The organism is Streptomyces apricus, from assembly GCF_008369065.1.
Lineage (GTDB): Bacteria > Actinomycetota > Actinomycetes > Streptomycetales > Streptomycetaceae > Streptomyces > Streptomyces apricus.
On sequence record NZ_VDFC01000043.1, the window covers coordinates 112,806 to 160,755 of the forward strand.

At 69.5% G+C, this 47,950-nt stretch carries 42 protein-coding genes; 20 read left to right on the top strand and 22 right to left on the bottom strand.

All coding sequences use genetic code 11. The features are described 5' to 3' along the window. The 3 genes from FGF04_RS18630 to dnaA form a co-directional block, all read right to left on the bottom strand. The coding region (locus tag FGF04_RS18630) for an NADP-dependent phosphogluconate dehydrogenase (protein ID WP_149512658.1) at positions 1-650 on the bottom strand (650 nt) is incomplete at its 3' end. A 129-nt stretch (positions 651-779) separates the two neighbouring features. Continuing rightward, complete coding sequence (dnaN, locus tag FGF04_RS18635) at positions 780-1,910, bottom strand: DNA polymerase III subunit beta (RefSeq protein ID WP_149512458.1); 1,131 nt, start codon at positions 1,908-1,910, stop codon at positions 780-782. A gap of 1,039 nt (positions 1,911-2,949) precedes the next feature. Continuing rightward, complete coding sequence (gene dnaA, locus FGF04_RS18645) at positions 2,950-4,920, bottom strand: chromosomal replication initiator protein DnaA (RefSeq protein ID WP_149512459.1); 1,971 nt, start codon at positions 4,918-4,920, stop codon at positions 2,950-2,952. A 417-nt stretch (positions 4,921-5,337) separates the two neighbouring features. Here dnaA and rpmH point away from each other — a divergent pair, with 417 nt between their 5' ends. The 9 genes from rpmH (at position 5,338) to FGF04_RS18690 (ending at position 12,370) form a co-directional block, all read left to right on the top strand. Further along, positions 5,338-5,475: a 50S ribosomal protein L34 gene (rpmH, locus tag FGF04_RS18650; RefSeq protein ID WP_006381191.1), complete on the top strand. Its 138-nt coding sequence runs from the start codon at positions 5,338-5,340 to the stop codon at positions 5,473-5,475. Positions 5,476-5,495: 20 nt separating this feature from the next. Beyond that, the gene (gene rnpA / locus FGF04_RS18655; RefSeq protein WP_149512460.1) at positions 5,496-5,867 is read left to right on the top strand and encodes a ribonuclease P protein component; all 372 of its coding nucleotides are present in this window, start codon (positions 5,496-5,498) and stop codon (positions 5,865-5,867) included. Further along, a complete protein-coding gene (yidD, locus tag FGF04_RS18660) occupies positions 5,864-6,229 on the top strand; it encodes a membrane protein insertion efficiency factor YidD (protein WP_149512461.1) in 366 nt (121 codons plus the stop codon). The genes rnpA and yidD overlap by 4 nt, the downstream gene beginning before the upstream one ends. A 3-nt stretch (positions 6,230-6,232) precedes the next feature. After that, positions 6,233-7,516, top strand: a complete 1,284-nt coding sequence (yidC, locus tag FGF04_RS18665; protein ID WP_149512462.1) for a membrane protein insertase YidC — start codon at positions 6,233-6,235, stop codon at positions 7,514-7,516. Between the two features lie 15 nt (positions 7,517-7,531). Beyond that, positions 7,532-8,044, top strand: a complete 513-nt coding sequence (locus FGF04_RS18670; protein WP_149512463.1) for a Jag family protein — start codon at positions 7,532-7,534, stop codon at positions 8,042-8,044. Positions 8,045-8,172: 128 nt separating this feature from the next. Next, positions 8,173-8,889, top strand: coding sequence for a 16S rRNA (guanine(527)-N(7))-methyltransferase RsmG (gene rsmG, locus FGF04_RS18675; RefSeq protein WP_149512464.1), 717 nt, complete (start codon positions 8,173-8,175; stop codon positions 8,887-8,889). Positions 8,890-9,257: 368 nt separating this feature from the next. Then, entirely contained in the window at positions 9,258-10,331 is a 1,074-nt protein-coding gene (locus FGF04_RS18680; RefSeq protein WP_149512659.1) for a ParA family protein, read from the top strand. Then, entirely contained in the window at positions 10,328-11,428 is a 1,101-nt protein-coding gene (locus FGF04_RS18685; protein ID WP_149512465.1) for a ParB/RepB/Spo0J family partition protein, read from the top strand. The genes FGF04_RS18680 and FGF04_RS18685 overlap by 4 nt, the downstream gene beginning before the upstream one ends. Before the next feature lie 324 nt (positions 11,429-11,752). Then, positions 11,753-12,370, top strand: a complete 618-nt coding sequence (locus FGF04_RS18690; protein WP_149512466.1) for a GNAT family N-acetyltransferase — start codon at positions 11,753-11,755, stop codon at positions 12,368-12,370. A 106-nt stretch (positions 12,371-12,476) separates the two neighbouring features. On the opposite strand, the gene trxA is transcribed toward FGF04_RS18690, so the two are convergent. The 7 genes from trxA to FGF04_RS18725 all read right to left on the bottom strand — a co-directional run bounded on the left by trxA (position 12,477) and on the right by FGF04_RS18725 (position 22,274). Further along, the gene (gene trxA / locus FGF04_RS18695) at positions 12,477-12,809 is read right to left on the bottom strand and encodes a thioredoxin (protein ID WP_149512467.1); all 333 of its coding nucleotides are present in this window, start codon (positions 12,807-12,809) and stop codon (positions 12,477-12,479) included. Positions 12,810-12,852: 43 nt separating this feature from the next. Next, positions 12,853-13,821 carry a thioredoxin-disulfide reductase gene (gene trxB, locus FGF04_RS18700; protein ID WP_149512468.1) on the bottom strand — a complete coding sequence of 323 codons (969 nt, stop codon included), beginning with the start codon at positions 13,819-13,821 and terminating at the stop codon, positions 12,853-12,855. 158 nt (positions 13,822-13,979) lie between these two features. Continuing rightward, complete coding sequence (locus tag FGF04_RS18705) at positions 13,980-14,906, bottom strand: anti-sigma factor family protein (RefSeq protein ID WP_149512469.1); 927 nt, start codon at positions 14,904-14,906, stop codon at positions 13,980-13,982. Continuing rightward, complete coding sequence (gene sigM / locus FGF04_RS18710; RefSeq protein WP_149512470.1) at positions 14,903-15,613, bottom strand: RNA polymerase sigma factor SigM; 711 nt, start codon at positions 15,611-15,613, stop codon at positions 14,903-14,905. Before sigM ends, FGF04_RS18705 begins: the two co-directional genes overlap by 4 nt. Positions 15,614-15,639: 26 nt before the next feature. Next, on the bottom strand, positions 15,640-17,364 hold the full coding sequence (locus tag FGF04_RS18715; RefSeq protein ID WP_149512471.1) for a protein kinase family protein: 1,725 nt from the start codon (positions 17,362-17,364) through the stop codon (positions 15,640-15,642). 118 nt (positions 17,365-17,482) lie between these two features. After that, positions 17,483-19,705, bottom strand: coding sequence for a murein biosynthesis integral membrane protein MurJ (murJ, locus tag FGF04_RS18720; protein ID WP_149512472.1), 2,223 nt, complete (start codon positions 19,703-19,705; stop codon positions 17,483-17,485). A gap of 46 nt (positions 19,706-19,751) precedes the next feature. After that, on the bottom strand, positions 19,752-22,274 hold the full coding sequence (locus FGF04_RS18725; RefSeq protein WP_149512473.1) for a DUF6049 family protein: 2,523 nt from the start codon (positions 22,272-22,274) through the stop codon (positions 19,752-19,754). Between the two features lie 235 nt (positions 22,275-22,509). On the opposite strand from FGF04_RS18725, the gene FGF04_RS18730 reads away from it, so the two are divergent. Beyond that, positions 22,510-23,976 (top strand): CCA tRNA nucleotidyltransferase, encoded by a 1,467-nt coding sequence (locus FGF04_RS18730; protein WP_149512474.1) that lies wholly within the window; start codon positions 22,510-22,512, stop codon positions 23,974-23,976. Between the two features lie 150 nt (positions 23,977-24,126). On the opposite strand, the gene FGF04_RS18735 is transcribed toward FGF04_RS18730, so the two are convergent. From FGF04_RS18735 to FGF04_RS18750, 4 genes are all read right to left on the bottom strand, one after another. After that, on the bottom strand, positions 24,127-24,612 hold the full coding sequence (locus FGF04_RS18735) for an LppU/SCO3897 family protein (RefSeq protein ID WP_149512475.1): 486 nt from the start codon (positions 24,610-24,612) through the stop codon (positions 24,127-24,129). 130 nt (positions 24,613-24,742) lie between these two features. Further along, the gene (locus FGF04_RS18740) at positions 24,743-26,008 is read right to left on the bottom strand and encodes an MFS transporter (RefSeq protein WP_149512476.1); all 1,266 of its coding nucleotides are present in this window, start codon (positions 26,006-26,008) and stop codon (positions 24,743-24,745) included. A gap of 78 nt (positions 26,009-26,086) precedes the next feature. Further along, the gene (locus tag FGF04_RS18745) at positions 26,087-27,169 is read right to left on the bottom strand and encodes an inositol-3-phosphate synthase (protein WP_149512477.1); all 1,083 of its coding nucleotides are present in this window, start codon (positions 27,167-27,169) and stop codon (positions 26,087-26,089) included. Between the two features lie 44 nt (positions 27,170-27,213). Next, positions 27,214-27,897, bottom strand: coding sequence for a PadR family transcriptional regulator (locus FGF04_RS18750; RefSeq protein ID WP_149512478.1), 684 nt, complete (start codon positions 27,895-27,897; stop codon positions 27,214-27,216). A gap of 373 nt (positions 27,898-28,270) precedes the next feature. Here FGF04_RS18750 and FGF04_RS18755 point away from each other — a divergent pair, with 373 nt between their 5' ends. Both FGF04_RS18755 and FGF04_RS18760 read left to right on the top strand, forming a co-directional pair. Beyond that, positions 28,271-30,991, top strand: a complete 2,721-nt coding sequence (locus FGF04_RS18755) for a transglycosylase domain-containing protein (protein ID WP_149512479.1) — start codon at positions 28,271-28,273, stop codon at positions 30,989-30,991. A 202-nt stretch (positions 30,992-31,193) separates the two neighbouring features. Then, on the top strand, positions 31,194-32,711 hold the full coding sequence (locus tag FGF04_RS18760; RefSeq protein ID WP_149512480.1) for a glycosyltransferase family 87 protein: 1,518 nt from the start codon (positions 31,194-31,196) through the stop codon (positions 32,709-32,711). A 106-nt stretch (positions 32,712-32,817) separates the two neighbouring features. Here the strand turns inward: FGF04_RS18760 and FGF04_RS18765 are convergent, their stop codons facing one another. From FGF04_RS18765 to FGF04_RS18775, 3 genes are all read right to left on the bottom strand, one after another. Then, complete coding sequence (locus FGF04_RS18765) at positions 32,818-33,849, bottom strand: alanine racemase (RefSeq protein WP_149512481.1); 1,032 nt, start codon at positions 33,847-33,849, stop codon at positions 32,818-32,820. Between the two features lie 83 nt (positions 33,850-33,932). After that, on the bottom strand, positions 33,933-35,054 hold the full coding sequence (gene femX, locus FGF04_RS18770; RefSeq protein ID WP_149512482.1) for a peptidoglycan bridge formation glycyltransferase FemX: 1,122 nt from the start codon (positions 35,052-35,054) through the stop codon (positions 33,933-33,935). 248 nt (positions 35,055-35,302) lie between these two features. Further along, entirely contained in the window at positions 35,303-35,617 is a 315-nt protein-coding gene (locus tag FGF04_RS18775) for a hypothetical protein (protein ID WP_149512483.1), read from the bottom strand. Between the two features lie 275 nt (positions 35,618-35,892). On the opposite strand from FGF04_RS18775, the gene rpsF reads away from it, so the two are divergent. The 4 genes from rpsF to rplI all read left to right on the top strand — a co-directional run bounded on the left by rpsF (position 35,893) and on the right by rplI (position 37,698). Further along, a complete protein-coding gene (rpsF, locus tag FGF04_RS18780; RefSeq protein WP_028804085.1) occupies positions 35,893-36,183 on the top strand; it encodes a 30S ribosomal protein S6 in 291 nt (96 codons plus the stop codon). 78 nt (positions 36,184-36,261) lie between these two features. Continuing rightward, the gene (locus tag FGF04_RS18790) at positions 36,262-36,936 is read left to right on the top strand and encodes a single-stranded DNA-binding protein (RefSeq protein WP_149512484.1); all 675 of its coding nucleotides are present in this window, start codon (positions 36,262-36,264) and stop codon (positions 36,934-36,936) included. Between the two features lie 60 nt (positions 36,937-36,996). After that, positions 36,997-37,233, top strand: coding sequence for a 30S ribosomal protein S18 (gene rpsR / locus FGF04_RS18795; protein WP_003949403.1), 237 nt, complete (start codon positions 36,997-36,999; stop codon positions 37,231-37,233). A gap of 18 nt (positions 37,234-37,251) precedes the next feature. Then, on the top strand, positions 37,252-37,698 hold the full coding sequence (rplI, locus tag FGF04_RS18800) for a 50S ribosomal protein L9 (protein ID WP_149512485.1): 447 nt from the start codon (positions 37,252-37,254) through the stop codon (positions 37,696-37,698). 186 nt (positions 37,699-37,884) lie between these two features. Here rplI and FGF04_RS18805 read toward each other — a convergent pair whose 3' ends face one another. Continuing rightward, entirely contained in the window at positions 37,885-39,222 is a 1,338-nt protein-coding gene (locus FGF04_RS18805) for an MATE family efflux transporter (RefSeq protein ID WP_149512486.1), read from the bottom strand. Positions 39,223-39,680: 458 nt separating this feature from the next. On the opposite strand from FGF04_RS18805, the gene dnaB reads away from it, so the two are divergent. Continuing rightward, positions 39,681-41,159: a replicative DNA helicase gene (gene dnaB / locus FGF04_RS18810; RefSeq protein WP_149512487.1), complete on the top strand. Its 1,479-nt coding sequence runs from the start codon at positions 39,681-39,683 to the stop codon at positions 41,157-41,159. Positions 41,160-41,232: 73 nt separating this feature from the next. After that, positions 41,233-42,621, top strand: coding sequence for a serine hydrolase domain-containing protein (locus tag FGF04_RS18815; protein ID WP_149512488.1), 1,389 nt, complete (start codon positions 41,233-41,235; stop codon positions 42,619-42,621). Positions 42,622-42,649: 28 nt separating this feature from the next. Here FGF04_RS18815 and FGF04_RS18820 read toward each other — a convergent pair whose 3' ends face one another. Both FGF04_RS18820 and FGF04_RS18825 read right to left on the bottom strand, forming a co-directional pair. Continuing rightward, the gene (locus tag FGF04_RS18820; RefSeq protein WP_149512489.1) at positions 42,650-43,102 is read right to left on the bottom strand and encodes a GNAT family N-acetyltransferase; all 453 of its coding nucleotides are present in this window, start codon (positions 43,100-43,102) and stop codon (positions 42,650-42,652) included. Between the two features lie 23 nt (positions 43,103-43,125). Beyond that, positions 43,126-43,590: a MarR family winged helix-turn-helix transcriptional regulator gene (locus FGF04_RS18825; protein WP_149512490.1), complete on the bottom strand. Its 465-nt coding sequence runs from the start codon at positions 43,588-43,590 to the stop codon at positions 43,126-43,128. A gap of 138 nt (positions 43,591-43,728) precedes the next feature. Between FGF04_RS18825 and FGF04_RS18830 the strand changes: the two genes are divergently transcribed. Next, the gene (locus FGF04_RS18830) at positions 43,729-44,958 is read left to right on the top strand and encodes an MFS transporter (RefSeq protein ID WP_149512491.1); all 1,230 of its coding nucleotides are present in this window, start codon (positions 43,729-43,731) and stop codon (positions 44,956-44,958) included. Positions 44,959-45,147: 189 nt separating this feature from the next. Then, on the top strand, positions 45,148-45,585 hold the full coding sequence (locus FGF04_RS18835; protein WP_149512492.1) for a GlcG/HbpS family heme-binding protein: 438 nt from the start codon (positions 45,148-45,150) through the stop codon (positions 45,583-45,585). Between the two features lie 84 nt (positions 45,586-45,669). Here FGF04_RS18835 and FGF04_RS18840 read toward each other — a convergent pair whose 3' ends face one another. Both FGF04_RS18840 and FGF04_RS18845 read right to left on the bottom strand, forming a co-directional pair. Continuing rightward, positions 45,670-46,536, bottom strand: coding sequence for a GNAT family N-acetyltransferase (locus tag FGF04_RS18840; protein WP_149512493.1), 867 nt, complete (start codon positions 46,534-46,536; stop codon positions 45,670-45,672). 5 nt (positions 46,537-46,541) lie between these two features. Continuing rightward, entirely contained in the window at positions 46,542-47,078 is a 537-nt protein-coding gene (locus FGF04_RS18845) for a DUF2269 family protein (RefSeq protein WP_149512494.1), read from the bottom strand. Positions 47,079-47,950: the final 872 nt, after the last annotated feature.

The window sequence follows — 47,950 nt, forward strand, 5'->3', positions numbered from 1 at the left end:
TTGACCGCCAGGTCCAGCAGCCAGGAACGGATCACCGTGCCCTGCTGCCAGGACCGGAAGACCTCCCGCACGTCCGTGACCGAGTCCACCGCCTCCAGCAGCTCCCAGCCCTCGGCATAGGCCTGCATCATCGCGTACTCGATGCCGTTGTGGACCATCTTGGAGAAGTGCCCCGCACCCACCTTGCCCGCGTGCACGAACCCCGCGTCCCCCTCCGGCTTGAGGGCGTCGAAGATCGGCTGGACCCGCCCGATGTGCTCCGCCTCGCCGCCGACCATCAGCGCGTAGCCGTTCTGCAGACCCCACACCCCGCCCGAGACCCCGGCATCGACGAAACCGATGCCCTTGGCCTTCAGCTCCTCGGCGTGCTTCTCGTCGTCCGTCCAGCGCGAATTGCCGCCGTCCACGACCACGTCACCGGGCTCCAGGAGCTCGGCGAGCTCGTCGATGGTGGACTGGGTCGCGGCGCCGGCCGGCACCATCACCCACACCACCCGCGGACCTGTGAGCCCGTCCACAAGTTCCTTGAGGCTGTGGACATCGGCGAGATCCGCGTTGCGGTCGTATCCGATGACGGTGTGGCCTGCGCGGCGGATGCGCTCGCGCATGTTGCCGCCCATCTTGCCGAGGCCGACGAGACCGAGCTCCATCAGGTTGTTCCTTCACTAGCGATGTGGCAGGAGGGCACTTTCGTACCTGCGACCGAGCCTAGACCCGGACTCTCCTGCACACCTGTGGGCACAGCCGCTCAGACGTACGCCCCCACCTGCGGCTCTTCGTCAGCCGCTGAGCCGCACCGGCATGATCAGGTACTTGTAGGCCTCGTCCGCCTCGGCGTCCAGGGCCGGGCGGCCGCTGAGGAGCGCCGGCTTGGTGGACGTCGTGAAGGAGAGCTGCGCGACCGGGGAGTCGATGGCGCTCAGCCCGTCCAGCAGGAACGTCGGGTTGAAGGCGATCGAGACGTCGTCGCCCTCCAGCTGGGCGTCGACCCTCTCCACAGCCTGTGCGTCGTCGCTGGAGCCTGCCTCCAGGATCAGCACGCCCTGCTCGAAGCTCAGCCGCACCGGGGTGTTGCGCTCGGCGACCAGGGCCACGCGCTTGACCGCCTCGACGAAGGGGGCGGTCTCGATGACGGCGATCGAGTTGAACTCCGTCGGGAACAGCGAGCGGTACTTCGGGAGGTCGCCCTCCAGCAGCCGCGTCGTCGTACGCCGGCCCGCTCCCTCGAAACCGATCAGGCCCTCACCGGCTCCGGAGCCAGACAGCGCCAGGATGACGCTGTCGCCGCTCGTGAGCGCCTTGGCGGTGTCCAGGAGCGTCTTGGCGGGCACCAGGGCGACCGCGGACGCCTCGGGGTTCTCCGGCTTCCACAGGAACTCCCGGACCGCGAAGCGGTAGCGGTCGGTGGACGCCAGCGTCACCGTGTCGCCCTCGATCTCGATGCGCACACCGGTGAGGACGGGCAGCGTGTCGTCGCGCCCGGCGGCGATGGCGACCTGGGCCGCGGCGGAGGCGAAGACCTCACCGGGGACGGTGCCGGTCGCGGACGGCATCTGCGGCAGCGCCGGGTACTCCTCCACAGGCAGTGTGTGGAGGGTGAAGCGGGAGGAGCCGCAGACCACGGTCGCCCGTACACCGTCTGTGGAAATCTCCACCGGCCGGTTGGGGAGGGCGCGGCAGATGTCGGCGAGCAGGCGGCCGGAGACGAGCACCGTGCCCTCCTCGTCGATCTCGGCGTCCACCGAGACGCGCGCCGACACCTCGTAGTCGAAGCTGGAGAGGCTCAGTGCCCCCTCCTCGGCCCGCAGCAGGAGGCCGGCGAGCACAGGCGCCGGTGGACGGGCCGGGAGGCTGCGTGCCGCCCAGGCCACTGCCTCCGCGAGTACGTCGCGTTCCACCCGGATCTTCACCGTTGCCGCCTCCGTCTGTTGCCGGCGCTCTCGCCCTGCTCGGTCTTCGTGGTCTGACGCGGTGTCGCTCAGCCCGAGGACGGGCAGGACGCCGGGGACCAGTCTGACGCACCGCACTGACAGTCGGTGCCCCTCGGGGTCAAGTCGTGCCGAGCGGCGGTCGAGGTGCCGAGAGCGAGTTGTGCACAGCCCCGTCTTCGAAACGATTCCCAGGCTCTCTCTAGTTGTCAGTAGTAGTAGGGGCTGTGGATACCGTGGATAACCGCGTATGCACAGGTCAGCAGCGGTTTTTTGTCCACCGGCCCTGTGGGCGGAGGCAGTGGATAACCGGGCTCTTCTGTGGACGACCGAAAGTTCTGCACACCCGGTACACAGGCAGGGGGCAGTTCTCCCCAGATCCGTCCCCAGCTTTACCCGCGTTCCCCACAGGCCAACCCGGCTCCTTCGTGTGACGCCTTTCACTCTGGACGGTGAGAAGGTGCGTCACGTTGCCGAACAGTGGACGGCGGTGTGGAGAAGCTGACGATCACTGGGGACAACTGCCCCTAGCCTGTGGGTCGCCGGTGGACAACTTTCTGCACAGCCTGGGGATCCACTCTTTGTCCACAACCTGTGGAGAACTTCTGTCCACGTATCCACAGGCGTCTGAACTGGGCCTCTGCACTTTTGGCGGCGCACCCTGTGGACACAGTCTGGACAACTTCGCGGTCCCCAGGGTGTGGACGCGAGAAAGTCCCCGAATCTGTGGAGGAAGGCCGTAACCCGGCGCGTAATCGAACAGCCGGTGGCTGTCGGGTAACGGCGGATCGGGTCCGGGAGCGGGCCGGAGCGCGCTGGAAGCGGGTCGGGAGGGCTCCGGAGGGGTCCTGAACGGGTCCGGGAGGAGCCGGGAGAGGTCCCGGAGGAGCCCTTTGAGGCTTCCGATCGGCCGGCGGCCGGCTTCGGGAGGGTCCCTGAAGGGGTCCGGGAGCCGGAGAACGGCGGAGGCGCCCTGGGGACGGGTCCCCAGGGCGCCTCCCGCGGCGTACCGCCGCGCGTGTCAGCCGTTCTTGATGCGGTTCGTGAGCTCGGTGACCTGGTTGTAGATCGAGCGGCGCTCGGCCATCAGCGCGCGGATCTTGCGGTCGGCGTGCATGACGGTCGTGTGGTCGCGGCCGCCGAACTGTGCGCCGATCTTCGGCAGGGAGAGGTCCGTGAGCTCGCGGCAGAGGTACATCGCGATCTGGCGGGCCGTCACCAGGACCCGGCTGCGCGAGGAGCCGCACAGGTCGTCCACCGTCAGCCCGAAGTAGTCGGCCGTCGCCGCCATGATGGCCGGCGCGGTGATCTCCGGGGACGAGTCCTCACCGCCCGGGATCAGGTCCTTGAGGACGATCTCCGTCAGACCGAGGTCCACCGGCTGCCGGTTGAGCGACGCGAACGCCGTCACCCGGATCAGCGCGCCCTCCAGCTCGCGGATGTTGCGCGAGATACGGGACGCGATGAATTCCAGCACCTCCGGCGGGGCGTTGAGCTGCTCCTGCACCGCCTTCTTGCGGAGGATGGCGATCCGGGTCTCCAGCTCGGGCGGCTGGACGTCCGTGGTCAGACCCCACTCGAACCGGTTGCGCAGCCGGTCCTCCAGCGTGACCAGCTGCCGGGGCGGCCGGTCGGAGGAGAGCACGATCTGCTTGTTCGCGTTGTGGAGCGTGTTGAAGGTGTGGAAGAACTCCTCCTGCGTCGACTCCTTGTCCGCCAGGAACTGGATGTCGTCGACGAGCAGGATGTCCATCTCGCGGTACCGCTTGCGGAAGCTGTCGCCCTTGCCGTCGCGGATGGAGTTGATGAACTCGTTGGTGAACTCCTCGGAGCTCACGTACCGCACCCGGGTGCCGGGGTAGAGGCTGCGCGCGTAGTGCCCGATCGCGTGCAGCAGGTGCGTCTTGCCGAGGCCGGACTCCCCGTAGATGAAGAGGGGGTTGTACGCCTTCGCCGGCGCCTCGGCGACGGCGACCGCGGCGGCGTGCGCGAAACGGTTCGAGGCACCGATGACGAAGGTGTCGAAGAGGTACTTCGGGTTCAGGCGCGCGGTGGGCTCGCCGGGGCCGGTCGCGGGCGCGGGCTGCGCGGCCAGCGGGCCGGGCGCGCCGCTGGACACGGGCATCGACGACCCGACGGGACCGCCGCGGTGGACGTGGCCCATGGCGGAGGGCGACGGCGGCTCGGGCCGCTCCCGCCGGTCCGGGCGCTGGTCGTAGTCCGGACGCTGCTGGTCGTAGTCGGGCCGCTGCTGCTCGTAGTCGGAGCGCTGCTCGTACGGCGAGCGGCCCGGCTGCTGCCGGTAGTCCCGCGGCGGGGAGGCGTAGGGGTCGCGCTCCGGGAAGCCGAGCCGCTGCTGCTGCCACCCGTAGTCCTCCTGCGAGGACCGCGGCCAGGCGCCGGGCTCGGGGCGCTGGTAGTCGGGGTACGCGGGACGGGCCGTCGGCAGCTGGTCCTCGTGGGAGGACTGCTGCTGGTCCTGGCGGCCCTGGGGGTGGTCGTCCATACGATCACCCAGGCGGTCGTCCCTGCGGTCGTCCATATGGTCGACGAGACGGTCGTCCCTGCGATCGTCCCTGCGGTCGTCGGCGCGGTGGCGGCCGTATCCCCGGTAGCCGTCGCGGCCCTGCGCGGACGGGAGCTCCGGCTCCTCGTACCGCGACGGGGACGGCTGCTGCTGCTGCACGGGCGGCGCCGATGGCGCGGGGACTTCCCCCATGGAGTCGTCGACGGTGATCGCGATCCGGATCGGACGGCCGCACTCCCGGCTCAGCGTGTCGCTGACGACCGGCGCCAGACGCCCCTCCAGCACGCTCTTGGCGAACTCGTTCGGGACGGCGAGCAGTGCGGTGTCCGCCACCAGCGCCAGCGGCTGACAGCGCTTGATCCAGCGCTCGTCCTTCGTCTCCACACCCTGCCCGCGGTCGTCCCCGAGGAGTTGCTCCACCACACGTGGCCACACTGCGGCAAGATCGGCAGGTACGTCAGCCACAGGGCACGCTCTCTCACGTGTCCCACGAACGTGTGATTCCTGGGACGGATCGGGTTGGAACTCGGTCAGCGGGGTGGACGAAGAAGCTGCAGCGGCCGGAACGAATGAGATGGAGCGGTGAGAAGGGAACGAACCGGAGTCCGGCCACGGTAGTCAGGGCGACCCATGCGGTTCAAGTTGTTGTCCCCAGCCTGTGGACAGTGTCTCTCGAGCAGCACTGGTTTGACCGGATGGCGGAGCCGCGCGTACCGTAACCAGGTCGAGTTGTCGATGGCTGCTGCCGCCTGCCTCCGATGGGCACAGATCGCGAACAGTGATCGGGAAGCGGTGCACTCGGGCGTAAGCGAGCTACTCGTGGGCGCACGGTGACAGCCAAGACGGCACCCCGCAACTACCGAATCTTTCTGGAGCCCCCGAGTGAGCAAGCGCACCTTCCAGCCGAACAACCGTCGTCGCGCCAAGACCCACGGCTTCCGCCTGCGGATGCGTACCCGTGCCGGCCGCGCGATTCTCGCGAACCGTCGTGGCAAGGGTCGCGCCAGCCTGTCCGCCTGATCACTTAAACAGGTCATGACGTGCTGCCTACCGAGCATCGGCTGAGGCGGCGCGAGGACTTCGCGACCGCGGTACGCCGAGGACGCCGGGCCGGCCGCCCGCTTCTCGTCGTCCATCTGCGCAGCGGTGCAACGGACCCGCACGCGCCTGGGGAGAACGCTCCCCCGGCACGTGCGGGTTTCGTCGTCAGCAAAGCCGTGGGCGGCTCCGTCGTACGCAACAAGGTGAAGCGCCGGCTTCGCCATCTGATGCGCGAACGAGTGGCGCTGCTGAGCCCCGGTAGCCTGGTAGTAGTACGAGCGCTGCCCGGTGCGGGTGACGCCGACCATGCCCAGCTGGCCCGAGACCTGGATGCCGCCCTGGAGCGGCTACTGGGAGGGGGCGCGCGATGAAGTACCCGCTGCTGGCTCTCATCAAGCTGTACCAGTGGACCATCAGCCCGTTGCTCGGGCCGGTGTGCAAGTACTACCCGTCGTGCTCCCACTACGGGTACCAGGCCATCGACCGGCACGGCGCGATCAAGGGAACGGCACTCACCGCCTGGCGCATCCTGCGGTGCAATCCGTGGTCACTGGGCGGCGTGGACCATGTTCCGCCGCGCAAGCGTCCGCGGTGGCACGAGATGCTGCGCAACACCTGGCGCGCACGCAAGGGCGGGACCTCCGCCGCCGAACCGGCCACCGAGGGGCACGGTATGTCCAACCGTCCCTCAAGCCCGGCCGCCGAGACCCCGTCCCATGCTCAAGGAGCCTGATTAGTGGACACGATTGCCAGTATTTTCAGCTTCATCACGACACCCGTTTCCTGGGTCATCGTCCAGTTCCATTCGGTGTACGGCGCCATCTTCGGCCCGGACACGGGCTGGGCCTGGGGCTTGTCCATCGTGTCCCTGGTGATCCTGATCCGTATCTGCCTGATCCCGCTCTTCGTGAAGCAGATCAAGGCCACGCGGGCGATGCAGACGCTGCAGCCCGAGATGAAGAAGATCCAGGAGCGCTACAAGAACGACAAGCAGCGCCAGTCCGAAGAGATGATGAAGCTGTACAAGGAGACGGGTACCAACCCGCTCTCCTCGTGCCTTCCCATCCTGGCGCAGTCCCCGTTCTTCTTCGCGCTGTACCACGTGCTCAACAGCATCGCGTCGAACGACACCATCGGCGTGATCAACAACCGGCTGCTGGAGAGCGCGCAGAAGGCGCACATCTTCGGTGCTCCGCTGGCCGCGAAGTTCACCGACAGTGAGTCCAAGGTCCAGGCGCTGGGCTCCTCGATCACCGACGTGCGCGTCGTCACGGCGATCATGATCGTCCTGATGTCGTTCTCGCAGTTCTACACCCAGCGTCAGCTGATGACGAAGAACGTCGACACCACGGTGAAGACGCCCTTCATGCAGCAGCAGAAGATGCTGATGTACGTCTTCCCGGTCATGTTCGCCGTCTTCGGCATCAACTTCCCCGTCGGTGTCCTCGTCTACTGGCTGACCACCAACGTGTGGACCATGGGCCAGCAGATGTACGTGATCCGCAACAACCCGACTCCCGGTTCCAAGGCCCAGGCCTCGTACCTGGAGCGGCTGCACAAGCGGGTCACCCAGCACGGCCGGACGCGCGGCCGTGGGGAGAAGGCCATCGTCAAGGCCATCGTCGCCAAGGGCCGTGACCGCAACGAGTACGAGCGCAAGTTCATCAACGGTCTGACCAAGGCGGGTCTGGCGGCCCAGGCCGACGGCAACGTGGTCAAGAGCGAGGCCTCGACCCTGGTCGAGACCGAGGACGGCACCCCGGTGACCGCCGCTCCCAAGCGGCAGCAGCCCAAGCGGCAGAGCAAGTCCCAGCGCCAGTCGGGACCGGCCCAGGCCGGTGCCAAGGCGGCCGGCGAGACCGCGGCCAAGACCTCCCTCAGCAAGTCCGACGGACCGCAGGACGCCAAGCCCGCTCCCAAGCCGGCCGCTGGCAAGCCCGCGTCCGGTGGTACCCGCAGCAAGGCCCAGTCCGGACAGCGCAAGGGTCCGCAGCGGCCCAAGTCCCCGTCCAAGAAGTAAGAAGGAGTCCATCCCGTGACGGAAGGCACCACCTCCGCTGCCCCTGAGGGTGGCGACACCCTGACCCGCCTGGAGCAGGAGGGCGAGATCGCGGCCGACTACCTTGAGGGTCTGCTGGACATCGCCGACCTCGACGGCGACATCGACATGGATGTCGAGGCCGACCGCGCGGCTGTCTCGATCATCAGTGACTCCAACAGCCGCGACCTGCAGAAGCTGGTCGGCCGCGACGGCGAGGTGCTGGAAGCCCTCCAGGAACTCACCCGCCTGGCCGTGCACCGGGAGACCGGCGACCGCAGCCGGCTGATGCTGGACATCGCCGGCTACCGCGCCAAGAAGCGTGAGGAGCTCTCGGAGCTGGGCGCGAAGGTGGCGGCTGAGGTGAAGAGCTCCGGCGAGCCGGTGAAGATGAAGGCGATGACCCCCTTCGAGCGCAAGGTGGTGCACGACGCCGTCAAGGCCGCCGGTCTGCGCAGCGAGTCCGAGGGCGAGGAGCCGCAGCGCTTCGTCGTCGTACTCCCCGCCTGATCAAGCACGTCGTACCCCGGCCCCGTCTGTGTCCGCAGGCGGGGCCTCGTTTTGTCAGCCTGATGGTTCCTGCTAGTTCCTGTAGTCAGCGCGCAGTGCGCTCAAGCGGTACGGAAGGACGGTTCCCCGTGACGGAGGCAGCGGAGCTCCCCCCTGCGCCCGAGCAGGCCCGGGCGGTATTCGGTGATCGCTTCGCGGACGCGGTCCGTTATGCGGAGTTGCTCGCCGACGCGGGAGTCCAACGTGGTCTGATCGGACCACGTGAAGTACCCCGTCTGTGGGAACGGCACCTGCTGAACTGTGCCGTCCTCTCGGAAGTGGTCCCTGAGAACGTGACGGTGTGCGACGTCGGGTCCGGCGCCGGGCTGCCCGGTATCCCGCTGGCCCTCGTCCGGCCGGACCTCAAGATCACACTGTTGGAGCCACTGCTGCGGCGCACGAACTTCCTGACCGAGGTCGTCGAACTGCTCGGCCTCGACCACGTCACCGTCGTCCGCGGGCGTGCGGAGGAAGTCCTCGGCACGCTGCCGCCGGTCCACGTCGTGACGGCCCGCGCGGTGGCTCCCCTCGACCGTCTCGCGGGATGGGGCGTCCCCCTGCTGCGGCCGTACGGGGAGATGCTCCTCCTCAAGGGCGACACCGCGGAGGAAGAGGTCAAGAGCGCTGGGGCCGCTCTGAGCAAACTCGGGGCCGTGGACACGTCCGTGCTGCAGGCCGGTGAGGGCGTGGTGGAGCCGCTGGCCACCGTGGTGCGGGTAGAAGTCGGAGAGAGCCCTGGCGGTGTGCGCTTCGCCGCCAAGCGGGCGAAGGCGGCCCGGACAGGCAGGACGAGGAAGCGTCGCTGACGGAACGGACGGGACAGCGGACGACATCGCTCATGACGAGTGGGAAGTCGTGGACTGATCCGTTCTGACGACGAGACGTACTCCACACAAGCTGCCACAGCTGCGTGGGCCGGAGTGTCGCGCGGTGCCGGTCCCGCACGCTGTGCATCGTGTTTCACGTGAAACATCGCTCTCTGCTCCACGGCATCCTCGGTCGCGGCCGCGCCGCGGCCGAACCCCGCGACCGTACTCCTCTGGGGTCCCTGGGATCCTTGGGGAAGAGACCCTCTCCTCACGCTGCTGCGTCACCCGGAGAGGGTACGGAGTTGTCCACAGAGGTGGATTTCTCCACAGAAGCACGGGCCTCGCTGGTTCACCACCCCGATGGCATGGGAGGCTCTGTTCATTGCGAGCCTGAAGTCGAGGAGAGTGAATCCTTGCGGTCCGACGCCAACATCGCGGGACCGATGACCGATCCGGTCCCCGGCCCCCGAACCGAGTCGATGGGGGACGATGTTTCACGTGAAACACCGCCCCCGATGGACGACACTCCCATCGGTCGTGCTGCCCAACTTGCCGTGGAGGCTCTAGGACGAGCCGGTGAGGGCCTGCCCCGGCCCGAGCAGACACGCGTGATGGTGGTCGCCAATCAGAAGGGCGGGGTCGGGAAGACCACGACCACGGTCAACCTTGCCGCTTCGCTCGCCCTGCACGGCGGTCGTGTCCTGGTGGTAGATCTGGACCCCCAGGGCAATGCCTCCACCGCGCTGGGCATCGACCATCACGCCGAGGTCCCTTCGATCTATGACGTGCTGATCGACAGCAGGCCGCTCTCCGAGGTCGTCCAGCCGGTCCCCGATGTCGAGGGCCTCTTCTGTGCACCTGCCACGATCGATCTCGCCGGTGCGGAGATCGAGCTGGTGTCCCTGGTGGCGCGTGAGAGTCGCCTGGAGCGGGCGATCCAGGCGTACGAGCAGCCGCTGGACTACATCCTCATCGACTGCCCGCCTTCCCTGGGCCTCCTGACGGTCAACGCTCTCGTTGCCGGCGCCGAGGTCCTCATCCCGATCCAGTGCGAGTACTACGCCCTGGAAGGCCTGGGCCAGCTGCTGCGCAACGTCGACCTCGTGCGGGGGCACCTCAACCCCAACCTGCATGTGTCCACGATCCTGCTCACCATGTACGACGGCAGGACACGCCTTGCCTCGCAGGTCGCCGACGAGGTGCGCAGCCACTTCGGCGAAGAGGTACTACGCACGAGCATTCCGCGCTCGGTCCGTATCTCCGAGGCCCCTAGCTACGGGCAGACGGTGCTGACCTACGACCCCGGGTCGAGCGGCGCCCTCTCGTATCTTGAGGCGGCACGGGAGATCGCACTGCGCGGAGCCGGCGTGGCCTACGACGCGCAGCATGCCCACCTGGGCGCACACAACGAACAGAGCATGGTGGAGGGGATCCAGTGAGCGAGCGACGGAGGGGGTTGGGCCGTGGTCTCGGCGCACTGATCCCCGCGGCCCCGACAGGGGAGAAGGTCATCCCGCCGGCGATGGGCGGAGCAACTGCATCGCCGGGAGCCGTGCCGGTCCTCACCGCCGAGCGTGGGGTGGCGGCGGCCAAGGTGGCCTCGCTGTCGTCCCAGGTTTCACGTGAAACAGAGGAGCCGTCGACGAGCGTGTTCGACGAGGCCCCGGCGGCGCCCGTCGGCGCGCACTTCGCCGAGCTGCCCCTCGACTCCATCACGCCGAACCCGCGCCAGCCGCGTGAGGTGTTCGACGACGACGCTCTCGCAGAGCTCGTCACCTCCATCAAGGAGGTCGGGCTCCTCCAGCCGGTGGTCGTACGGCAGGTCGGTCCGACGCGCTACGAGCTCATCATGGGCGAGCGGCGCTGGAGGGCCTGCCGGGAGGCGGGGCTCGAAGCCATCCCCGCCATCGTGCGGGCCACGGACGACGAGAAGCTCCTCCTGGACGCCCTCCTGGAGAACCTGCACCGGGCTCAGCTGAACCCGCTGGAGGAAGCTGCCGCCTACGACCAGCTGCTCCAGGACTTCAACTGCACGCACGATCAGCTGGCGGACCGGATCGGCCGGTCGCGTCCGCAGGTCTCCAACACCCTGCGTCTGCTGAAGCTCTCACCGTCGGTCCAGCGCCGGGTCGCTGCCGGGGTCCTCTCCGCCGGCCATGCGCGAGCGCTGCTCTCCGTCGCGGACTCGGAGGAGCAGGACCGCCTGGCTCATCGCATCGTCGCCGAAGGGCTTTCGGTGCGGGCCGTCGAGGAGATCGTCACGCTCATGGGTTCGCGGCCGCAGTCGGCTCCGCGGTCCAAGGGGCCGCGTGCCGGCTCCCGGCTCTCTCCGGCGCTGAACGAGCTGGCGACCCGTCTCTCGGATCGGTTCGAGACCCGGGTGAAGGTCGACCTCGGTCAGAAGAAGGGCAAGATCACCGTCGAGTTCGCCTCGGTGGAGGACCTTGAGCGGATCCTCGGCTCGCTCGCCCCGGGTGAGGGGCCGGTCCTGCAGAGCAGTCTCCTGGACGAGGACTCCGAGGACACGGAGTCCTGAGTCCCGGACAGCCGGCGTTCTCGACCGGCTGTCCACAGGAGCGGGTCGTGTCCGGTGTGTACCGGAACACGGCCCGCTCTTTGCTTTCTGGCGGTATCGATGGAATCGCTTCGTCGATACGATGCGATCGGATAAGGCCCATTCACCTGGCAGCACCTTCTGTGGGGAGGCGGAGGCCATGCGGACGGTGAGCCGTGCCGGACTGGTGGGCGCAGGCCTGGGTATCGGAGCAGTCGGCGGGTTCGTCGGCAGCCTGCTCAGGGAACGGAGCGCTCTGACAGCCGCCCGCGACGCCGCGGGCGAGGAAAGCGAGGAACTGCCTTCATGGGGCGCCGGCTCGTACCGCTCACGCTGGACAACCTTCAGGACCTTCCCGAACGCTGTCGCGCGTGTGTCTTCTGGGAGCTGGACCCAGTCAGCGGCCAGGCCGCGGTAAAGGCAGGTACCCCGGATCTGGAGAAGGAGGCGTGGATCTCCGCCGTCCTGCTGGAGTGGGGATCATGCGGCCGGGTCGTCTATGTCGACGACATGCCGGTGGGCTTCGTGCTGTACGCACCACCCGACTACGTGCCGCGCTCGACGGCGTTCCCCACGAGCCCGGTCTCGCCCGACGCCGTTCAGCTGATGACGGCATTCATCCTGCCCGACTACCAAGGACAGGGACTCGGGCGGGTGATGGTCCAGACGGTCGCCAAGGATCTGCTGCGTCGGGGCTTCAAAGCGATCGAGGCTTTCGGCGACGCCCGCTGGAAGGAGCCGGCCTGCGTCCTGCCCGCCGATCATCTGCTGGCTGTGGGCTTCAAGACGGTCCGGCCGCATCCGGCGTACCCGCGCATGCGGCTGGAGCTGCGTACGACGCTCTCCTGGAAGGAAGACGTGGAGCTGGCGCTCGACCGGTTGCTCGGGGCCGTGCAGAAGGAACCGGCGCTGCGCCCGTTGTAGAAGAAGGCCGACCCGTGGCTCCACAAGCTAATGGGCCAACCCGTTCGGGTTGGCCCATTCGTGTTTCACGTGAAACATCGTCGCCCGCGGACGACGGCTTACCGCACTACTCGGCGATGAAGTCCTCAAGGTCACGCACGATCGCGGCCTTCGGCTTGGCACCCACGATGGTCTTGGCGACCTCGCCACCCTGGTAGACGTTCAGGGTCGGGATGGACATGACGCCGTACTTGGCGGCCGTACCCGGGTTCTCGTCGATGTTGAGCTTGACGATCTCGATCTTGTCGCCGTACTCGGCGGCGATGGCTTCGAGGGACGGCGCGATCTGGCGGCACGGACCGCACCAGGCGGCCCAGAAGTCCACCAGTACAGGCTTGTCGCTCTTGAGAACGTCCTCTTCGAAAGAGTCGTCGGTCACGTGCTTCAGGGTGCCGGCCACGGCGGGGCTCCTTAACTGGTTGGTGCGGTGAGGCGGATGAAGGTCAGACTGCGGTCTTCTCGGGCTCTGCCACTTCACCGTCGGCGAGAGCGGCGAGGAAGCGCTCGGCGTCGAGAGCGGCGGAGCAGCCGGTACCGGCCGCGGTGATCGCCTGGCGGTAGGTGTGGTCGACGACGTCGCCGGCGCCGAAGACACCCGTCAGGTTGGTCCGGGTCGAGGGGGCCTCGACCTTGAGGTAGCCCTCCTCGTCCAGGTCCAGCTGGCCCTTGAAGAGCTCCGTGCGCGGGTCGTGGCCGATCGCGATGAACAGGCCGGTGACGGGCAGCTCGGACGTCTCGCCGGTCTTGAGGTTGCGCAGCGTCAGGCCGGCCAGCTTCTGGTCGCCCTGGATCTCGGCGACCTCGCTGTCCCAGACGAACTTGATCTTCGGGTCGGCGAAGGCGCGCTCCTGCATCGCCTTGGAGGCGCGAAGCGTGTCACGGCGGTGCACGATGGTCACGGACTTGGCGAAGCGGGAGAGGAAGGTGGCTTCCTCCATGGCGGTGTCGCCGCCGCCGATCACAGCGATGTCCTGGTCCTTGAAGAAGAAGCCGTCACAGGTCGCACACCAGGAGACGCCGCGTCCGGAGAGGACGTCCTCCTTGGGCAGCCCCAGCTTGCGGTGCTGCGAGCCGGTGGTGACGATGACGGCCTTCGCCCGGTGCACGGCGCCCGCGGTGTCCGTGACGGTCTTGATCTCTCCGCTGAGGTCGACGGAGACGATGTCGTCCGGGATCAGCTCGGCACCGAAGCGCTCGGCCTGGGCGCGCATGTTGTCCATGAGCTCGGGGCCCATGATGCCGTCCTGGAAGCCGGGGAAGTTCTCCACCTCGGTCGTGTTCATGAGGGCACCACCTGCGGTGACGGCGCCCTCGAACACCAGCGGCTTAAGCGACGCGCGCGCGGTGTAGAGCGCCGCCGTGTAGCCGGCGGGCCCGGAGCCGATGATGATCACGTTACGGACGTCGGTCACGGCTTGATTCCTCGTCTCTGGGGACTGCTACGTACGACCGGGGGAGTCTTTTTGAACTCTCACCCCACCCAACGGATCCTAAGGGGCGTGCATTCCCGCTGTGTCCGGGCACACGGAGACCGGGCACGGCACCGCAACCGTGGCGCAGCCGAACGTGCTCAGCTTCGTGGGTAGGAGTGCTTCAGCAGGACCTTGCCCGGGGTGAGCGACGAGTTCTCCACGCAGGTGGAATCGACGACGTACGCCGTGACCTGTGTCGTGTCGGTGGCGGCGGGAAGCACCACGAGGTAGGCGTCCGTGCCCTTGTAGGAGCCTTCCTTGGAGGCGAGCGGTTCGGCGTCGCGGCCGATCCCCTGCTTGATGCAGACGGGCACGGAGTCCGTGGGCACATTGAGGACGCTCGGGCTCTCGCCGGAGTCGGTGCCGTTGGGCTGTGCGGACCGAGGGCCGCGCTCCTTCTTCTTCGCCGCCTGGGTGAGGAGGTCCTCCACCTGGCTGTCCAGCTCCTCGCCGGCGAAGGTCTCCGTGGAGCCGGTCGATTTCGGGGATGCCGACGCGGAATCGTTGTCCGCGCTGTCGCTCCCCATCGTCTGGACGAGGAGTCCGCCGAGCCCCAGCGCGGCCGCGGTGAACATGGCGCCCAGGACGACGGTCCTGCGGCGCCCATGGCGTGAGCGGCTCGTACGGCCGGGCCCGGTGGTACCGCGGGAGTGGCCTGCGGGGCGGTCCGCGGCAGTCGATGTTTCACGTGAAACATGACCGCTGTCTTCGGTGCCCTCAGAGGAGTCAGCGGATGAGAAGCCGCTCGTGCCTGCGGCGGCGGGTGCCGTGGCGCTGAGCAGAGCCTCGGCAGCGAGAGCGGCGTCGATGCGCCCCGCCACGTCGTCGGGCATGCGGAGCGGACCCGGCAGCGTACCGAGCAGGCCGCGGATCTCTTCCAGCGAGTCGTACACGTCGGCGCAGAGCGGGCAGTCGTCCAGGTGCCGTCGCACATCCGCCGAGCGGGACGGGGGGAGCAGCCCTTCGGTGAGGTCGGAGATCTCCATGACGTCCGGGTGCCCGGTCTTGTCTGTCGTGGATGTCACGCTCGCCCACCTCCGCCCTTCACAGCAGCTGAATCGCTCGGTCCCTTATGTGGTCCCGCTGCGGGTGGGACGGATGTCCCCTGCGTACGGTTCCTTCCCTCGCCCGACTTCTTGTCGGCTCTGTCGCTCCCGCTGTCCGGGCGCAGATGCTTGAGCAGGGGGAGGAGTCTGGCTCTGCCCCGGGCGCATCGGCTCTTGACCGTCCCGGTGGGCACGTCGAGCAGACCGGCGGCCTCCGCGACGGGGTAGCCCTGCATGTCCACCAGGACGAGCGCGGCCCGCTGGTCGGCCGGCAGGGTGCCCAGGGCCGCCAGCAGCTCGCGGTGCAGGTCGTTGCGCTCGGCCGGGGCGGCGGCGGACTCGTGGGGTTCGAGGAGCTGCTCCAGGCGCTCCGTGTCGTCCACGGGGGAGGTTTTCCTGGAGGCGGCCTTGCGGGCGCGGTCCAGGCAGGCGTTCACCGTGATGCGGTGCAGCCAGGTCGTGACGGCCGACTGGCCGCGGAAGGTGTGGGCGGCCCGGTAGGCGGAGACGAGGGCGTCCTGGACGGCGTCAGCGGCTTCCTCACGGTCGCCGAGCGTCCGCAGGGCCACCGCCCAGAGCCGGTCGCGGTGCCGGCGCACGAGTTCACCGAAGGCATCGGGGTCGCCCTCGACGTGCCGGGAGAGGAGGTCCTGGTCGCTCACTTCGCCGTAGGCGCCGTCCGCCATCGAACCCCCTCCCCCTCGCTGACCGCTCAGCCGGTGAACTTCACGTCGGTGATCGCCTGCTTGAAGCCGGCGCTGCTGAACTGATCGCCCGGCGCGTTCGGCACCGCGGTGATCCAGACCAGAACGTACCGGGTCTTCACCGCTTTCTTGGTGGAGATGCTCAGTTCCTTGCCGCTGGTCCTACCGGAAGCGATCTTCGTCATGGAACCGAGAGGGGTGGACGACGACAACGAGTCCGTCGCGTACAGCGTCGCCGTCGTGTGGTCGCCCGTGTAGTACAGCCCTATCGACGCCTCCGCCACGTCCTGCTCGGAGCCGAGGTCGTAGACGATTCCGACGCCCTGCTTGAAGGGCGCCAGCACGGGGCCGCCCTTGTAGGAGTACGTCCGCCAGTACGTGGAGCTGTCCTTGTCGTACGTCAGGCCCGCGTCACCGGCGTGCTGGGGCTTGCCGTCCGGGTAGTACTCCGCGGCGCCCTTGATCACGATCGGCTTGGCCGGCTTCGCCTCGACGCCGTTCTTGTCGTTCTCGTCCGTCGTCCGGGTGTTGCCCGTCTCGTCGGACTTCCCGTGGTCCATGAGCGCGTCCGCCAGCTGCCAGCTGCCGAGACCCAGCGCGGCGATCAGGAGCGCGGACACCGTCCACTTGAGCGCCTTACCGGTACGGGTCTGCAGCGGGGGCAGCGGCGCCGACATCGCCTGGGTGGCACCCGGGTGAGGCGCGGGATGGCCGTAGCTGCCCTGCTGGTACGTCGTGCGCTGGTACTCCGGCGGGGCCGTGAAGGTGGGCTCCGGCGGCCGGATGCGGGGCATCTCGCCGACCGCCTTCACCAGTTCCTCCGGCGTGGTGCACGGGGGTTCCTGGCGGGACGCCGTCGCGCCGTCGTTGACGAGTGCGCGCATCGCGAGCTCGGACAGGCCGCGGTGCACCCCTGCCCGCACCTGGTCGGGTGCGATGAGACCGACGCCCTTGGGCAGCCCGGAGAGGCCGTACGCGTCGTCCTCGTACGGCCAGCGCTGGGTGAGCGCGGCGTACAGCAGCGCGCCGATCGCCTCCGTGTCCGTGCGCTGCGGGGTCTCCGAAGTGACGCCGCGCAGGGCGGCGTTCACGGCGAGGCCCCGGATGCGCCACTGCCCGGACGAGGTACGCAGCACGGCGCCGGGGGTCAGCTTGAGGTGAGCCAGCCCTTCACGGTGCGCGGCGGCCATCGCCTGGGAGACCTGACTGACCATCTGGTACGCCTCGTGCACCTCCAGCGGACCGGTGGCCAGAAGCGTCGTCAGCTCCGTGGCGTCCGGCAGCCATTCGTGCACGACGTAGACGAGGTCGTTCTCCTCGACCGCGTCCAGGACCTGGACGAAACGGGGGTCGCCCAGCAGCGCCGACGAACGGGCCGCCGCCAGGACGGAGCGCGCTCGTGGGTGGTCGGCGGGCAACAGGTGCACACCCACCGCACGGCGGAGCTTCTCGTCCACCGCACGCCAGCTGCTGAAACCGTCCAGACGGGTGACACACTCCTCCAGGCGATAGCGTCTGGCGAGCTTGTGCCCACTGTGCAACTCGGGCGGTGACGTCCTGCCGGGGCTCTCTTTCCCCCCGCTCCCCTGTGCCTCTTCGCTCTTCGAGCTGTCCGTGTCCCGCTCCCGGTTTAGGGCCACCCCGTCGGCCGTGGACTGGTCCGCCTTCGCGGTCAGCGGCTCATCGCCGCTGCTGTCCGCCACGTCGACGGCAGCCGTGCTCCGTTCCGCCACCGTCGCTCCTGCCTCCCCATTCGTTGCAAGCTGTCCGACGCCAAAGCCAATTGTGCCCACAGTCCGTCCCTCTGCACGACACGCGGTCGCGGACGATGGTTGTGCGCGTACCCCGCTCTCAGCGCCCGAGGCGCCCGCGGACCATGCCCACCATTGCGTTCATTTCCTCGATGCGCATCCGTCGTGCCGCGACGAAGAAGACACCGATCAGTACGACTCCACCGCCGATCAGGGCGATGAGCGAGCCGCCGGCACTCTGTCCCAGCGTCTTGCTGATTCCGTAGCAGGCCGCGCCGCTGAGCAGCGCTGCCGGCACCGCCGCGATCGCCAGCCGCGCGTACGTACGCAGGACACGACCGCCGTCCAGGTCGCCGTCCAGCCGCTTGCTGAGCCGCCGCCAGGCGACTCCGACACCGATCGCGTAGGCCAGGCCGTACGACGCGGCCATGCCCGCGACCGCCCAGCGAGGGGGCAGCAGGAGGAAACAGAGTGCGGAGGCGCCGGCGTTGACGGCGGCCACGATGACCGTGTTGTAGAAGGGCGTGCGGGTGTCCTCGTACGCGTAGAAGGCTCGCAGCACGACGTACTGCACGGAGTACGGGATCAGGCCGAGGCCGAAGGCCATCAGCATGTACCCCATGTTCGTCGCCTCTTCGGTCCCGGAGGCACCGAACATCAGCGTGCACATCGGGATGCCGAGGGCGACGAAGCCGAAGGCGATCGGCACGATCGCGACGGCCGTGGTGCGCAGGCCCTGGGAGATGTCGTCGCGGACCGCTCCGCTGTCGCCCTCGTGGGCCGAGCGCGCGAGACGGGGCAGCAGGGCGGCCATCAGGGAGACCGTGATGATGGCCTGCGGGAGGCCCCAGATGAGCTGGGCGTTGGCGTAGGCGGCGAAGCCGGTGCCGTCGACCGGGGAGTCCTTGCCCGCCGCGGTGGACAGCTGGGTCACGACGATCGCGCCCGCCTGGTTGGCGAGGACGAAGAGCACGGTCCACTTGGCGAGCATCGCCGCCTTGCCGAGCCCGTGGCCCTTCCAGTCGAAGCGCAGCCGCAGCCGGAAGCCGGTCTCCCGCAGGTACGGGATCATCGCCAGCGCCTGGACGACGAGTCCGAGCAGGACGCCGACACCGAGCAGCCGTTCGCCCTCCGGCGGGATGCTCGAAGCCTCCATGCCGGAGCTGCCAGCGGTGCCGTACACCCAGATGAACAGGCCGAGCGTCACGATGATGACGACGTTGTTGAGGACCGGGGTCCACATCATCGCGCCGAACTTGCCCCGCGCGTTGAGGATCTGGCCCATCACCACGTGGATGCCCATGAAGAAGATCGTGGGCAGGAAGTACCGGGCGAAGGTGACGGCGACGTCGTTGGCCGCCGCGTCCCGTGCGACGGGCGCCGACAGTGCGCGGACCAGCAGCGGCGCGGCGAGCACCGCGAGTGCGGTGAGCAGGCCGAGGACCACGACGACCAGCGTCAGCAGCCGGTTGGCGTACGCCTCACCGCCGTCCTCGTCGTCCTTCATGGCACGCACCAGCTGCGGTACGAAGACGGAGTTGAGGCCGCCGCCGACGGTAAGGATGTAGATCATCGTCGGCAGCTGGTACGCGACCTGGAAGGTGTCGCCGAGGAGGCCGACACCCAGCGCCGCGACGATCAGGGCCGAGCGGATGAAGCCGGTGAGGCGGGAGACCATGGTGCCGGCCGCCATCACCGCGCTCGACTTCAGCAGCCCCGAGGCGCGGCCCCCGGACTTCTTCGCGGGGGCGGCGGTCGCCGGCGGGGCAGGAGGCGGCGGAGCCGCGGCGGGAGTCCGTTCCGCGGCCGGTGCGGGCACGCCGGGCGGCCCGGCGGCAGCGTGGGCGCCGCCCTGCTGCTGGTCGCGGAAGAGGTGGGCGAACGCGTCCGGCTCGTGCCGCTCCTCGCCGGCCCCGGTCACCAGGTCGTCCACACCCACGAACTGCGTCGTGCGGGGGTCGTCCCCGTACGGCAGGTACTGGGTGGGGCCCTCCGGCTCGGGCGCCGGGGTCTGCGCCCACACGCGCGGGTCGGGCGCGTACGGCGACTGGGGCGGCTGACCGTAGAGCGGTGGCTGTGGCTGGTACGTGCCGGGCGGTGGCGGGGGATGCGCGGCACGGTCGTAGAGGGCCTCGGTTACGGGGTCCTGGGCGGACAGGTCCTGTGCCCGGTAGGGGTCCTGGGCGTAGGCGTCCTGGAAATACCCCTCGGCCGCGTGCTGCGGGGGCACCTCGCCGGGATCCGGCGGGCCCTGCGGCGGGCCGTCGGGGTGGCCGGAGCCCCCCGCGCCCTGACCGCGGTCACCGTCGTACGGCGCGTTCATGGTTACCCCACCTCATCGTCCCCGGGCCCACCGGCCACGACATCGCTCAACGGTCCACTCTCTCACCCGTGCCGGAGGGGTCGGTGATTTCCGGTGCGGTGTCCGGTGCGTCACCCGGGTGCTCCGGAGCGCGTGCCCCCGGCTCGGAGGGGGCCGCTTGCACGCGGCCGCCCTCCGCGGGGGCACCGCTCACCGTGCCGTCACCGCTCTTCGCGGCGGCACTGTTCTGCGCGGCGGCGGTGTCGCTCTCCGAGCCGTCACCGTCCTCCGAGCCATCACCGTTCTCCGGGCTGTCACCGCTTCCCGTCGCGGCGGCGTTCTCCGCCTCGCCGTCCGCGGGAACGCCGTCCGCCGGGCCGCCCACACCTTCCGCGGCCCGGCGGACGGCCTCCCGCTTGCGCTGCGTGTACATCCGGAAGCCGGCGAGCACGAGGAGCAGGACACCGCCGGCGATGACCAGCATCACCGTGGCCGTGATCTCCGTGACCTTCACGTCGAAGGTCATCGCGGGCCCGTACGCCCGGCCGTCCTGCGTGTACAGCTGCGCGACCACCGCGGCCCGGCCGTTGGCGTGGGCGTTGGTGGTGAACTTCACCGACTGGCTGTGTCCGCCCGAGACCGAGACCTGCTGCTCCTCGAAGACACCGTCACCGATGCTGAGGCGGCTCGGCTGCTTCGAGGTCAGACGCAGCACCAGGTGGTCCACGCCCTGGACGAGGTTGTTCTGCACGGTGATCGGGATCGTGGCACTGCGCCCCGAGAGCTTCGCCTCGGACTTCTCGATCAGTCCGACGCTCTCGGTGAGCCCGACGAGGTACCGCTCCACGCCGGTGCGGTACGCCGACGCCTCGACGGCCCGGCCGCGCCACGAGGTGGACATCGACCGGTCCATGGCCCGTCCGAAGGGCGTGACCACCCGGGACTGGTTCGAGAGGACCACCTGGAAGCTGTCGAGTTCCTTCTGCGTGCGCTGGATCTGCTCGAACGCCGCGCGCGGCAGTTCCTGCTTGCGCAGCGAGGAGGGGTACGCGGACGCGGCGGGGACCCGGGTGGTGGCGCCCGCGTCCGGTTCGGCCTTGGTGGCCGCGGACAGCTCGGCGGACTGGGACCAGTTCCCGTCCTGGAGTGCCGTGAGCGCCGCGGCCATCGTCTGGGCCTGGCCGGCGGTCGGCATGCGCTGCGGGGCGACCACGATGCTGCGCTGCCTGTCCGGGGCCTGCTGGGTGAGCATCAGGCTCTGGGCGAGGAACCGCTGCACGGCGAGCGTGGAGTTGCCGGCCACGGTCATGTCGCCCTGGAAGGCGGTCGACAGCCGGGCGTCCGCGACCACCGCGGTGGTGCCGCCGCCGATCGGCCGGGCCGCGGAAGGCGTGTAGGGAAGGGCGCCGCTCTCCTGCAGGCTGTCGCTGCGGGTGAGGACGGTGTCGGCGCCCGCCGAGGTCGCGACCTTGACGATCGACGGGTCGATCGCGCCGTTCACGGGCCAGGCGTAGTCCGTGCTGGGGATCACATGGAGGATCGACTCCACGGTCGTCGCGGCCACGGTGGTGGCGTCCTTGAGGTGGCTGAGCGAGCCGGTCACGGCGGTGCCGTTGTGGGCGAGCGACGCCAGGTCCGGGTCGGCGAAGGGGAGGGCGACGACCTCCTCGTCCTCGACGGCCTTCTCCAGCTCGCTGAGCCACTTGCCGGCCACCGCCTGGTGCGTGCCGGCCGTGGTGGTCCTGCTGGAGCCGTTCACCTGGACCCGGTAGCTGCGGGTCATCGCGTCGACGGAGGCCAGCAGGTCCGGGTCGATGACCCAGGTGATGTCGAGGTCCTTGCCGAGGCTGAGGAGGCGCTCCAGGCGGCCGCCGGGGGAGATCTCCGCGGCCAGGGCGTCGTCGTCCGCGAAGATGGGGGTCTGCTGCTCGTTCGACCCCGTCTCGGCCGTCATGTGGGAGGTCGAGATCAGCGGCCACAGGTACGTCGTGCGGCTCTTCGTGTCGGCCGCCTCCGGCTGCCAGGGCAGGAAGGTTCGCTGGATGCCGAGGATCTGGTCGTACGGTGCGGCGCTGGTCCGGCCGGTGAGCGTGACGCCGAGCTGGTAGACGCCGTCGGAGCCGAGGTCCAGCTTGTCGACGGGCACGGAGATGCTGAAGGGCTGCGAGATGCCGGGCGCCAGCTTCGCGAACTCGGCCACGTACTTGCCGCCGATCTCGGTACCCGCGTACGGGTTGCTCTTCGCGGCGTCGTCGATCGCCGAGCGGCCGTTCAGCGTCGGGCCCACCCGCAGACCGACGTGCGCGGCGGTGATCGCCTGCTTGCCGTTGTTGACGATCCGGCCCGAGACGGTGAGCGTGTCGCCGTCGGAGGGAACGCTCGGGCTGAGCGAGGTCAGGGAGATGCCGACCGTGCGCGAGCCGGTGGCCTCGGCGGCGATGCTCGATTCGGAGGCATACGACGGCATGGATGTGGGCAGCGTGAGGATGCCGGCCAGCAGAGGCGCCCCGGCGAGCAGTGCTCCCGTGCGCCGCAGCCAGCGGCGGGCAGGTGAGGGACTGGTCCCCTGGAAGTCTGCCGCCTCGGCCACGCGCTCGCCCGTCCCTCGTCGTCGTCAGTGGTCGTCGGATGGTGCGTCCACGCATGGTAACGATGCGCGCGGAGGGTAAGTGCCGCGGTCCGCTCCACAAGATCGGAGGAAGAGGCCGTCCTGTCCCCGTATGGGAGCGTATCTGCGGCCGTGTTCCCGCCCGGAGCCGGTGGGACTCCTGTGCACGTTTAATGAAGGCGCCTGTGGGCGCCGGGGCCACGTACCCTTTTCTGTTGTGTCGAACGCCAACGAAGACAGTCCCAGTGCCCTGAACCAGGTGCAGAGCCGCGCGGTGAGCGAGCTGCTGCGGGTGTCCCCCGTCGCCGACGAACTCGCGCTCCGTTTTCAGGAGGCCGGGTTCTCCCTCGCTCTCGTCGGCGGCTCGGTCCGGGACGCTCTCCTGGGCCGGCTCGGCAACGACCTGGACTTCACGACCGACGCCCGTCCCGAGGACGTGGTGAAGATCATGCGGCCCTGGGCGGATGCCCTGTGGGACGTCGGCATCGCCTTCGGCACGGTCGGCGCGCAGAAGGACGCGCGCGTCGGGGACGTGGACCAGAGCTTCCAGATCGAGGTGACGACGTACCGCTCGGAGGCGTACGACCGGACCTCGCGCAAGCCCGAGGTGTCCTACGGCGACTCCATCGAGGACGACCTGGTGCGCCGCGACTTCACGGTGAACGCGATGGCCGTGGCGCTTCCCGAGAAGAAGTTCATCGATCCGCACGGCGGGCTCGCGGACCTCGCCGCCCGGGTGCTGCGGACGCCGGGTACCCCCGAGTCGTCCTTCTCCGACGATCCGCTGCGGATGATGCGGGCCGCGCGCTTCGGGGCGCAGCTCGACTTCGAGGTGGCACCGGACGTCGTCGCCGCGATGAAGGCCATGGCCGACCGCATCGAGATCGTGTCCGCCGAGCGCGTGCGCGACGAACTCAACAAGCTGATCCTCTCGGCGCACCCGCGCAAGGGGCTGACGCTGCTGGTCGACACGGGGCTCGCCGACCGGGTGCTGCCCGAGCTGCCCGCGCTGCGTCTGGAGCGGGACGAGCACCACCGGCACAAGGACGTCTACGACCACACGCTGATCGTGCTGGAGCAGGCGATGGCGCTGGAGGAGGACGGCCCTGACCTCACGCTGCGGCTGGCCGCTCTGCTGCACGACATCGGCAAGCCGCGCACCCGCCGCTTCGAGGAGGACGGGCGGGTCTCCTTCCACCACCACGAGGTGGTGGGCGCCAAGATGACCAAGAAGCGGATGACGGCGCTCAAGTACTCCAACGAGCTGGTGAAGGACGTCTCACGCCTGGTCGAACTCCACCTGCGCTTCCACGGCTACGGCACCGGTGAGTGGACGGACTCGGCGGTCCGCCGCTACGTCCGCGACGCCGGCCCGCTCCTCGACCGCCTCCACAAGCTGACCCGCTCCGACTGCACGACGCGGAACAAGCGCAAGGCCACCGCGCTCTCCCGCGCGTACGACGGTCTGGAGGAGCGCGTGGCGCAGCTCCAGGAGCAGGAGGAGCTGGACGCGATCCGGCCTGACCTCGACGGCAACCAGATCATGAAGATCCTGGACATCGGTCCGGGGCCGGCCATCGGCCAGGCGTACAAGTTCCTGTTGGAGCTGCGGCTGGAGAACGGGCCGATGGAGCACGACGCGGCGGTGTCGGCGCTCAAGGAGTGGTGGGCGCAGCAGAGCTGAGGGACACGCGAGGGCTGATGTTTCACGTGAAACATCAGCCCTCTGTGGAAGAACCGGAGCGCAAGGACCAGATACGCCGAGGGCCGTTGTTTCACGTGAAACAACGGCCCTTTCGCGTCAGCGCCCACCTACGTGCGCGTCAGCGCGTTCCTACTTGGTGGAGTACTCCGACAGGCAGAGGGTGAAGTCGCTGCTGCCACCGGTCTCGGTGTACTCGGCGTACTTGGTGCGGTCGCAGCCGGAGTTGTCATCCTTCTTCTGCTCGACCTTGTACGCGGCCTTGGAGTTACCGCAGTCCACGACCTCAAGGTCCGGGTCGGTGGTGCTGTCCGGGTTGCCGATGCTCATGCAGTCACCGACCTTGGCGGTCTGGGCGTCGTCGCGGTTCGACAGCCAGCCACCGATGCCGACTATGAGGACGACGACGGGGATGGCGAACCGCAGGTACTTCTTGAAGTTGCGCTTCGGCGGCTCGGGCGGGACCGGGGCGTACGGGGCGTTCGGCTGCTGCGGGTAGCCCTGCGGAGGCTGCTGTCCGTAAGGGTTCCCCTGCGGCGGCTGCTGCCCGTACGGGTTGCCCTGGGCCGGCTGGTTCTGGGCGAACGGATTCTGGCCCTGGGGCGGCGGAGTGGTCACTTGGGGGTCCCCCTCGAACGTAGAAGCGCGTGGCGCAAAAACGCATGGCGCGAAATAAGACGCACGTAAACTATCGGGCCCCACTGACATCTCCGTACTCCGGAGGAACTTCGTGGCATTGATGTGACACTTACTGGCGTTCAAAACGGGCCATAGCCACAGCAACCGCTCCGTAGACAACGGCCACCATGACCACAAGTGCCACGGATCGTCCGTCGGGGGGCAGCATCAGGGCGGCCACCGCCGCGGCGCCCACGAAGGCGACGTTGAACAGGACGTCGTACACGGCGAAGATCCGGCCACGGAAGCTGTCGTCGACGGACGACTGGACCACGGTGTCCGTGGCGATCTTCGCGCCTTGCGTGGTCAGTCCGAGGACGAAGGCCGCAACCAGGACGGGGACCACGGCGAACGAGAGACCCAGCGCCGGTTCCAGCACGGCCGCGGAAGCGGCGCAGGCGATGATCCACCCGCCGGGGCCGAACCGGTTCGCGGCCGCCGGGGTCAGCACGGCCGCGGCGAAGAAGCCGGCCCCGGAGATCCCCACGGCGAGACCCAGGAGGGCGAGCCCGTCGTCGTCGGAGCCCGACGACCAGGCGTACCGGCAGAGCATCAGCACCATGACCGTCAGGGCGCCGTAGCAGAAGCGCATCAGCGTCATCGCGGTGAGCGCCCAGGCGGCTTCCCGGCGCGCGGGCCGGGCCAGATGGCGCACGCCCTCCGTCAGCCCGCGCGCGGTGCCCGTCAGCGCGGTTCTCAGCCGCGGCCGCACCTGCTGCCGGTCGGGGCCCAGCAGGTCCGGGGCCAGCCGCAGCGAGGTGAGCGCGGAGCACACGTACAGCACCGCCGCCAGCAGGACGACCGCCGCGTCGGAGTCGGAGCCCACGAGTCGTACGACGAAGGCGAGACCGCCGCCGAGGGTCGCCGCGAGCGTGCCGGCCGTGGGCGACAGGGAGTTGGCCATCACCAGGCGCTCGGGGTCGACGACCCGGGGCAGCGCTGCGGACAGGCCCGCCAGCACGAACCTGTTGACGGCGGTGACACACAGGGCGGAGGCGTAGAAGAGCCAGTCGGGCACGCCGCTCAGCATCAGGACGGCCGTCAGGGACGCCAGGAGCGCTCGCAGCAGATTTCCGTACAGGAAGACCTGGCGGCGCCTCCAGCGGTCCAGCAGGACGCCCGCGAAGGGGCCCACGAGGGAGTACGGAAGGAGCAGGACCGCCATCGCGGAGGCGATCGCGGTGGCCGACGTCTGCTTCTCCGGCGAGAAGACGACGTAGGTGGCGAGGGCGATCTGGTAGACCCCGTCGGCGCCCTGCGACAGCAGCCGTACGGCGAGCAGACGGCGGAAGTTCTGGAAGCGCAGGAGTACGCGCAGGTCACCCACGACAGCCATGGGGCACAGCCTCGCACAGGGCGAGGGCCCCCGGAGCGGTGCCCCGGGAGCCCTCGACAGCCGTGCGCGGGACGGGTCCTAGCGCTCGACCTCGCCCTTGATGAACTTCTCGACGTTCGCGTAGGCCTCGTCGTCGAAGTACTGGACCGGCGGCGACTTCATGAAGTAGCTCGACGCGGAGAGGATCGGGCCGCCGATGCCGCGGTCCTTGGCGATCTTCGCGGCGCGCAGGGCGTCGATGATGACACCCGCGGAGTTCGGGGAGTCCCAGACCTCCAGCTTGTACTCCAGGTTCAGCGGGACGTCGCCGAAGGCACGGCCTTCGAGGCGGACGTACGCCCACTTGCGGTCGTCGAGCCACGCCACGTAGTCCGAGGGACCGATGTGGACGTTCTTCGCGCCCATGTCGCGGTCGGGGATCTGCGAGGTGACGGCCTGCGTCTTCGAGATCTTCTTCGATTCGAGGCGGTCGCGCTCCAGCATGTTCTTGAAGTCCATGTTGCCGCCGACGTTGAGCTGCATGGTGCGCTCAAGCCGGACACCGCGGTCCTCGAACAGCTTCGCCATCACGCGGTGCGTGATGGTGGCGCCGACCTGCGACTTGATGTCGTCACCGACGATCGGGACGCCCGCCTCGGTGAACTTGTCCGCCCACTCCTTGGTGCCGGCGATGAAGACCGGCAGGGCGTTGACGAAGGCGACCTTGGCGTCGATGGCGCACTGGGCGTAGAACTTCGCCGCGTCCTCGGAACCGACGGGCAGGTAGCAGACGAGGACGTCGACCCGCTGGTCCTTGAGGACCTGGACGACGTCGACCGGGGCCTCGTCCGACTCCTCGATGGTCTCGCGGTAGTACTTGCCGAGCCCGTCATGGGTGTGGCCGCGCTGGACCGTGACGCCCTTGTTCGGGACGTCGCAGATCTTGATGGTGTTGTTCTCGCTGGCGCCGATGGCGTCCGAGAGGTCGAGGCCGACCTTCTTCGCGTCGACGTCGAAGGCGGCGACGAACTCGACGTCCCCCACGTGATAGTCGCCGAACTGGACGTGCATCAGACCCGGCACCTTGGACGCCGGGTCGGCGTCCTTGTAGTACTCGACGCCCTGAACCAGCGAGGCGGCGCAGTTGCCCACGCCGACGATGGCTACGCGAACCGAACCCATTCCGGTTGCTCCCTGTGTGTACTCGGTGAAGCCCTGAGCGGACTTCACGTGGCAGTGTCGTCGGACGGATCCGGCCCGGGGGTGCCCCCGGGCCGGGGCAGGCCGCCCGACTCCCCAGATGTGTTGTCGTGCCGAGCCGCGCCGTCGGGACCGGGACGTCGCTGGTCCCGGCCCGCCCGCTCGCTCTCGATGAGCTCGTTCAGCCAGCGCACTTCGCGCTCCACGGACTCCATTCCGTGGCGCTGGAGCTCAAGCGTGTAGTCGTCGAGGCGCTCCCGGGTGCGCGCCAGTGAGGCGCTCATCTTCTCCAGTCGCTCCTCAAGCCTGCTGCGGCGGCCTTCGAGGACCCGCATCCGCACATCCCGTGACGTCTGGCCGAAGAACGCGAAACGAGCCGCGAAGTGCTCGTCCTCGTACGCGTCGGGGCCCGTCTGCGAGAGCAGGTCCTCGAAATGCTCCTTGCCCTCCGCCGTCAACCTGTAGACGATCTTGGCGCGGCGCCCTGAGAGGGTCGTCGCCAGTGCGTCCTCAGGGGTGCTCCCCGGTTCCTCGATCAACCAGCCGTTGGCGACCAGCGTCTTGAGGCAGGGGTAGAGCGTCCCGTAGCTGAACGCACGGAACACACCCAATGACGTATTGAGGCGTTTGCGCAGCTCATAGCCGTGCATCGGGGACTCGCGGAGAAGGCCGAGGACGGCGAATTCGAGGATGCCGGAACGTCGGCTCATCGTCGCCTCCTCTCTGCCGCGGTCCTGCCGTGACGGTCTTTATGCCGTGCTGATGTATCGACTCGATACATCAGCACGATAGATCGGTCCGCTCACTCCTACAAGGGGAGGCACGGTGAACGGGGTCACATCATTGATTCGTGAGAGCAAGTTGCCTGGTTTGGGGTGAACTTCGGCCCTAGGTGGGGTTTGACGGTGCGTAGTCTGTGCGCCATGCAAACCACCGGGAACCGAGTGACGCCCGGGGACGTCCCTGTCCTCGGTGCGGTACGGATGAATGCAAAAACGACCGCATCCGTACTTCGGGGGGACCGGAAACCAGCCGCCGTTTCCAGGCGCGCTCAGGTGCGCCTGCCCGAGGAGTAATCGTTCGATGAGCGAGCACCGTCGCAAACCGCCGCAGCCGCAGGGTGGCGGACGTGCCGCGGCCCGACGCGGCCAGACCGGCTCGTCCTCCGGCCGCCGTGCGGCACCGCGGGGCGAAACCGCGTCTCCTTCCGATTCCTATGACTCGGGGGGTGAGGAACGCCCGTTCGGCAGCCGCGCCGAAGCCCGACGGGCGTCGCAGAGGAGCACCGGCGGCGGCCGTCGCAGAACGGCCGGCGGCGCGGGACCCGGAGGCCGCGGGGGTGGCCGGGGTGGTCCCGGCGGGCCCACCGGCCCCGGCCGGGGCCGCGGGCGCGGCGGCGTACCGCCGAAGAAGCGGATCGTCGACTACCCACGCGCGGGCCGGTACGGGGCGGCGCGCTGGGTGCCGTCCTGGAAGCTCGTGACGGGACTGTTCATCGGCTTCTTCGGCAGCATGATGGCGGTCGCGGGCGTCGCGTACGCGCTGGTGGGCCTCCCGGACGTCGCCAAGACGGCGAAGGCGCAGAACAACGTCTACTACTGGGCCGACGGCAGCCGGATGGTCGCCACCGGTGGTGAGACGAACCGGCAGATCATCGACTACTCCCGGATCCCCGAGGCGATGCGCTACGCCGTCATCTCGGCCGAGAACAAGACCTTCGAGACCGACCGGGGCGTCGACCCCATGGGTATCGGCCGGGCCCTGTTCAACATGGCCAAGGGCGGTCAGACCCAGGGCGGCTCCACGATCACCCAGCAGTACGTGAAGAACGCCATGCTGGAGGACCAGTCGCAGACGATCTCCCGTAAGTTCAAGGAGCTCTTCGTCTCGATCAAGGTCGGCGCCAAGGTCGACAAGGACGACATCATGGCCGGCTACCTGAACTCGGCCTACTACGGCCGCGGGGCCTACGGGATCCAGGCCGCCGCGCAGACGTACTTCGACACCGACGCCAACGACCTGGACGCGAGCCAGTGTGCGTTCCTGGCGTCGGTGCTCAAGGGCGCCACGTACTACGACCCGGCGGGCGCGGAGTCCATCGACCCGGCCGCCACCCCCGCCGCCAACAGTGCACGCGCGGAGCAGCGGTGGAGCTGGATCCTCGACGAGATGGTCAAGGACGGGCACCTGGAGCAGGCGGAGCGCGCCAAGTACACGGAGTTCCCCAAGCTCCAGAGCCCCCGGTCGAACGCCCAGCTGAGCGGCCAGATCGGTTACCTGGTCGACCTCGCCAAGGCGTACATCGTCAACAACAGCGACAAGACCGGGATCACCGAGAAGCAGCTCCGTGAGGGCGGCTACGAGATCCACACGACCTTCGACAAGAAGAAGGTCGACCAGCTCGAAAAAGCGGTCAAGAAGGTCTACAAGGAGAACATCAAGCCGAAGGACCGCCCGAAGACGGACAAGCACGTCCAGTTCGGCGGGGCCTCCGTGGACCCGGACACCGGCGCGATCAAGGCCATCTACGGCGGTGAGGACGCGACCAAGCACTTCACCAACAACGCCGACCAGACCGGTGCCCAGGTCGGTTCGACCTTCAAGCCGTTCGTGCTCGCCGCCGCCATGAAGTGGGGCGTCCGCGATCCCGACCTGGAGCCGACCCAGGCCCAGGACGAGCGCAAGAAGGCCTCGCCCAAGAGCATCTACAGCGGCAAGAACAAGCTGAAGATCGAGAACTACGACGGGACGATCTGGAAGGACAAGGACGAGGGCGAGTGGCTGCAGCGCAACGACGGTGACGAGTCCTACAACCCGCCCACCTTCCGCATCGACCTCCGCGAGGCGATGAGGGTCTCCTCGAACTCCGCGTACGTGCAGCTCGGCATGGACGTCGGCCTCGACAAGGTGCGGGAGTCCGCCATGGACGCGGGCATCAAGGAGACCAGCCTGGCCAGCGCCAGCGTCCCGTCCTTCTCCATCGGCACCTCCGACCCGAGCGCGATCCGCATGGCCGGCGCGTACGCCACCTTCGCGGCGAGCGGCAAGCAGAACGAGCCGTACTCGGTCGACGAGATCACCGACAAGGACGGCACGGTCTTCCAGCACAAGAACGTCGCCACGACCAAGCAGGCCTTCAGCACGGCCGTGGCCGACAACGTCACCGACGTCCTCAAGACCGTCGTCGACGAGGGCACCGGTACCGCGGCGAAGCTGACCGGCCGGCCGGTGGCGGGCAAGACCGGTACGACCGACGGCAACAAGTCCGCCTGGTTCGTCGGGTACACCCCGCAGCTCTCGACCGCGGTCTCCATGTACCGCCTGGACGACGACGAGACGAACAAGAAGCGCGAGTTCCTCGAAATGTTCGGGACCGGTGGTCAGGAGAAGATCCACGGCGCCTCGTTCCCGGCCGAGATCTGGCACGACTACATGGAGCAGGCGCTCAAGGGCACGAAGGTCGAGCAGTTCCCGACGCCCGAGGAGATCGGCGAGGTCGTCGACGACGTCCCGACCCCGACCCCGTCCCCCACGCCCACCGAGACTAAGGAAGAGGAAGAGGAGGAGACGGAGGAGCCGAGTCCCACACCGACGAAGAGCGAGCCGTCCTCTCCCGCGCCCACGACCAGTGAGACCTGCGGCGCCTTCTTCGGCTGCGAGGACGACGGCGGTACCGACAACGGCGGCACGGAGAACGGTGGCGCGGACGGCGGTGTGAGCCCCTCGCCCACGAGCTCCGAGGAGGAGGGCGGCAACAGCCGGGGCAACGGCAACGGCGGCCTGTTCCAGGGCTCCACGGGCTAGCCCGCAGCGCTCTCCCGCACACGAAGTGGTCGTCGGCTCCGGTCGGCGGCCACTCGCGTTTTCCGCGGCCTCAGGACGGGCCGGGCGCGATCCGGCGCCCTCGGGCGCTGTCCGGTGCCCTCGGATGCCGTCCGGCGCCCAAGCCTGCGCACCGGCCCCGAACGAGCCCGCTCCCGGCGGCTTCCCAGGGACGTACGGCAGGATGTGCGGCATGCCCAGTGCAGAGACGACGCGCGCGAGCGTGCACGAGCCGGATCCGGTGCCGCCGACCAGGGAGGACCCGGTCGCGGCGGCCGGCAGTGAACTGTTCGGAGGTCCCCTCGGGCGGCGTGCGCTGCTCGGGACGTCGTGGTGGACCCCGGTGCGGATCGTCGCGCTGGTCGCGATCGGCATGTTCGCCCTCGGCATGGTGCAGAAGCTGCCCTGCTACGACGGTGCCTGGTTCTTCGGCGCCAGCTCCCAGTACACGCACGCCTGTTACTCGGACATCCCGCACCTCTACCAGGGACGGGGCTTCGCCGACGGGCTCGTGCCGTACTTCGACAAGCTCGAAGGCGACATGGAGTACCTGGAGTACCCGGTGCTCACCGGCGTGTTCATGGAGGTCGCCTCCTGGCTCACACCGGGCGGCGGCAGCATCCAGGACCAGGAGCAGGTCTACTGGATGGTCAACGCCGGGATGCTGATGGCCTGCGCGGCCGTCATCGCCGTCTGCGTGACCCGCACCCACCGGCGGCGCCCCTGGGACGGCCTGCTGGTCGCCCTGGCACCCGCCTACGCGCTGACCGCCACCATCAACTGGGACCTCCTGGCGGTCGCCCTGACGGCCGCGGCGATGCTGATGTGGTCCCGGAGCCGCCCCCTGGCCTTCGGGGTCCTCCTGGGGCTCGCCACGGCCGCCAAGCTCTATCCCGTGCTGCTGCTGGGACCCCTGCTGGTGCTCTGCTGGCGGGCGGGCAGGTGGCGCGCGTTCGGTACGGCCCTGCTCGGCGCCGCCGGCTCCTGGCTGGTCGTGAACCTCCCGGTCATGCTGCTGGCGCCCGAGGGCTGGTCGAAGTTCTACACGTTCAGCCAGGAGCGCGGGGTGGACTTCGGCTCCTTCTGGCTGATCCTGTCGCAGCGCGCCGAGGAACCGCTCGTCACCGACACCGTCAACACGTGGGCCACGCTGCTGATGCTGCTCTCCTGCGCGGGCGTCGCGGCCCTCACGCTGACCGCCCCGCGCCGGCCCCGCTTCGCCCAGCTGGCGTTCCTGATCGTCGCGGCCTTCATCCTCACCAACAAGGTCTACTCGCCGCAGTACGTACTGTGGCTGGTCCCGCTCGCCGTGCTGGCCCGCCCCAAGTGGCGCGACTTCCTGATCTGGCAGGCGTGCGAGGTCGCGTACTTCCTCGGGATCTGGATGTACCTCGCCTACACGACCAGCGGCGACGCCCACAAGGGACTGCCCCAGGAGGGGTACCACCTGGCCGTCGCGGTCCACCTGCTGGGGACGCTGTACCTCTGCGCGGTGATCGTGCGCGACATCCTCCTGCCGGAACGGGACGTGGTACGCCGCTCGGGCGACGACGACCCCTCGGGGGGTGTGCTGGACGGCGCGCGGGACGTCTTCGTCCTGGGCGCTGCCGCCCGTCCGCCGCGGGACGCGGAGCCCTCCGAGGGCCCGTACGTGGAGTGGGGCGGCGACGGGGAACCGGAGAAGGATTCCCGTTCGCTCTGAGCGAACAGCTCACGGACAGGGCACGCGAAAGGCCGTACACGGGACGCGTGTACGGCCTTTCGCGTGCTGCGTGCTGCGTGCTGCGTCCGGCGCCGGGGCGCCGCGATCAGCGCTCGACCACGCGGTCGAACTGCGTGGTGGTGTGCCGCAGATGGGCCACCAGCTCCTCGCCGACCTGCGGCTCGGGCGCGTCCGAGGGCACGAAGAGGATCGAGACCTGCATGTGCGGGGGCTCGGCGAACCAGCGCTGCTTGCCGCCCCAGACGAACGGCGAGAGGTTCCGGTTGACCGTGGCGAGGCCGGCCCGGGCCACGCCCTTGGCGCGCGGCATCATGCCGTGCAGGGCCTTGGGGGCCTCCAGGCCCACCCCGTGCGACGTACCGCCCGCCACGACGACCAGCCAGCCGTCCGAGGCGACCTTCTGCTGGCGGTAGCCGAAACGGTCCCCCTTGGCGACCGGCGTGACGTCGAGGACGGCGCCGCGGTACTGGGTCGCGTCGTGGTCCCCCAGCCAGAGCCGGGTGCCGATACGGGCCCGGAACCGGGTCTGCGGGAACTGCTGCTGCAGCCGGGCGAGCTCGTCGGCCTTGAGGTGGCTGACGAACATGGTGTGCAGCGGCAGCCGGGCCGCGCGCAGCCGGTCCATCCAGCCGATGACCTCCTCCACGGCGTCCGAGCCGTCGGTGCGGTCCAGGGGCAGGTGGATCGCGAAGCCCTCAAGGCGCACGTTCTCTATGGCGGCGTGCAGCTGGGGCAGGTCCCGCTCGCTCACCCCGTGCCGCTTCATGGAGGACATGACCTCGATGACGACACGGGCCCCCACGAGGCCGTAGACGCCGTCCACGGAGGAGACGGAGCGGATGACGCGGTCGGGCAGCGGTACGGGCTCCTCGCCCCGCCTGAAGGGCGTCAGCACCAGCAGGTCGCCGCCGAACCAGTCCTTGATCCGCGCCGCCTCGTAGGTCGTGCCGACGGCCAGCACGTCCGAGCCCAGACGGGTGGCCTCGTCGGCGAGCCGCTCGTGGCCGAAGCCGTAGCCGTTCCCCTTGCAGACGGGCACGAGCCCCGGGAACTGCTCGACCACGTGCTTGTGGTGCGCCCGCCAGCGTGCGGTGTCGACGTAGAGCGTGAGCGCCATGGCCGGACCTGGAACCTTTCTCGTGGCAGCGGTGTGTTCAGGTGTCGAGGACGACGGGGGCGTCCAGGACGGATTCTGGTGGATCAGCGGCGCGACATGTACATGTCGAGTGCCTTGTGGAGCAGCTTGTTGAGCGGGAAGTCCCACTCCCCGAGGTACTCGGCGGCCTGTCCGCCGGTACCCACCTTGAACTGGATCAGGCCGAAGAGGTGGTCCGTCTCGTCCAGGGAGTCGGAGATGCCGCGCAGGTCGTAGACGGTCGCGCCGAGCGCGTAGGCGTCGCGCAGCATGCGCCACTGCATCGCGTTCGAGGGCCGGACCTCGCGGCCGATGTTGTCGGAGGCGCCGTAGGAGTACCAGACGTGCCCGCCGACGACCAGCATCGTCGCGGCGGACAGGTTCACGCCCTCGTGCCGTGCGAAGTAGAGCCGCATGCGGTTGGGGTCCTCGGTGTTGAGGGCCGTCCACATGCGCTGGAAGTACGAGAGCGGGCGTGGCCGGAAACGGTCGCGCAGAGCCGTGATCTCGTAGAGGCGCTGCCACTCCTCAAGGTCCTGATAGCCGCCCTGGACGACCTCGACGCCGGCCTTCTCGGCCTTCTTGATGTTGCGCCGCCAGAGCTGGTTGAAGCCCTTGTGGACGTCCTCCAGGGACCGGTTGGCCAGCGGCACCTGGTAGACGTAGCGGGGCTGTACGTCGCCGAAGCCCGCCCCGCCGTCCTCGCCCTGCTGCCAGCCCATGCGCCGCAGCTTGTCGGCCACCTCGAAGGCGCGCGGCTCGATGAAGTCGGCCTCGATGTCGCGCAGGCGCTTCACGTCCGGGTCCTGGATGCCCTTCTTGATGGACGTGGCCTCCCAGCGCCGGATGATCACCGGCGGGCCCATCTTCACGGAGAAGGCGCCCTGCTGCTTGAGGTGGGCGAGCATCGGATCCAGCCAGTCGGTCAGGTTCGGCGCGAACCAGTTGATGACCGGGCCCTCGGGCAGGTAGGCGAGGTAGCGCTTGATCTTGGGCAGCTGGCGGTACAGCACGAGGCCCGCGCCGACCATCTCGCCGGACCTGTCGTCGAACCATCCCAGACTCTCGGAACGCCACTCCGCCTTGACGTCCGCCCAGGCGGGGACCTGCATGTGGCTGGCCGCGGGCAGGCTCTGGATGTACGCCAGATGCTGCTCTCGGCTGATGGTCCTCAGGGTCAGGCTCATTCGGGGCGCTCCTCGGGCTGGGGTGTCCCCATGGGTACAGGGGCTCCGGCTCTCGCGGCGAAGCCTACTGCGCCCCGGGAGCGCCCCGGCTGGCCGTATGCGCCCCGGGTCCCGGCCGATGCGGGGCCGGGACGTCCCGAGGGGGTGCCAGGACGTCCTGAGGCGGTGCCGGGACGTCCCGAGGTGGTGCCGGAAGCCGGACCGGGAACCCGGAGGAGCGTCCCTGGGCCGCCGGTGCCCGGCCGGCGTCAGCCGATGACGCCTCCGAAGAGTCCGCCGTGCGCCATGCCGAGGAAGAAGCCGACGGCGGCGGCGCCCAGGCTCACGACCAGCGCGAACCGTTCCCTGGTCGTCTCGGAGACGAACTGGCCGACCGCGCCGGTGATGATCCCGATCAGTCCCGCCCACGAACTGAGCAGGTGGAGGTCGTGGAACATCGCGGAGACGAAGGCCGTCACGCCGAGGACCGCCGTGACGGCGAGCAGCGTGTCCTGGAGCGGATGGGACCTGTGGTCGGTGGCGAAGAGAGAACCTACGGTGTTCGGTCGCAATGCCTGTGCCATGGGGCACCTCCTGCGGAAGGCGGCGCATCGTAGCGCCGTACACACCCGATGTGTCCAGACTGAGGGGCATCGGCCCCTGATTTCAACCGGAAGCCGGTGAGCGGGTAGTCTGTAGCGTCTGCACCGGTGTCTGCCCAGGCCACGACACGGTTCCCCGATCGGTTCGCCGGTCGGCGGCCCGATTGTCAGTGGCGGCCGATACCGTTGCGAACGCATCACAACCCTCCTGCCACGGAACGACCGTGGCCGCCGAGTCCAAAGGAGGTGGGTTACACATGCGTCACTACGAAGTGATGGTCATCCTCGACCCCGATCTCGAAGAGCGTGCCGTTTCGCCGCTGATCGAGAACTTCCTCTCCGTCGTCCGTGAGGCGAACGGAAAGGTCGAGAAGGTCGACACCTGGGGCCGTCGTCGTCTCGCGTACGAGATCAAGAAGAAGCCCGAGGGCATCTACTCGGTCATCGACCTGCAGGCCGAGCCTGCGGTCGTGAAGGAACTCGACCGCCAGATGAACCTGAACGAGTCGGTCCTCCGGACCAAGGTCCTCCGTCCCGAGACCCACTGAGCCTCCCGGCTCAGCTGATCCCGGGCACCGAGTAGCAGCACCAAGCAGCCAGCAGCAAACCCGCCGAGAGGTTCCCCCATGGCAGGCGAGACCGTCATCACGGTCGTCGGCAATCTTGTCGACGACCCCGAGCTGCGCTTCACCCCGTCCGGTGCGGCGGTCGCGAAGTTCCGTGTCGCGTCCACTCCCCGCACCTTCGACCGGCAGACCAACGAGTGGAAGGACGGCGAAAGCCTGTTCCTGACCTGCTCGGTCTGGCGTCAGGCGGCGGAGAACGTCGCGGAGTCGCTCCAGCGAGGCATGCGCGTCATCGTGCAGGGCCGGCTGAAGCAGCGGTCCTACGAAGACCGTGAGGGCGTCAAGCGCACGGTCTACGAGCTGGACGTCGAGGAAGTGGGCGCCAGCCTGAAGAACGCCACGGCCAAGGTCACCAAGACCAGCGGCCGGGGTGGCCAGGGCGGTTACAGCGGCGGTGGCGGCGGCGGCGGCCAGCAGGGCGGCGGCTGGGGCGGAGGCGGCGGAGGCTCCGGCGGCGGTCAGCAGCAGGGTGGCGGCGCTCCCGCCGACGGCGGAGGCTCCGGCGGCGGTCAGCAGCAGGGTGGCGGCGCTCCCGCCGACGACCCCTGGGCGACCAGCGCTCCTGCCGGCGGCGGCAACCAGAGCGGCGGCGGTGGCGGCGGCGGKGGCTGGGGTGGAAACTCCGGCGGCTCCGGCGGTTCCGGTGGCGGCTACTCGGACGAGCCCCCCTTCTAGGCCCAGGGCCGACGAGGGTGGGCCGTTCCCACACTTCTTGATCACACAGGAGAGACACACATGGCGAAGCCGCCTGTGCGCAAGCCGAAGAAGAAGGTCTGCGCTTTCTGCAAGGACAAGGTCACGTACGTGGACTACAAGGACACGAACATGCTGCGGAAGTTCATTTCCGACCGCGGCAAGATCCGTGCCCGCCGCGTGACCGGCAACTGCACGCAGCACCAGCGTGACGTCGCCACGGCCGTGAAGAACAGCCGTGAGATGGCGCTGCTGCCCTACACCTCCACCGCGCGATAAGGGAAGGGTGACCGAAAAATGAAGATCATCCTCACCCACGAGGTCACCGGCCTCGGTGCCGCGGGCGACGTCGTCGACGTCAAGGACGGTTACGCCCGTAACTACCTGATCCCGCGGAACTTCGCGATCCGCTGGACCAAGGGCGGCGAGAAGGACGTCGAGCAGATCCGTCGTGCTCGCAAGATCCACGAGATCGCGACGATCGAGCAGGCCAACGAGATCAAGGCGCGCCTTGAGGGCGTCAAGGTCCGCCTGGCCGTCCGCTCCGGCGACGCCGGCCGTCTCTTCGGTTCCGTCACCCCGGCCGACGTCGCTTCGGCGATCAAGGCTTCCGGTGGCCCCGAGGTCGACAAGCGCCGCATCGAGCTGGGCACGCCGATCAAGACGCTGGGCGCCCACGAGACGTCCGTGCGTCTGCACCCCGAGGTGGCCGCCAAGGTCGCCATCGAGGTCGTCGCGGCCTGATCGCTGCGCTCGCAGAGCTGAGAGAAGGGCCGCACCCCTCGGGGTGCGGCCCTTCCTCTGTTGCGGCTGTGCGGCTGGCGGGCTCCTGTCCCGCGGCCACCCCACCCTGCTACCCGCCTACCCGGGCACTCGCCTGCCCGCCTGCCCGCCTGCCGTTTACCCGTCCACCCGGTTTCACGTGAAACGTCAGCGTGTGGCGCCCGTGACGACCCAGCGGCCCGAGCGGGTGCGCAGCCACAGGGTCAGCATGCGTACGGTCATCATCAGGGTCATCGCGGCCCAGAGCGCCGTGAGCCCGCCACCGAACACCGGGACGAGCAGCGCCGCCGGAGCGAAGACCGCCAGGGTGAGCAGCATGGCCCGCGCGAGGTAGGGGCCGTCTCCCGCGCCCATCAGCACGCCGTCCAAGACGTAGACGACACCGCAGATCGGCTGGGCGAGCGCCACCACGAGCAGCGCGGGCAGCGCCGTGTCATGGACGGTCGAGTCACCGGTGAACAGGGGGAGGAACAGGGGGCGGGCGGCGATCACCAGTCCGCCGAGCACGACCCCTACGCCGATGCCCCACTCCACCATGCGGCGGCAGACCTGGCGGGCTCCCAGGGCGTCACCGGCGCCGAGGTAGCGTCCGATGATGGCCTGCCCGGCGATGGCGATGGCATCGAGTGCGAAGGCGAGCAGGCTCCACAGGGACAGGATGATCTGGTGGGCCGCGATGTCGGCGTCCCCGAGGCGGGCGGCGACGGCGGTCGCGATCATCAGGATCGCCCGCAGCGAGAGGGTCCGGACGAGCAGCGGCGCACCGGCCCGGGCGCATGCGCGTATCCCGGCGGCGTCGGGACGCAGGGAGGCACCGTGTCTGCGTGCCCCGCGGACCACCACGACGAGGTACGCCGCGGCCATGGCGAACTGGGCGATGACGGTGCCCCAGGCGGAGCCGGCGATGCCGAGGCCGGCGCCGTAGACGAGTGCCACGTTCAGGACGCCGTTGGCGACGAAGCCGGCGACGGCGACGTAGAGGGGAGTCCGGGTGTCCTGCAGCCCGCGCAGAACTCCGGTGGCGGCCAGGACGACGAGCATCGCGGGGATGCCGAGCGCCGAGATGCGCAGATACGTGACGGCGTAGGGGGCGGCGGTGTCCGAACTTCCGAAGAGCTCCACCACGGCGGGTGCGGTGGGCAGGACGACGGCGATGACGGCGAGGCCGAGGAGCAGGGCGAGCCAGATCCCGTCCATGCCCTGGCGGATGGCGGCCGGCAGGTCGCCCGCGCCGACCCGTCGGGCGACGGCGGCCGTGGTGGCGTACGCGAGGAAAACGAAGACGCTGACGGCGGTGGCGAGGAGGGCGGAGGCGACTCCGAGTCCGGCGAGCTGCGCGGTGCCGAGATGGCCGACGATGGCGGTGTCGGCCATGAGGAAGAGGGGCTCGGCGATGAGCGCGCCGAACGCCGGAACGGCCAGCGCGACGATCTCCCGATCGTGCCTGCGCCGGGAGCCCCTGGGAGCCGCGGGAGCCTGTGTCATGCTCATCAATCTAATCTTCCACAGGTAAGAGATGCAAACCATGGGCGACCCTTACTGGCACATGCATGCGACGCCCCGTCGCGCCTCCTTCGCAAGGATCTTGGCCCGACCGGGAAAGTTTTTCTTCTGCACAGCCGGTGGATGGGAGAAACGCAGGTCAAGGGCCCTGTGGAAAAGATGCTGAGTGCTTGTTCACAGGCCTGTCCACCGAGTCGTGCACAGGTTTCGCCGAGTTCTCCACAGCATCGGGGCCGTCGTCCACATGGCCTGTGGATAACCGGATTGGCTGAAGGTGCCCGCGGGCCTACCGTGGTGCGGCACCCTCTCCTCCCCAGCCTCGGAATCCTCGCAAAACCGACGCGTCAGAACCGGAGTCGGGGCGTCTCATTTGTCAGTGTCGTGCCGTAGGAATGAGGGGCACGGCGAGGTCCGCTCGGCGGACGGGAGGAGGTGGCCCGGTGAGTATTTCCGAGCCCTTGGACGACCCGTGGGCCGACAGCGGTCCCAGCGATCGTCTGCCCGCCTCCCGCCGGCGCGGCGACGGTGGCGGCCACGGCAGGGAGGACCGGCACGACCGCGGTCCGGACAACGGCGCCTGGGACGGCGGGGGCTCGTCCTTCGAGCGCGTCCCGCCGCAGGACCTGGACGCCGAGCAGTCCGTCCTGGGCGGCATGCTGCTCTCGAAGGACGCCATCGCGGACGTCGTCGAGGTGCTCAAGGGCCACGACTTCTACCGGCCGGCGCACGAGACGGTCTACGGCGCGATCCTTGACCTCTACGCCAAGGGCGAGCCGGCCGACCCGATCACGGTCGCCGCCGAGCTCACCAAACGCGGTGAGATCACCAAGGTCGGCGGCGCCTCCTACCTGCACACCCTCGTCCAGACGGTCCCGACGGCGGCCAACGCCGAGTACTACGCGGAGATCGTCCACGAGCGCGCGGTCCTGCGCCGCCTGGTCGAGGCCGGCACCCGCATCACGCAGATGGGGTACGCGGCCGACGGCGACGTGGACGAGATCGTCAACAGCGCCCAGGCCGAGATCTACGCCGTCACCGAACAGCGCACCACCGAGGACTACCTGCCGCTCGGCGACATCATGGAGGGCGCGCTCGACGAGATCGAGGCGATCGGCTCGCGGTCGGGGGAGATGACCGGCGTGCCGACCGGCTTCACCGACCTCGACCAGCTGACGAACGGGCTGCACCCCGGCCAGATGATCATCATCGCCGCCCGTCCCGCCATGGGTAAGTCCACGCTGGCGCTGGACTTCGCCCGCGCCTGCTCGATCAAGCACAACATGCCCAGCGTGATCTTCTCGCTCGAAATGGGGCGCAACGAGATCGCCATGCGCCTGCTGTCGGCCGAGGCGCGCGTCGCCCTGCACCACATGCGCTCCGGCACGATGACCGACGAGGACTGGACCCGCCTCGCACGCCGGATGCCCGACGTCTCGGCGGCCCCCCTCTACATCGACGACTCGCCGAACCTGTCGATGATGGAGATCCGCGCCAAGTGCCGCCGCCTCAAGCAGCGCGCCGACCTCAAGCTCGTCATCATCGACTACCTGCAGCTGATGCAGTCGGGCGGCAAGCGCTCCGAGAGCCGGCAGCAAGAGGTCTCGGACATGTCGCGAAACCTGAAGCTGCTGGCCAAGGAGCTGGAGCTGCCCGTCATCGCGCTGTCGCAGCTGAACCGTGGCCCCGAGCAGCGCACGGACAAGAAGCCGATGGTCTCCGACCTGCGTGAGTCCGGATCCATCGAGCAGGACGCGGACATGGTGATCCTGCTGCACCGCGAGGACGCCTACGAGAAGGAGTCGCCGCGCGCGGGCGAGGCGGACATCATCGTGGGCAAGCACCGAAACGGCCCGACGGCCACCATCACGGTCGCCTTCCAGGGCCACTACTCCCGCTTCGTGGACATGGCACAGACCTGATCGCCGCCCGGCGGGCGACGCGGCGCAGATGAATGCGCTCGACGCGGGGCGCCGGGGCGGGTGGACTTGTGCCATGACGACCACACTTCCGGAAGAACTGCTGCCCGCCACCCGTCGTGCCCTGCTGCACAGGATCGCCACCGCCCAGGCGCACGGGCGCGCGCCGTCGCTGGTCGCGACGGTCGTGCGCGGCGGGCAGGCCGTGTGGCACGGCTCCCGTACCTCGGTGGACGGGCACGGACCCGATGAGAACGTGCAGTACCGCATCGGCTCGATCACCAAGACCTTCACCGCCGTCCTCGTCCTGCGGCTGCGTGACGAGGGCCTGCTCGACCTGGCCGACCCGCTGGAGAAGCACCTGCCGGGCACGGGCGCGGGAGAGGCGACGATCGCCGAACTCCTCGCGCACACCGGTGGGCTGGCCGCCGAGGCGCCCGCTCCCTGGTGGGAACGCACCCCCGGGTCGCTGCGCCCCGAACTGGCCGACGTCCTCGGCGAACAGCCGCACCGGCATCCGGTCGGCCGGCGCTTCCACTACTCGAACCCCGGTTACACGTTGCTGGGTGCGCTGGTCGAGGAGCTGCGCGGCGCCCCGTGGGAGGACGTCCTGCGCAGCGAGGTGCTCGAACCGCTGGGACTGCGCCGCACGAGCGGACAGCCGCAGGCGCCGCATGCGGGCGGCTGGGCCGTGCACCCCTGGGCGGACGTCATGCTCCCCGAGCCGAGCGAGGACCTGGGGCGGATGGCGGCGGCCGGGCAGCTCTGGTCGACCAGCGGAGACCTGGCCCGCTTCGCCGCCTTCCTCACGCACGGCGACGACCGGGTGCTGAGCGCGCAGTCCGTACGGGAGATGCGTACGCCCGCCGCACCGGCCGAGCCGGAGGAGGTGGCCGCCGGCGCCACATACGGACTCGGCATGCAGATCCAGCACCGGGACGGCCGGACCCTGGTGGGGCACAGCGGTTCCCTGCCCGGCTTCGTCGCCGGGCTCATGATCGACGTCGAGGAGGATCTGGCCGCCGTCGTGCTGGCCAACTGCACCTCCGGCCCGCCGGTGTTCGCGGTCGCCGCCGACCTCGTACGGATCGTCGCGCAGGCCGAGCCCCGGATCCCCGAGCCGTGGCGGCCCCTGCCCGAGGTCGACCGTGCGGTGCTGGACCTGACCGGACCCTGGTACTGGGGGACCCACGCCTTCGCACTGCGTCTGACGGCCGACGGGGACGTCACGCTCGGCCCGCTGGCGGGCCCCGGCCGGCGCTCGCGCTTCCGGGCCGGGGCCGACCGGACCTGGACCGGACTCGACGGCTACTACGCCGGCGAGCTCCTGCGGGCCGTGGAGGGCCCCGACGGGTCGGTGAGCCACCTGGACCTCGGCTCGTTCGTGTTCACGCGGCAGCCGTACGGCCAGGACGCTCCGGTCCCCGGCGGGGTGGACCCCGAGGGGTGGCGCGGCATCGGCTAGCCGTCCGGGACGGATGTGCGGGGGCGTCTCAGAGCTGGAGCTTGAACCCGACGTGCGACGCCGTGAAGCCGAGCCGCTCGTAGAACCGGTGCGCATCCGTCCTGGTGGCGTCGGAGGTCAGCTGCACCAGCCGGCAGCCCTCTTCGCGGGCCCGGTCCACGGCCCACTCGACGAAGCGGGTGCCCAGGCCGCCGCCCCGCTCGTCGGCGTGGACCCGTACGGCTTCGACGATCGCGCGGGTCGCTCCCCTGCGGGCCAGTCCGGGGACGATCGTGAGCTGCAGGGTGCCGACGACGCGGCCCCGGCGCACGGCGACCATCAGGTGCTGGTTCGGATCTCCTTCGATGCGTTCCAGCGCCGTCAGGTACGGGGTCAGGTCGTCCGGTGACTCGCGCCGCGCGCCCAGCGGATCGTCGGCGAGCATCGCGACGATCGCGGGGACGTCGTCCGCGGCCGCGCGGCGTATCTCAAGATCTTCCATGGCCACAGCCTAGGCACCGCCCCCTAGGCGGGTGCGGGAACGCTCGCCGACTCCACCACGCGCACCAGCGGGGCCAGCTCGGGGTTCCCGGCCGCTTCGTCCAGCGCCTCGCGCAGGGCCGTGTCGTTGGTGGGCCGGGCCCTGGCGAGCAGTTCGAGCCCCGCCTCGCTGACGTTCGTGTAGATGCCGCGGCGGTCGGTGGGGCAGAGGTAGCGCGAGAGCAGCCCCCGGTCCTCCAGCCGCGTCACCAGGCGGGTGGTGGCGCTCTGGCTGAGGACGACCGCGTCGGCGACCTGCTTCATCTGCAGGTGTCCGCCCTCGCCGTCGTGCTGGCGGCTGAGCACGTCCAGGAGCGAGTACTCGCGCACGCTCAGGTCGTGCTCGGCCTGCAGGGCCCGCTCGATGTGCGCCTCGATCCTCCCGTGCAGCAGGGAGAGCGCGCACCAGCCCTGGGCGAGAGCGGTGAGTGCGGGGTCCGTCGCTGTCATGGCATGTCCTCCGTCCCGAGCGGCTGGAATCCAGGATAGGGCACGGCCGCAATATCCAGCGTTTGCAGTTATCCCGCGTCTGCAACTATTGTGAACGCACGTAAAGCGCTCCTGCAATCTTCTGGAAGGTTCTCCTCCATGCCTCTCGCGCTTGTGGCCCTCGCGATCGGGGCCTTCGGGATCGGGACCACCGAGTTCGTGATCATGGGTTTGCTGCCCGAGGTGGCGGGCGACTTCGGTGTCTCCATCCCCACCGCCGGTCTCCTCGTGACCGGATACGCGCTCGGAGTCATGTTCGGCGCGCCCCTGATGACCGTCCTCGGCACCAAGGTGTCCCGCAAGCGGATGCTGATGCTGCTGATGGGACTGTTCGTCGTCGGCAACCTGGTCTCCGCCGTCGCCCCCACGTTCTCCGTCATGCTGGTCGGGCGCGTGGTCGCCTCGCTCGCGCACGGTGCCTTCTTCGGTATCGGTTCGGTCGTCGCCGCCGACCTCGTGGCCCCGGACAAGAAGGCCGGCGCCATCGCGATGATGTTCACCGGCCTGACCGTCGCCAACGTCGTCGGCGTACCGCTGGGCACCTTCATCGGGCAGTCCGCCGGCTGGCGCGTGACGTTCACGGTCGTCGCCGCGCTGGGCGTCCTCGGCCTGGTGGGCATCGCCAGGCTGGTGCCCGACATGCCCAGGGCGGAGGGCGTACGGCTCCGTCACGAACTGGCCGCCTTCAAGAACGTCCAGGTCCTGCTCGCCATGGCGATGACCGTCCTCGGCTTCGGCGGCGTCTTCGCGGCGATCACGTACATCGCGCCGATGATGACGCACGTCGCCGGCTACGCCGACGGCTCCGTCACCTGGCTGCTCGTCCTCTTCGGCCTCGGCATGGTCGTGGGCAACCTCGTCGGCGGCCGCTTCGCCGACCGTGCCCTGATGCCGATGCTGTACGTGTCCCTGGGCGCCCTCGCGGTCGTCCTCGCCCTCTTCACGCTCACCGCGCACGACAAGATCGCGGCGGCCGTGACCGTCGCGCTGATCGGCGCCCTCGGCTTCGCCACCGTCCCGCCGCTGCAGAAGCGGGTGCTCGACCAGGCCCACGGCGCCCCGACGCTCGCCTCCGCGGTGAACATCGGTGCCTTCAACCTCGGCAACGCCCTCTCCGCGTGGCTCGGCGGCGTCGTGATCGCCGCGGGCATGGGCTACACCGCACCCAACTGGGTCGGTGCCGTCCTCGCCGCCGCGGCCCTCCTGCTCGCCGTCCTCTCGGCCGCCCTGGAGCGCCGGGCCGGCTCGACCGGGCACACGGCAGGTCCGGCCGTCGCGGACACCGGGCAGTCGCTGCCCGCGCAGCAGCAGGCCGCCGTCCACACCTGAGTCCCGCCCGGGCCGTACGCGGTGCGTGGCCGGGCCGTACGCGGTGCGTGGCCGGGCCGTACGCGGTGCGTGGCCGGGCGCGCAACGACCGCCGGCCCGCTCCGCCCGCATCCGATCACGGCCCGCACCCCCGGCGACCACCCTCCCCGCAGTACCACTCGCACCCCTGACCCACAAGGAGAAACCCTCATGAGCACCACCACCGTCACCCCGCTGACCGTCCAGGACGCCGAGGTCCTCGTCACGGCCGCCCGCCGGGCCGCGGAGGCCGCCGATGCCACGGTCAGCGTCACGGTCCTCGACGCGGGCGGCCACCTGCTCGCCTTCCGGCGCGACGACCGCGCGGTGCTGATCTCGGGCGAGACCAGCACCCGCAAGGCCTACACGGCGCTGCAGCTCGACACCCCCACCGCCGACCTCGTCGACGCCGTCCGGCCCGGCGGCCTCTTCCACACCTTGCCGACCGCACTCGACCGCCCGCTCCTGTTCATCGCGGGAGGCGTCCCGGTGCACCGGGACGGCCGGCTGATCGGCGCGGTCGGAGTCGGCGGCGGCGCACCGGAGCAGGACCACTCCTTCGCCACGGCGGCCGTGCGGGCGCTCCTCCAGGAGAACCGGCCCGCCTAGCCGGACCGAACCCGCCCCGGACCGAACCAGCCCGCCTGGCCGGACCGAGAGGCCCGGGGCGTCACGGAGCGGCGGACGGGCGGTTCACCCCGCGGCCACGGTGAGCGGAGCGAACCGCCGCGTCCAGTCGCCGGGCAACTCCCCGATGCCGTACGTCATGACCGCGTTGAAACTCACGGACGCGAGCCCGCGCTCCTTCAACCACGCGAGCAACTCCTCGTGCCGTACGTCGATGTCGGTGCGCAGCGGGCGGTCGGTGCCGGAGGCGAGGGAGACCACGAGGGCCTTCGCCACCTCGGTGTCCCGGGCGATCAGCGGACCCACGACCTGGCTGTCCAGGTTGGGCCAGGCGGACGCGTACCCGATGATCCGGCCCGCCTCCTCGGCGACGCGCAGCTGGTCGGAGAAGGCCGGCAGCCGCGTGATCATGTGCGTCCGGTCCGTACCGAAGACCTCCGCGTCGAGGCGGAGGATCGCGGCGAGGTCCCCGGCCGTGGCCGGGCGCGTGGCGACCTCCGGCTCCGGGCCGCCGGGGGCGAAGCGGCCGCGGACCATCTCGGCCCGTCCGACGGCCTTGAAGCCCAGTTCCTCGTAAAGGGGGCGCCCGTACGGCGTGGCGTGCAGGGTCATCGGGGTGGTCCCCGACTCGGCCAGGACGTGGCGCATGAGCCGGCGTCCGATGCCCTGGCGGGCGTGCCGTTCGGCGACCAGCACCATGCCGATCGCTGCCAGATCAGGCCGGTGCTGCGGCCCGTAGGAGGTCACGACGCAGCAGGCGACGAGGCCGCCACCAGGATCGTCGATGCCGTAGCCCGTGCCGGCGGCGAGCAGCAGACCCCATTTGTGTTCCTCCCGGGGCCAGCCCCGGTTCTCGGAGAGGTCGGCGCAGGCGGAGAGATCGCGAGGCGTCAGACGGCGGATGGGCAGAGCGGTGAGGGAAGGAATCGGCACGCAGGTCAGGCTGTCCGACCGGCGGCTCCGGCGTCCACCCGTTTGCGGAGGGTGGTACGGATCCTTTGCCCGCGTCGGGTCGGTCCCCAGGGCTTGAGGACCGAGATCGCCGTCATGAAGAGGTACGCGGTCAGGGAGACGATCGGTCCGAACAGGACGTCTCCGGCGTCGGGCAGGGCCTCACCCGCGGACACGGCGGCCGCCGCCGAGCCGACCGCGGGACGCAGGGCGAGGACGGTGGCCGTCACCGTGGCCAGGGTCAGCCAGAACTTGGTGTACACCCACCGATGCCTGGCCAGCCCCCAGTGTGTGCCCAGGGACAGCACCAGGCCGCTCAGGAGCGTGAGGAACGCGAGGGGGAGCAGGAGCCAGTCGGCGAACGTCTTCATGGCTCGGACGGAGGCCTCCACGACCACCGCCGATCCGGTGGTGGTCGCGGTGATCCCCAGCGCGAGCAGCCCGAGCGTGAGCCCGAGCCAGCATGCGGAGGCGGCTACATGGACGACGAGGTGGGCCCGGCGTGCGGGGCGGCTCAGTTTCACGTGAAACACGGTGCCGGGCGCGAGCGCCGGATACGTCTGCCGACGGGAGTAACCCCGTGTACTAGCCTCGGAGTACGGGACGGGACTGTGTCGAATTGTCGCGCGGCGAACGGTAATTCAGCGGAACGACGGGAAGTCCCACTCAATTCCTGACGTAAGGAATCTTGGACTTGTGCGCATGACAACGGCCGGTATGGTCGACTCCGGTTCGTGTCCGACAGGGCGTCCTCGCATCCTGCCGGGGTACGCACAGGGCAATGCAGCCTAAGGGGACGGAAAGATCGAAGACCCCCGTTCGCGGTTACGTGACCGGGGTGTCGGACCGAGTGGAATGCTGCGGTGGCAGCGGTGCGGCAAGGACGACTCGGCCGACAGGACGGAACGGGGCGAAGTAAGCAGTCTGCGGGGGAAAGCAGGCATCTTCCGACCGAGGAGGTGCGCAGACCGACCGAAAGATGTTCGAGGCGAGGCACAACATGGACGCTCCGACCACCACGTCGGCCGACAACGGCACTTCCGGGGGTGGCGGCGGAGGCGGCTGGTTCACACCGCACATACCGCCGGACCCGTCCACGGGCGGCGGACGGGAGGCGACCGAGGGGCGGCGTCTGGCCGCGCTGCGACCCGTGAGAAGGCCTGCGGCGGGAGACGACGGCCCGGCACGGCGGCGAATACCCCCGCACGCGCAGCCCGCAACGGACACCGACCGCTCTGATCCCCACCGCCCCGATGCCGACCGCTCCGGCACCGGTCCCGCGGGCACCGGCCGGCCCGGCACCGGCCCCTCGGACACCGAACGCTCCGGCGCCGGTCACCCCGGCGTCGACCGGCCCGGCGCCGATGGCCCTGGCGCTGATCGCGCGGTCCCCGAC

What these genes read in the sequence shown, in the direction of transcription:
- yidD (WP_149512461.1), top strand. Translation starts at nt 5,864, where the DNA reads ATGAAGTACCCGCTGCTGGCTCTCATCAAGCTGTACCAGTGGACCATC.
- FGF04_RS18680 (WP_149512659.1), top strand. Translation starts at nt 9,258, where the DNA reads ATGGGAGGCTCTGTTCATTGCGAGCCTGAAGTCGAGGAGAGTGAATCC.
- FGF04_RS18690 (WP_149512466.1), top strand. Translation starts at nt 11,753, where the DNA reads ATGGGGCGCCGGCTCGTACCGCTCACGCTGGACAACCTTCAGGACCTT.
- sigM (WP_149512470.1), bottom strand. Translation starts at nt 15,613, where the DNA reads ATGGCGGACGGCGCCTACGGCGAAGTGAGCGACCAGGACCTCCTCTCC.
- murJ (WP_149512472.1), bottom strand. Translation starts at nt 19,705, where the DNA reads ATGAACGCGCCGTACGACGGTGACCGCGGTCAGGGCGCGGGGGGCTCC.
- FGF04_RS18740 (WP_149512476.1), bottom strand. Translation starts at nt 26,008, where the DNA reads ATGGCTGTCGTGGGTGACCTGCGCGTACTCCTGCGCTTCCAGAACTTC.
- FGF04_RS18745 (WP_149512477.1), bottom strand. Translation starts at nt 27,169, where the DNA reads ATGGGTTCGGTTCGCGTAGCCATCGTCGGCGTGGGCAACTGCGCCGCC.
- FGF04_RS18750 (WP_149512478.1), bottom strand. Translation starts at nt 27,897, where the DNA reads ATGAGCCGACGTTCCGGCATCCTCGAATTCGCCGTCCTCGGCCTTCTC.
- FGF04_RS18755 (WP_149512479.1), top strand. Translation starts at nt 28,271, where the DNA reads ATGAGCGAGCACCGTCGCAAACCGCCGCAGCCGCAGGGTGGCGGACGT.
- FGF04_RS18760 (WP_149512480.1), top strand. Translation starts at nt 31,194, where the DNA reads ATGTGCGGCATGCCCAGTGCAGAGACGACGCGCGCGAGCGTGCACGAG.
- FGF04_RS18765 (WP_149512481.1), bottom strand. Translation starts at nt 33,849, where the DNA reads ATGGCGCTCACGCTCTACGTCGACACCGCACGCTGGCGGGCGCACCAC.
- femX (WP_149512482.1), bottom strand. Translation starts at nt 35,054, where the DNA reads ATGAGCCTGACCCTGAGGACCATCAGCCGAGAGCAGCATCTGGCGTAC.
- FGF04_RS18775 (WP_149512483.1), bottom strand. Translation starts at nt 35,617, where the DNA reads ATGGCACAGGCATTGCGACCGAACACCGTAGGTTCTCTCTTCGCCACC.
- rpsF (WP_028804085.1), top strand. Translation starts at nt 35,893, where the DNA reads ATGCGTCACTACGAAGTGATGGTCATCCTCGACCCCGATCTCGAAGAG.
- rpsR (WP_003949403.1), top strand. Translation starts at nt 36,997, where the DNA reads ATGGCGAAGCCGCCTGTGCGCAAGCCGAAGAAGAAGGTCTGCGCTTTC.
- rplI (WP_149512485.1), top strand. Translation starts at nt 37,252, where the DNA reads ATGAAGATCATCCTCACCCACGAGGTCACCGGCCTCGGTGCCGCGGGC.
- FGF04_RS18805 (WP_149512486.1), bottom strand. Translation starts at nt 39,222, where the DNA reads ATGACACAGGCTCCCGCGGCTCCCAGGGGCTCCCGGCGCAGGCACGAT.
- FGF04_RS18815 (WP_149512488.1), top strand. Translation starts at nt 41,233, where the DNA reads ATGACGACCACACTTCCGGAAGAACTGCTGCCCGCCACCCGTCGTGCC.
- FGF04_RS18820 (WP_149512489.1), bottom strand. Translation starts at nt 43,102, where the DNA reads ATGGAAGATCTTGAGATACGCCGCGCGGCCGCGGACGACGTCCCCGCG.
- FGF04_RS18825 (WP_149512490.1), bottom strand. Translation starts at nt 43,590, where the DNA reads ATGACAGCGACGGACCCCGCACTCACCGCTCTCGCCCAGGGCTGGTGC.
- FGF04_RS18830 (WP_149512491.1), top strand. Translation starts at nt 43,729, where the DNA reads ATGCCTCTCGCGCTTGTGGCCCTCGCGATCGGGGCCTTCGGGATCGGG.
- FGF04_RS18835 (WP_149512492.1), top strand. Translation starts at nt 45,148, where the DNA reads ATGAGCACCACCACCGTCACCCCGCTGACCGTCCAGGACGCCGAGGTC.